Annotated in this window: 49 protein-coding genes and 7 pseudogenes; 30 read left to right on the top strand and 26 right to left on the bottom strand. The window is 68.6% G+C overall.

The genetic code is table 11. The features are described from left to right. Nucleotides 1-247: 247 nt before the first annotated feature. The 3 genes and pseudogenes from IE263_RS44260 to IE263_RS44265 all read right to left on the bottom strand — a co-directional run. Nucleotides 248-1306 carry a lipocalin-like domain-containing protein gene (locus tag IE263_RS44260; RefSeq protein ID WP_189943810.1) on the bottom strand — a complete coding sequence of 353 codons (1059 nt, stop codon included), beginning with the start codon at nucleotides 1304-1306 and terminating at the stop codon, nucleotides 248-250. Nucleotides 1307-1360: 54 nt separating this feature from the next. Further along, on the bottom strand, nucleotides 1361-1498 hold the full coding sequence (locus IE263_RS49230) for a hypothetical protein (RefSeq protein ID WP_229911523.1): 138 nt from the start codon (nucleotides 1496-1498) through the stop codon (nucleotides 1361-1363). After that, nucleotides 1472-1803, bottom strand: a pseudogene (locus IE263_RS44265) (SDR family NAD(P)-dependent oxidoreductase); the annotation flags it as partial. The gene IE263_RS49230 and the pseudogene IE263_RS44265, both read right to left, overlap by 27 nt. Before the next feature lie 149 nt (nucleotides 1804-1952). Here IE263_RS44265 and IE263_RS44270 point away from each other — a divergent pair. Then, nucleotides 1953-2531, top strand: a complete 579-nt coding sequence (locus tag IE263_RS44270) for an acyl-CoA-like ligand-binding transcription factor (RefSeq protein WP_189943811.1) — start codon at nucleotides 1953-1955, stop codon at nucleotides 2529-2531. Here the strand turns inward: IE263_RS44270 and kilB are convergent. Continuing rightward, nucleotides 2528-2767, bottom strand: a pseudogene (kilB, locus tag IE263_RS44275) (plasmid transfer protein KilB); the annotation flags it as partial. The gene IE263_RS44270 and the pseudogene kilB sit on opposite strands and share 4 nt — an antisense overlap. Nucleotides 2768-2788: 21 nt before the next feature. After that, nucleotides 2789-3117, bottom strand: a pseudogene (locus IE263_RS44280) (transposase family protein); the annotation flags it as partial. Between IE263_RS44280 and IE263_RS44285 the strand changes: the two are divergent. After that, nucleotides 3115-3999 (top strand): Tn3 family transposase, encoded by an 885-nt coding sequence (locus IE263_RS44285; RefSeq protein WP_229911512.1) that lies wholly within the window; start codon nucleotides 3115-3117, stop codon nucleotides 3997-3999. The pseudogene IE263_RS44280 and the gene IE263_RS44285 sit on opposite strands and share 3 nt — an antisense overlap. Before the next feature lie 115 nt (nucleotides 4000-4114). Here the strand turns inward: IE263_RS44285 and IE263_RS44290 are convergent, their stop codons facing one another. From IE263_RS44290 to IE263_RS50245, 4 genes and pseudogenes are all read right to left on the bottom strand, one after another. Further along, on the bottom strand, nucleotides 4115-4747 hold the full coding sequence (locus IE263_RS44290; RefSeq protein ID WP_189943813.1) for an NAD(P)-dependent oxidoreductase: 633 nt from the start codon (nucleotides 4745-4747) through the stop codon (nucleotides 4115-4117). Between the two features lie 5 nt (nucleotides 4748-4752). Beyond that, nucleotides 4753-6303 carry an MFS transporter gene (locus IE263_RS44295; protein WP_189943814.1) on the bottom strand — a complete coding sequence of 517 codons (1551 nt, stop codon included), beginning with the start codon at nucleotides 6301-6303 and terminating at the stop codon, nucleotides 4753-4755. A 276-nt stretch (nucleotides 6304-6579) separates the two neighbouring features. After that, a complete protein-coding gene (locus IE263_RS49660) occupies nucleotides 6580-7122 on the bottom strand; it encodes an SDR family oxidoreductase (RefSeq protein ID WP_268256141.1) in 543 nt (180 codons plus the stop codon). A 29-nt stretch (nucleotides 7123-7151) separates the two neighbouring features. Next, a pseudogene (locus IE263_RS50245) lies at nucleotides 7152-7460 on the bottom strand (SDR family NAD(P)-dependent oxidoreductase); the annotation flags it as partial. Between the two features lie 209 nt (nucleotides 7461-7669). On the opposite strand from IE263_RS50245, the gene IE263_RS44305 reads away from it, so the two are divergent. Next, on the top strand, nucleotides 7670-8281 hold the full coding sequence (locus IE263_RS44305) for a TetR/AcrR family transcriptional regulator (RefSeq protein ID WP_229911513.1): 612 nt from the start codon (nucleotides 7670-7672) through the stop codon (nucleotides 8279-8281). Between the two features lie 549 nt (nucleotides 8282-8830). On the opposite strand, the gene IE263_RS44310 is transcribed toward IE263_RS44305, so the two are convergent. After that, the gene (locus IE263_RS44310; RefSeq protein WP_189943816.1) at nucleotides 8831-9514 is read right to left on the bottom strand and encodes a TetR/AcrR family transcriptional regulator; all 684 of its coding nucleotides are present in this window, start codon (nucleotides 9512-9514) and stop codon (nucleotides 8831-8833) included. A 333-nt stretch (nucleotides 9515-9847) separates the two neighbouring features. On the opposite strand from IE263_RS44310, the gene IE263_RS44315 reads away from it, so the two are divergent. The 7 genes from IE263_RS44315 (at nucleotide 9848) to IE263_RS44345 (ending at nucleotide 18721) form a co-directional block, all read left to right on the top strand. Then, complete coding sequence (locus IE263_RS44315) at nucleotides 9848-10591, top strand: NADPH-dependent F420 reductase (protein ID WP_189943817.1); 744 nt, start codon at nucleotides 9848-9850, stop codon at nucleotides 10589-10591. A gap of 259 nt (nucleotides 10592-10850) precedes the next feature. Continuing rightward, the gene (locus tag IE263_RS44320; protein WP_189943818.1) at nucleotides 10851-11795 is read left to right on the top strand and encodes an NmrA/HSCARG family protein; all 945 of its coding nucleotides are present in this window, start codon (nucleotides 10851-10853) and stop codon (nucleotides 11793-11795) included. A 298-nt stretch (nucleotides 11796-12093) separates the two neighbouring features. Beyond that, entirely contained in the window at nucleotides 12094-12834 is a 741-nt protein-coding gene (locus IE263_RS44325) for an NADPH-dependent F420 reductase (RefSeq protein ID WP_189943819.1), read from the top strand. 287 nt (nucleotides 12835-13121) lie between these two features. Beyond that, nucleotides 13122-13598: a peroxiredoxin gene (locus tag IE263_RS44330; protein ID WP_189943820.1), complete on the top strand. Its 477-nt coding sequence runs from the start codon at nucleotides 13122-13124 to the stop codon at nucleotides 13596-13598. Nucleotides 13599-13844: 246 nt separating this feature from the next. Further along, nucleotides 13845-14789 carry an NAD(P)-dependent alcohol dehydrogenase gene (locus IE263_RS44335; protein WP_229911514.1) on the top strand — a complete coding sequence of 315 codons (945 nt, stop codon included), beginning with the start codon at nucleotides 13845-13847 and terminating at the stop codon, nucleotides 14787-14789. A gap of 504 nt (nucleotides 14790-15293) precedes the next feature. After that, nucleotides 15294-18488, top strand: a complete 3195-nt coding sequence (locus IE263_RS44340; protein WP_189943822.1) for a glycosyl hydrolase family 95 catalytic domain-containing protein — start codon at nucleotides 15294-15296, stop codon at nucleotides 18486-18488. A gap of 32 nt (nucleotides 18489-18520) precedes the next feature. Further along, a complete protein-coding gene (locus IE263_RS44345; RefSeq protein ID WP_189943823.1) occupies nucleotides 18521-18721 on the top strand; it encodes a hypothetical protein in 201 nt (66 codons plus the stop codon). Nucleotides 18722-18892: 171 nt separating this feature from the next. Here the strand turns inward: IE263_RS44345 and IE263_RS44350 are convergent, their stop codons facing one another. From IE263_RS44350 to IE263_RS44370, 6 genes are all read right to left on the bottom strand, one after another. Beyond that, complete coding sequence (locus IE263_RS44350; RefSeq protein ID WP_189943824.1) at nucleotides 18893-19642, bottom strand: dienelactone hydrolase family protein; 750 nt, start codon at nucleotides 19640-19642, stop codon at nucleotides 18893-18895. Nucleotides 19643-19834: 192 nt separating this feature from the next. Then, nucleotides 19835-20497 carry an SDR family NAD(P)-dependent oxidoreductase gene (locus tag IE263_RS44355; RefSeq protein WP_229911515.1) on the bottom strand — a complete coding sequence of 221 codons (663 nt, stop codon included), beginning with the start codon at nucleotides 20495-20497 and terminating at the stop codon, nucleotides 19835-19837. Continuing rightward, nucleotides 20455-20748, bottom strand: coding sequence for a Rossmann-fold NAD(P)-binding domain-containing protein (locus IE263_RS49235; protein ID WP_229911516.1), 294 nt, complete (start codon nucleotides 20746-20748; stop codon nucleotides 20455-20457). Before IE263_RS49235 ends, IE263_RS44355 begins: the two co-directional genes overlap by 43 nt. A 119-nt stretch (nucleotides 20749-20867) precedes the next feature. Then, the gene (locus IE263_RS44360; protein WP_189943825.1) at nucleotides 20868-22094 is read right to left on the bottom strand and encodes a cytochrome P450; all 1227 of its coding nucleotides are present in this window, start codon (nucleotides 22092-22094) and stop codon (nucleotides 20868-20870) included. A 38-nt stretch (nucleotides 22095-22132) separates the two neighbouring features. After that, on the bottom strand, nucleotides 22133-23623 hold the full coding sequence (locus tag IE263_RS44365; RefSeq protein ID WP_189943826.1) for an FAD-dependent oxidoreductase: 1491 nt from the start codon (nucleotides 23621-23623) through the stop codon (nucleotides 22133-22135). Further along, on the bottom strand, nucleotides 23620-24246 hold the full coding sequence (locus IE263_RS44370; protein ID WP_189943827.1) for a TetR/AcrR family transcriptional regulator: 627 nt from the start codon (nucleotides 24244-24246) through the stop codon (nucleotides 23620-23622). The genes IE263_RS44365 and IE263_RS44370 overlap by 4 nt, the downstream gene beginning before the upstream one ends. A gap of 312 nt (nucleotides 24247-24558) precedes the next feature. Between IE263_RS44370 and IE263_RS50250 the strand changes: the two are divergent. Beyond that, nucleotides 24559-25038, top strand: a pseudogene (locus IE263_RS50250) (TetR/AcrR family transcriptional regulator); the annotation flags it as partial. A gap of 87 nt (nucleotides 25039-25125) precedes the next feature. Here the strand turns inward: IE263_RS50250 and IE263_RS44380 are convergent. The 4 genes from IE263_RS44380 to IE263_RS44395 all read right to left on the bottom strand — a co-directional run bounded on the left by IE263_RS44380 (nucleotide 25126) and on the right by IE263_RS44395 (nucleotide 29864). Then, complete coding sequence (locus IE263_RS44380) at nucleotides 25126-26004, bottom strand: NAD(P)-dependent oxidoreductase (protein WP_189943828.1); 879 nt, start codon at nucleotides 26002-26004, stop codon at nucleotides 25126-25128. A 69-nt stretch (nucleotides 26005-26073) separates the two neighbouring features. Continuing rightward, nucleotides 26074-27495, bottom strand: a complete 1422-nt coding sequence (locus IE263_RS44385) for an APC family permease (RefSeq protein ID WP_229911517.1) — start codon at nucleotides 27493-27495, stop codon at nucleotides 26074-26076. A gap of 631 nt (nucleotides 27496-28126) precedes the next feature. Continuing rightward, on the bottom strand, nucleotides 28127-29077 hold the full coding sequence (lipP1, locus tag IE263_RS44390) for a LipP1 family hormone-sensitive lipase (protein ID WP_189943829.1): 951 nt from the start codon (nucleotides 29075-29077) through the stop codon (nucleotides 28127-28129). Nucleotides 29078-29117: 40 nt separating this feature from the next. Further along, the gene (locus IE263_RS44395) at nucleotides 29118-29864 is read right to left on the bottom strand and encodes an acyl-CoA dehydrogenase family protein (RefSeq protein WP_373312283.1); all 747 of its coding nucleotides are present in this window, start codon (nucleotides 29862-29864) and stop codon (nucleotides 29118-29120) included. A gap of 152 nt (nucleotides 29865-30016) precedes the next feature. Between IE263_RS44395 and IE263_RS44400 the strand changes: the two genes are divergently transcribed. Beyond that, nucleotides 30017-30604 (top strand): TetR/AcrR family transcriptional regulator, encoded by a 588-nt coding sequence (locus IE263_RS44400; RefSeq protein ID WP_189943830.1) that lies wholly within the window; start codon nucleotides 30017-30019, stop codon nucleotides 30602-30604. Nucleotides 30605-30619: 15 nt separating this feature from the next. Here the strand turns inward: IE263_RS44400 and IE263_RS44405 are convergent, their stop codons facing one another. Beyond that, nucleotides 30620-31216 (bottom strand): TetR/AcrR family transcriptional regulator, encoded by a 597-nt coding sequence (locus IE263_RS44405; protein ID WP_189943831.1) that lies wholly within the window; start codon nucleotides 31214-31216, stop codon nucleotides 30620-30622. Between the two features lie 291 nt (nucleotides 31217-31507). On the opposite strand from IE263_RS44405, the gene IE263_RS50255 reads away from it, so the two are divergent. From IE263_RS50255 to IE263_RS44470, 13 genes and pseudogenes are all read left to right on the top strand, one after another. Beyond that, nucleotides 31508-32251, top strand: a complete 744-nt coding sequence (locus IE263_RS50255; RefSeq protein WP_373312284.1) for a 3-hydroxyacyl-CoA dehydrogenase NAD-binding domain-containing protein — start codon at nucleotides 31508-31510, stop codon at nucleotides 32249-32251. A gap of 197 nt (nucleotides 32252-32448) precedes the next feature. Beyond that, nucleotides 32449-33315 (top strand): phytanoyl-CoA dioxygenase family protein, encoded by an 867-nt coding sequence (locus IE263_RS44415; RefSeq protein WP_189943832.1) that lies wholly within the window; start codon nucleotides 32449-32451, stop codon nucleotides 33313-33315. A 55-nt stretch (nucleotides 33316-33370) separates the two neighbouring features. After that, on the top strand, nucleotides 33371-34969 hold the full coding sequence (locus tag IE263_RS44420; protein ID WP_189943833.1) for a flavin-containing monooxygenase: 1599 nt from the start codon (nucleotides 33371-33373) through the stop codon (nucleotides 34967-34969). Between the two features lie 49 nt (nucleotides 34970-35018). After that, entirely contained in the window at nucleotides 35019-35645 is a 627-nt protein-coding gene (locus IE263_RS44425; RefSeq protein ID WP_189943834.1) for a hypothetical protein, read from the top strand. A gap of 1 nt (nucleotide 35646) precedes the next feature. After that, entirely contained in the window at nucleotides 35647-37011 is a 1365-nt protein-coding gene (locus IE263_RS44430; RefSeq protein WP_189943835.1) for a glutamine synthetase family protein, read from the top strand. Continuing rightward, nucleotides 37011-38117, top strand: a complete 1107-nt coding sequence (locus tag IE263_RS44435) for a Zn-dependent alcohol dehydrogenase (RefSeq protein ID WP_189943836.1) — start codon at nucleotides 37011-37013, stop codon at nucleotides 38115-38117. Before IE263_RS44430 ends, IE263_RS44435 begins: the two co-directional genes overlap by 1 nt. Then, a complete protein-coding gene (locus tag IE263_RS44440; protein ID WP_189943837.1) occupies nucleotides 38117-38902 on the top strand; it encodes a gamma-glutamyl-gamma-aminobutyrate hydrolase family protein in 786 nt (261 codons plus the stop codon). The genes IE263_RS44435 and IE263_RS44440 overlap by 1 nt, the downstream gene beginning before the upstream one ends. Before the next feature lie 46 nt (nucleotides 38903-38948). Continuing rightward, nucleotides 38949-40454: an aldehyde dehydrogenase family protein gene (locus IE263_RS44445; RefSeq protein ID WP_189943838.1), complete on the top strand. Its 1506-nt coding sequence runs from the start codon at nucleotides 38949-38951 to the stop codon at nucleotides 40452-40454. 14 nt (nucleotides 40455-40468) lie between these two features. After that, nucleotides 40469-41497, top strand: coding sequence for a dihydrodipicolinate reductase (locus IE263_RS44450; RefSeq protein ID WP_189943839.1), 1029 nt, complete (start codon nucleotides 40469-40471; stop codon nucleotides 41495-41497). A gap of 80 nt (nucleotides 41498-41577) precedes the next feature. Continuing rightward, nucleotides 41578-43155, top strand: coding sequence for an acyl--CoA ligase family protein (locus IE263_RS44455; RefSeq protein WP_189943840.1), 1578 nt, complete (start codon nucleotides 41578-41580; stop codon nucleotides 43153-43155). 49 nt (nucleotides 43156-43204) lie between these two features. Then, nucleotides 43205-43959 (top strand): annotated as a pseudogene (locus IE263_RS44460) (SDR family NAD(P)-dependent oxidoreductase). 48 nt (nucleotides 43960-44007) lie between these two features. Further along, the gene (locus tag IE263_RS44465; protein WP_189943841.1) at nucleotides 44008-44805 is read left to right on the top strand and encodes a CoA transferase subunit A; all 798 of its coding nucleotides are present in this window, start codon (nucleotides 44008-44010) and stop codon (nucleotides 44803-44805) included. A gap of 6 nt (nucleotides 44806-44811) precedes the next feature. Further along, nucleotides 44812-45444: a CoA transferase subunit B gene (locus IE263_RS44470; RefSeq protein ID WP_189943842.1), complete on the top strand. Its 633-nt coding sequence runs from the start codon at nucleotides 44812-44814 to the stop codon at nucleotides 45442-45444. A gap of 152 nt (nucleotides 45445-45596) precedes the next feature. Here IE263_RS44470 and IE263_RS49240 read toward each other — a convergent pair. Next, a pseudogene (locus IE263_RS49240) lies at nucleotides 45597-46079 on the bottom strand (TetR-type transcription factor C-terminal domain-containing protein). After that, a complete protein-coding gene (locus IE263_RS49245) occupies nucleotides 46039-46398 on the bottom strand; it encodes a TetR/AcrR family transcriptional regulator (RefSeq protein WP_229911518.1) in 360 nt (119 codons plus the stop codon). Before IE263_RS49245 ends, IE263_RS49240 begins: the two are co-directional and overlap by 41 nt. Nucleotides 46399-46528: 130 nt before the next feature. On the opposite strand from IE263_RS49245, the gene IE263_RS44480 reads away from it, so the two are divergent. The 4 genes from IE263_RS44480 to IE263_RS44495 all read left to right on the top strand — a co-directional run bounded on the left by IE263_RS44480 (nucleotide 46529) and on the right by IE263_RS44495 (nucleotide 49891). Next, nucleotides 46529-47269 (top strand): SDR family NAD(P)-dependent oxidoreductase, encoded by a 741-nt coding sequence (locus tag IE263_RS44480; protein WP_133917268.1) that lies wholly within the window; start codon nucleotides 46529-46531, stop codon nucleotides 47267-47269. A 74-nt stretch (nucleotides 47270-47343) separates the two neighbouring features. Then, on the top strand, nucleotides 47344-48540 hold the full coding sequence (locus IE263_RS44485) for an acyl-CoA dehydrogenase family protein (protein WP_189943843.1): 1197 nt from the start codon (nucleotides 47344-47346) through the stop codon (nucleotides 48538-48540). Beyond that, the gene (locus IE263_RS44490) at nucleotides 48537-49586 is read left to right on the top strand and encodes a phosphotransferase family protein (RefSeq protein WP_189943844.1); all 1050 of its coding nucleotides are present in this window, start codon (nucleotides 48537-48539) and stop codon (nucleotides 49584-49586) included. Before IE263_RS44485 ends, IE263_RS44490 begins: the two co-directional genes overlap by 4 nt. A gap of 8 nt (nucleotides 49587-49594) precedes the next feature. Further along, a complete protein-coding gene (locus IE263_RS44495) occupies nucleotides 49595-49891 on the top strand; it encodes a hypothetical protein (protein WP_189943845.1) in 297 nt (98 codons plus the stop codon). A 1984-nt stretch (nucleotides 49892-51875) separates the two neighbouring features. Here IE263_RS44495 and IE263_RS44500 read toward each other — a convergent pair. From IE263_RS44500 to IE263_RS44510, 3 genes are all read right to left on the bottom strand, one after another. Then, a complete protein-coding gene (locus IE263_RS44500; RefSeq protein ID WP_189943846.1) occupies nucleotides 51876-52745 on the bottom strand; it encodes an alpha/beta fold hydrolase in 870 nt (289 codons plus the stop codon). Nucleotides 52746-52848: 103 nt separating this feature from the next. Continuing rightward, the gene (locus tag IE263_RS44505) at nucleotides 52849-53853 is read right to left on the bottom strand and encodes an NADP-dependent oxidoreductase (RefSeq protein ID WP_189943847.1); all 1005 of its coding nucleotides are present in this window, start codon (nucleotides 53851-53853) and stop codon (nucleotides 52849-52851) included. A gap of 163 nt (nucleotides 53854-54016) precedes the next feature. Continuing rightward, entirely contained in the window at nucleotides 54017-54619 is a 603-nt protein-coding gene (locus tag IE263_RS44510; RefSeq protein WP_229911519.1) for a TetR family transcriptional regulator, read from the bottom strand. A 479-nt stretch (nucleotides 54620-55098) separates the two neighbouring features. Here IE263_RS44510 and IE263_RS44515 point away from each other — a divergent pair, with 479 nt between their 5' ends. Beyond that, on the top strand, nucleotides 55099-55950 hold the full coding sequence (locus IE263_RS44515) for an alpha/beta fold hydrolase (RefSeq protein ID WP_189943849.1): 852 nt from the start codon (nucleotides 55099-55101) through the stop codon (nucleotides 55948-55950). Nucleotides 55951-56186: the final 236 nt, after the last annotated feature.

Here is a 56186-nt window from a genome sequence, read left to right on the forward strand (position 1 = left end):
TCGGAGTTCACCGACACCTTGAGGGCGCCGGAGGCGACCTGCCCGGCGAGGGTGGACAGGGCGTCGACGGTCGGGTTGGACCGGCACCAACCTCGCCGAGGTACGCCTCCTGCGCTTCAACGGGCTGCCGCAATAGGACCGCTATGGGTCCGGCAACGGGGCAGCGAATTTCACAGCCGACGCGCCTCGTGCGGGCGGCCCGCAGCGCGAAGCTCGGCCCGCCCTCACCTGCGCGCGTGGCTTTAGGTTAGGACGTGAAGTCGCCGGCTTCCTCGAGGAAGCCGTATCCAACGACCTTCTGGCCCGCAAAGAACCCGTTGACGGCTGCGGTGGCTTCCACCCGCCCGGGGTATACCTCTTGTTCGCGGGCGCCGGTGACTTTCACCTCGAGCCGGGCGTGGAGCGAGGGGATGTTGACGATCACGCGGTTGGCATAGGTGTTGCCGGACACCGGACTCTTCCAGAAGCTGGAGGCTTCGCCGGCTACGGGCGTCACCGTGGCCAGCTCGTAGGAGCCGTCCGGGTGCTGCACGGTGGCCCAGGAGCTCTCGAAGGTGCTGTTCAGGTTGTCCCAGATCGCGACCTTGTCGCCATTGGAAAGGTTGAGGTTCATCCAGGTCCAACGCGCGGTCGGGGTGAACGTGACTGGGCCCCACTGCCGGTCGAGCCACGCTTCACCTGCGACCTTGGCCGTCTTGCCGTCGACGGTGAGCGTGCCGGCGGCGGACAGGTTGGGCAGCGCGTACTGGTAGTTCGTCGAGCCGAATATCTGGACCATGCCGTTACCGGCGTAGTTGAGGGCTGGTCCGTGGTTCGCGAGCTGCAGGCCGATCACGCCCCACGGCGTTGTGGCGTGGATGGTCATCTGCTGCGCGCTGCCGGACCATGTCAGGCCCGGTGTCTTGATGTCAAGCTTCGTAGTGCTCCAGGCGGCGCTGGGGATGGCAGCGGTGTACTTCTTGTACCAGCCACTTGTCTGGTCGGAGACAGAGACAGCCAGCTTCGACGAGCCGCTGGGGTCTTTCAGTATGGTCACCATGATCCCGTAGTCATGGCCGCCGCCCTTGACCCAGCTGGTGACGAAGATCGAGTCGTACCCTGCCGGCGACCCGGCGGGCCGGGCGGCGAGATCTGCGTCCGGGTCTACGAACGCCGGGATTCCGCTGTTGACAGGGGGCGACGCGGTGGCCGCGCCACCGGGCAGTGGTGCTGCCTGAGCAATCGGTAGAACTGTCGGGCTGAGCAGCGCCACTGCTGCGGCGGTAGCGCCGACGATGCCCTGCGACATGCGTTTGGTCCACTTCATGACGGGTTCTCCCTCAGGCTGACGGTCGGTCAGAAGCTCGGTGGTACTCGGTGATCACGCCGCCGAGGCGTCGGCGTCGGGGGCATCCATCGCGATCACGACGGCCGGGTTGTGGCTGGGGCAGCTGCTGCTGGCCTTGATGCGGGTCAGCTCCGGACTGGGAACGGTGCGGGTCAGCGGGGGCATCATCACGCCTGCGTTGTTGATCAGCAGGTCGAGGGTGGGTAGGTCGCGGCGGCGAAAGCGCGCACCGAGTCGAGGTCGGCGAGGTCGAGGTGGCGCAACTCCAGGCGGGCGCCGGGGACCTGCGCGCGGATCTGCCCGGCGGCGGCTGCGCCCTTGTCGAGGTTGCGCACCGCCATGGTGACGTGGGCGCCGTGTCGGGCGAGTTCGCGGGTGGTCTCCAGCCCGAGGCCGCTGTTCGCGCCGGTGACGACGGCAGTGCGGCCGGTCTGGTCGGGGATGTCGATGGCGCTCCACCGCGCCGGCGCGGAAATCGTGGTCACGGTCAGAGCATGACTTTGATGTCAGTTACTGTCAAGATGACATTGCATGACTGTGGTGGCGGGCACTGATATGCTCAGGGCTAGGGTGATCTACGAGAGGAAGTCCGGTGGCCGAAGTCCCGGCGAAACAGTGCACCAGCATGGCCGAGCGCAAGCGCCAGCTCGTCCGCGACGAGCTCTCCGAGGCCGCCGTGCAGCTCTTCGCCGAGCAGGGGTTCGAGGAGACCACCGTCGACCAGATCGCCGCCGCCGTCGGCGTCTCCTCCCGCACGTTCTTCCGCTACTTCAAGGTCAAGGAGGACGTCCTGGTCGAGTTCCTCGGCCACTTCGGCGAGCAACTCGTCGCCGAGCTGGCCGCCCGCCCCGCCGGCGAGCCACCGCTGACCGCCATGCGCCAGGCGCTGACCCCGCTCATCGGTCTGCACCTGGAGCATCCCGAGAAGACCCTCAGACTGACCAGGCTGCTGCTAAGCACCCCCACCGTGCGGGCCCGCTACCTCGACCACCAGGCCCGCTGGCGCGACGAACTCGCCGCCGTCCTCGCCACCCGCACCGGCGCCGGGCCCGACGACTTCCGCCCCGTGCTGACCGCCTCGATCGCCCTCGCCGCCTTCGCCGCCGCACAGGCACGGTGGGCCGACCTCGACGGGGCGCCGTCCTTTGTGGCGATGCTCGACGAGGCCTTCAACGCGGCCCGCGCCGCCGTACAGAACCCCTAGGTGGAGCTATGGAGCTGGGTCGTCGTTCTCCTGATGAACGCATCGGTGAGCTTGCGTGATTGGTCCACCAGCGCCAGCATGTCCCGCTCGTTCGCCGCCTCTCGGATCGCGTTGGTGACATCGACGATCTCAGCTGACAGTGCGACGAGGCCCGGGTCATCGGCGACGAGATGGACGCGGTACATCGCTGCCCTGGCGATCGGCTGGATCCGTCGCGTCTCCGCTCTTGCGGCGACGAACTCTTCACTGAGCGTTTTTCATCCTCGGTAGGTCGGGTTCTCGACGTGGTGCAGGACGAGGATGGCCTGCACGATCGGGGATCGCCCGGTGCGTGGCTGCAGCGCAGCCGGGTCAGGATCTTCCAGGTCTTGAGGGTGGCGTTGGCCCGTTCGCCGATGGCCCGGATCCGGGCGTGAGCGCGGTTGACCTTCTTCTGCCAGGCGGTGAGTTTCGGCCGGTAGCGGTGGCGTTTGAACGGGGTCCGGATGCTGCCGCGGGCGCCCTGGTAGGCCTTGTCGGCGAAGGTCATCACCTTTGCCGTGGTCAACGCGTCGATGACGCCGGCTACGGCGGCAACGGCGTGATGATCTACTGGCACGTCGAGCGGAAGAACGTCTGCATCTACTCCCAGCTCAAGAGCTGCTCGTCGTCCGAGGTGGCGGCAATGATCGGGGGCTTGCTGCGGCACTGCAGCGACGCCGAGATCGAGTCGAACTACGTCGACACCCACGGCGCCTCGGTCGTCGGGTTCGCCTTCATCGAACTGCTGAACTACCGCCTGCTGCCGAGGCTGAAGAACATCGGCAGCATCCGCCTGTACCGCCCGGACGACACCCCGCCCGGCTGGCCGGCGCTCGGCGCCTCGCTGACGAGGCAGAGCCGCTGGGAGCTGATCGAGCAGCAGTACGACCCGATGGTGAAGTACGCGACTGCGCTCCGGCTCGGAACGGCGGAGGCGGAGCAGGTGCTGCGGCGCTTCACCCGCGGCGGCCCCAAGCACCCCACCTACCAGGCACTCGAAGAACTCGGCCGGGCCGTGCGCACGATCTTTGCCTGCGACTATCTGGCCAGTCCCGGCCTGCGCCGCGAGATCCACGGCGGGCTCCAGGTTGTGGAGAACTGGAACAGCGCGAACACCGTGCTCCACTACGGCAAGGACGGCGCCCTGACCGGCCCCGACAAAGAGCACGCCGAGACGTCGATGCTCGCCCTGCACCTGCTCCAGTCCGCGCTCGTGCACCTCAACACCCTGCTGGTGCAGCAGGTCCTGGCCGAACCGGCGTGGGCATCGAAGCTGAGCGACGAGGACCGGCGCGGTCTGACCGCGCTGTACTGGTCGAACGTCAACCCGTACGCCACGTTCCGCCTCGACATGGACAAGCGCCTCGATCTGAGGTCGGCCATCGCCGCGCCCCGCCCTCGCACACCGACGCATCAGGCCGCCCGATCAACCTCGAAGTCACGCTGAGGGACTTCCAGGACCCGGCCGACTTGGGAACCATCGGCGAGCCACCCCCGGCTGATCGGAATGTCCGGGAGTGGCCAGGCGGCAGCCGCGTTCTGTTGCATGGCCGACGGTGTGCCTACTTGTCGGTTATGAATGGTGCGCGGCCGATCTGGGAGGAGTCGGTGAGCTGCTGGAGGAAGTACGCGGCGGCGTTGGCCCGAGAGAGGCGCAGTCCTCCCTTGTCGCCGACCTTGCGGACGTTGATGGAGGCGGTCTTCGGGCCGTTGGAGAGCCAGGGGATACGGACGATGGTCCACTTCAGTCCGGACTCGCGCACGATGTCGCCGATGGTCACGATGGTGTTGTACGCGTCCGGCGCGAACTTCTTGACGGCGGTGGCTGTGAGGCCGACCTTGAACTCCTTGCTGTCGGCCGGGTCGGGGATGCTGGGCGTGCCCAGCGCCACCAGCCGCTCGACGCCGTGTTCGTGCATGGCCGCGACGATGTGGCGGTAGCCGGTGACCAGCGGCGGGGCGTCGGCCTTTTTGGTGGTCGGACCGAGCGTGCTGAGGACGGCGTCGCTGCCGCGTACCGCCTCGGCGATGGCTGCGGCGTCGTCGAGCTGTCCCTGGACGGCGGTGAGCCGCTCGTGCGTGGGCAGTTTCGAGGGGGTGCGGGCGTAGGCGGTGACCTCGTGGTCCTCGGCCAGGGCCTGGTTGATCAGGAGCAGGCCGGTGGGGCCGGTTCCACCAAAGACGGTGACGCGCATGGGGTTCATTCCTTCGCAGCGTGGAGAGGTTGGTTCGGAGGCTCGGTGGTGTTGACCGCGTGACGTGCCAGTGCGGCGGTGCCGCCCGGGACCGCGGACGGCGTCGCGGACTCGGATGCCGTATCCGCCGTGGCGGTGGCGCGCCGGTGGCGCGGGATGAAGGAGGCCAGGGCGAAGGCGAGGAGGCCGGCGCCGACGCCGACGGCCATGACCGTCTTGAAGCCGTTCTCCGACGGCAGGGCGACGGAGCCGAAGTTCGTGGTCATCTGGGAGAGGATCACGGCGGCGACGGCACTGGCGAACGACGTACCGATGGCACGCATGAGGGTGTTGAGACTGTTCGCGGCACCCGTCTCGGATGCGGGCACGGCGCCCATGACCAGAGCCGGCAGGGCGCCGAAGGTGAAGCCGACGCCGGCGCCGATGATGCAGGACACCAGCACGAAGTGCCAAACCGCGTTCATGAGCACAATGTTCAGCCCGTAGCCTGCGGCCACGATGAGAGCGCCGATCATCAGGGTCGTCTTCGGGCCCCTGGCCCTGGTGACGCGGCCGGACACCGGAGCCGTGGCCATCATCACCAGGCCCATCGGCGCCATGACCAGGCCCGCGGTGAGCAGCGACTTGCCCAGACCGTAACCGGTCGCCGCGGGCAGCTGCAGGAACTGCGGCACGATCAGTATCGTCATGTACAGGCTGAACCCGACGGCGATCGAGGCGACGTTGGTGAACAGCACCTGGCGACGTGCGCTGGTGCGCAGGTCAACCAGCGGCTCCTTGACGCGCAGCTCGAACAGACCCCACAACAGCAGCACCACGACGGCCGCGGCGAACAGGCCGAGGGTGGTGCCGCTGGTCCAGCCCCAGCCGGCACCCTTGGAGACGGCGAGGAGCAGGCAGACCAGGCCGGCCGCCATGCCGATGGCTCCGACGAGGTCGAAGCGTCCGCCGGAACGCACCTTCGACTCCGGTACGAACACCAGCACCAGGACGGCGGCGAGGGCGCCTGCGGCGCCCGAGGCCCAGAACAGCGTGTGCCAGTCGAAGTTGTCCGCGATGGCCGCGGCGGCGGGCAGACCGAGGGCACCCCCCACGCCTTGAGATGCGCTCATCAACGCGGTGGCGGAGCCGAGTCGCTCCGGGGGCAGTTCGTCGCGCATGATGCTGATGCCGAGCGGGACGACGCCGGCGGCCAGCCCCTGCAGCGCCCGGCCGACGACCAGCGGGACCAGTGAGTCGCTGAGGGCGGCAGTGACCGAGCCCGCCACCAGCAGGACCAGGCTGACCAGGAGCATGCGGCGTTTGCCGATCATGTCTCCCAGTCGGCCCGTCACAGGGGTGGCCACGGCGGCCGCGAGCAGCGTGGCGGTGATGGCCCAGGAACTGTTGGACGGCGAGGCTCCCAGGAGCTTCGGAAGGTCCGGGACGATCGGGATCACCAGGGACTGCATCAGCGAGAACACGATCCCGCCGAAGGCCAGGGCCGCCACGACGGCATTGGCCCTCGGTGCTGTGGCCCTCCCATCGTCACCGGTCCGGGGAGAGGCGTGGGACATGGTCGAGCCTCCATGAGTACAAGAGGTAATAGGCGATAGAGGGGTGGTGCGATAGGGAAGCCTTGCGGCTTTCACGAACGATCCGGACGTGGTCCCGAGCACGCCGTGGCCTGGTTCGTTGCCGCGCATCCCGTCGACACCATGCACGAGGAGAGGTGCCAGGAGGCGCTCCACCTCCCCGCGCTCGGCGGGGTGGCTGCCGCCTTGCTCGCCGGTGAACTGGATCTGGCCGATGCCGTCGGGCACCCTGGCGCCGCAGGGTGGGATCGTGCTTTCTCAAGCGCCGGGAGCCGGACATCGGGGACCGCCGGGCATGCCGCTACGTCGAGAATGCCGAGCTCGCGGCGGATTCGGCTGGTCCATCGACCCGTACGGTGTACAGGTCCGTCGGTCAAAAGCCGGCGGGGGGAGCTGACTCCCGCCGTCGACTTCGAGGATCTTGCCGGTGACGTAGGCGCCCGCAGGTGAGACGAGGTAGAGAACCGTCGCGGCGATGTGCTCGGGGTCGCCCATGCGCCGCAGCGGGATCGCACTCTCCAGCTTTTCGATGATCTCGGGGGTGCTCGCACCGTCCAGCGCCGACGTCGCGATCGAGCCCGGCTCGATCGCGTTGACCCGGATCCGGGGTGCCAGAACCAGCGCGGCAAGGCGCGTGTAGTGGGAGAGCGCGGCCTTCGCGGTGCCGTAAGCGGCCCAGCCGCGTCCCGCGACGCGGCCGACGAGCGATGAGATGTTGACGATCGCCCCGCCCCCGGCTTCGAGCATGGAGGGCGCCGCCGCAGTGGGGTGTGCGCGCCCGACACGTTGAAACGGAAGGATTCCTCAAGGAAGTCGGTGGTGGTCTCCAGCAGTGGGCGCAGGTGGGTCCCGCCGACATTGTTGACGACGATGTCGAGTCGGCCGAAGACGTCCACCGCCGCGTGCGCCAGGTCTGCCGCCGCTTGTGGATCGCTGAGGTCCGCGGGCACGACGTGGGCCTTGCGGCCGGCCTTCGCCACCCGCGCGGCCACCTCGGTCAGATCCTCTTCCGTGCGCGAGGTGATGACCACGTCGGCGCCAGCTTCGGCGAGTGCCACCGCTGTCGCGGCGCCGATGCCCCGGCCGGACCCGGTTATCACGGCGACCTTGTCCTTGATCTGGAAAAGGTTGCTTGTCATGCCGGGACCGTAGCATCGCTCTCCCGCTAAGTGTTAGCCAACTTTCATTTATTTGACGATCAGGTCAGGGTGGAACGTGCGGCTCATGACGCCGGTCTGCGTGCCCGCGTAGCTGTTCCTCCGCTACGGCGATGTTCGCCACGCACTGTCGGATGACTGCTGGAGTGCACGCGGTCATGACGCCTGGAAGCGCGTACTACTGTGCAGTCATGGCGACGGACGGAGGGACCTTGAGGGCGGACGCTGCTCGTAACTACCAGCGGATCGTCGGTGTCGCGGTCACGGCGTTCGAGGAACTCGGGCCGGAGGTGACCCTTGAGGAGATCGCTCGGCGCGCGGATGTGAGTGTGATGACGGTCTACCGGCGTTTTCGCGCGCGCGACCAGTTGGTCCGGGCTGTCCTGGACTACGTCCTCACCACAGAGATCCAGCCCATCACAGTGGCACACACCGACGATCCTTGGCGAGATCTCGTCAACGTGCTGGAGGCCAGCATCGATGTGCTGGCTCGACGGCAGGTCATCCTCTCCATCGCCCGGGAGTCCGACGCGTTCGATGTCGAGGGCGTGCGCCACTACCTGTCCTCCCTTGAACGGTTGCTGCGCCGCGCCGTCGAAGCGGGAGTGGTGCGACCGGAACTGGAGGTTCGTGATCTGGCGGCGGTCATCGTCATGGTTCTGGCCACGGTGCGTCCAAGCGATCCCGATGGCACGGACCGCAGACGCAATCTCGCCTTGGTCGTCGAAGGGTTGCGCGTCTCGCCGACCACCCTGCCCCCATCATCTCGGCAGGCCCCTGGGTCTGCTGTCTGCGAGCAGTGACAGGGAGCCCAATTTCCGTGTGGGCACGGCAGGCGTTCGGCCTCCGCCGAGTGTCGCGGTGCGGACTTGCCTCGGCGCCCCTGGTGAGCTCACCTCGGCTCAATCGCCTTCGCGTCCCCAGAAACCGTATGTTGTGACGGATGTCCAGGCCGGGCGTAGAAGGACGCTGGTGTTCAAGGGAACGATGGGGATTGCCCCCATGGTGTGCGGCAGCCGGAACTCCTCGAAGACGACCTGTGCAACACGGCCCGCGCTGGTCGCTGCGATCGCCTACCGCACGCCGAATGAGGCACTCGTGGATCGCCTCACGGGGTGACGCGTCTGCGTCACGACACCGAGACGTCCCTCGGGCGGCGCTCGGCGGTCCACGCCGCCCGTCACGCCACTCCTGTGCTGGTACGCCCATCGGGTCTCGTGCTGCGAGGGGAAGGCCGCCGGGTCGGTTCCGCAGGTCTTCGAGCGCTTGCAGGCGGTGTTGGTGAGCTTCACGGCCGAGGGCAGTCACCTGTGCGCAGCGTCACGCGGTGCGCGGTCGCAGAGAACCGTCCTTCACCCAGTGCAGTCGCGATCACCATCGAGTCGGAGCATGGCGCGGTACAACTCGTCCTTGCTCAACGGCGGTTGGGGAAGCGGATGCGCCCGCTCGGCGCGGAATCCGTCGAGCAGCAGGTGCAGGAAGCGGCGCCAAGTCCCCGGTGCGACGTTCTGAGTGGCTTCGGTGACGCTGCCGTTGGCCCAGATCACGAAGGTGAGATCTTCGGGCGTGATGTCGGAGCGGAGCGTTCCCTGCTCCTGTGCGCGCTCCACGATGCGGACGGCGAGTTCATAGATGCGTGACTGCGCCCCCGCCAGACACGCCGTCTCCGGCAGCCGAATGGCAGCCAGGTCCTGGAATCCCCTGTCCCCGACCTGGAGTTCACACATCGTCTCGAGGAAGAGGCACAGCCCCTCCCACGCGTCGTCCATGGTGACGGCCTTCTCTGCGGCCTCCCGCCAGGCCTCGATCTTGTCGGCGAACACCGCCTGCACGAGGTGGAGGCGTGTGGGGAAATGGCGGTACAGCGTGCCGATGGCCAGGCCCGCTCGCTTGGCCACCTGCTCCAGCGAGGCTTCCATGCCCTGCTCGGCCAGACATGCGCGAGCCGCCGAGAGCAGGGCGTCCCGGTTGCGCTGCGCGTCACGCCGCAGAGGACGGCCCGTCGCGGCTTCACCGCGTGCTCGATGAGTGGACATACCTATGAGGATATCCAACGTGAGGCCGTCCTCATGTTTGCTGCTACGATGGGCAACATGAGGGGCTCCTCGACTTGTATGGTCGGGAGTGCATGTCGCCAGTCGCCGGACCAGCGCCCTCCCGCGCAGGTCCTGCCGGCGACGACGTCTCGCGACCGGCCCAGCCGTGGCCGGGAAAGAGTCGAAGGACCGCCGGCGTTTCTGTGGGCCCAGCGGATGGCGGCCTCCTCGAATCTGCCCCTGCGTGATCGAGCCTGGCCCACTCGCACCCTTCGAAGCTCTGCCCCAGCGACCTACTACCCAGCTCTGTTGACTTACCAGGAGACATGACCCATGACGAAGACTCTCGGAATCATCGGCGCCGGCGCGATCGGCGGCATTGTGGCCCGCCACGCCGTCGACGCCGGCCTGAATGTGGTCCTGAGCAACTCACGGGACCCGGAGACCCTCAGCGACCTCGTCACCGACCTCGGCTCCCGCGCCCGCGCGGCCACCCCGGCCGAGGCCGCCCGGGCCGGCGACCTGGTCGTGGCCACCATTCCACTGGTCGCCTACGACAAGCTGCCTGCCGCCGCCCTGGCGGGCAAGACCGTGATCGACACGATGAACTACTACCCCGAGCGCGACGGCCAGATCAGCGAGCTGGACTCCGGCGAGTTGACGTCCAGCGCCCTGGTGCAGCGCCACCTGGCCGACTCCCATGTGGTCAAGGCGTTCAACAACATTTCCTTCCGCTGCCTGCTCACCCTTGCCCGTCCCTCTGGGGCGCCCGATCGCAGTGCGCTGCCCATCGCCGGTGACGAGCCGAGCGCCAAGGCCGAGGTAACCGAACTGCTGGACACCCTCGGCTTCGACACGGTGGACATTGGCACTCTGACCGAGAGCTGGCGCAGCGAACCCAACACCCCGGTCTACGTGTACCCGTACTTCCCGGGTCTGCCGCCGTTCGGAACGGGTCAGGAAGAGGTCATGCGCTGGGTCCGCGAGACTTCCGGAGCCCCGGTGCCCGCACACAAGGTGAAGGAACTGACCGTCGGCGCAGTCCGGGGCCCGGTAGGCGGCCGTTTCTCCTACTAGAGGTGGTCTGCTCCGGCCGGACGCGAATGGTCCGTGACTGGTCCAGAAGCACCGGTCAGGAACGGGACAGCCGGCCGCCGTCCGGGAGTTGGACGAGCCAATCATGCGCCGTGGCCAGAACATCTCCTCGCGCTGGCCGCAGGGGTGCAGGTCGGCCGGCGCGTGCGGGGATTCCCATAACCAGCGCGGGCACCCCAACTCTCCTTGTCCCGCCCTCGACAAGGGTGGGCTCATCACCTCAGAAGCCAAGGAATGTCCTATGTCTGAGAACAAGGTCATTGCGGTCGTCGGCGCGACGGGCGCGCAGGGCGGCAGCCTCGTCGAGGCCATCCTGGAGCACCCCGGGAGCGGCCTGACGGTCCGCGCCCTGACCCGCAACCCCGACTCGGAGAAGGCGAAAGCCCTCGCCTCGCGTGGCATTGAGGTGGTTCGCGGCGACGCCGACGACCCGGGCAGTCTGGAGTCGGCATTCACGGGCGCTCACGGCGCGTTCCTGGTGACCAACTTCAACGAGCACGGCGATGCCGCCCGCGAGACCGCGCAGGCCAAGGCCATGGCAGACGCGGTCAAGAAGGCCGGCGTGCGGCACGCGGTCTGGTCGACTCTGGAGGACACCCGCGGGCTGATCGCCGACGACGACCCGCGCTTCGTCAAGCTCGAGGGCAGCCGTTACCTCTTGAACTCCGACTCCAAGGGCGAGGCGGACGGCTACTTTCGCGAGCTGGGCGTGCCCACCACGTTCATGCGCACCTGCTTCTTCTGGGAGAACCTGTTCGGCCCGATGTTCCTGCGGCGTGGTGACGACGGTGCGCTGCTGCTGACCATCGCCATCGGTGATGCCCTGCTGCCCGGCGTGTCGGTGAAGAACATCGGCCGGTTCGCCTTCGGCATCTTCACCCACCCGGAGTTCATCGGCCGCACCGTCGGTGTCGCCAACGCGCACCTCACCGGTGCGGACATGGCTGACACCCTCGCCCGTCTCCTGGGCGAGGAGGTCCGCTACGAGCCGTACACGCTGGACGCGCTGCGCGCCCTCGACATGCCCATGGCCGACAACTTCGCCAACCTGATGCAGTTTAAGCAGGCCTTCAACGCAGAGTACGTCGGCGCCCGCGACCTGGATGTGGTACGCGTCCTCAACCCGGAGGTCGAGACGTTCGAGCAGTGGGTGAGTGAGCACAAGGACCAGCTCAAGGCCCGCTGACAGGGCCGCCAGAAATGCCGCCCGCCCGGGTCCCGCCCTGTACCGGCGGGGACCGGGGTGGGTTCGGCACAGGCTCTTGCAGGGTGGCGTCATGACCTTGAGGCGTTGATGTCTACTCGGGCGGGGTGCCTTCTGCGGATACTGCAGGCCCTGCCTGCGAGGACGTCTTCGCGCCCGGCCCGGTCATGGGGGCCGCGTCTGCGCCACGTGCCCGGACTGGCGCCCACCCTGACCTCTCGAAGTACCGCCCAGGCAACTCAGCACCCCTCTCTTCAGACTTACCAGGAGACGTGATCCCGTGACGAAAACCCTTGGAATCATCGGCGCCGGCATGATCGGCAGCACGTTGGCCCGCCTCGCCGTCGACGCCGGCCTGAGCGTCGTCCTGAGCAACTCCCGGGACCCGGAGACCCTCAGCGACCTCGTCAGCGAACTCGGCTCCCGCGCCCGCGCGGCCACCCCGGCCGAGGCCGCCCAGGCCGGCGACCTGGTCGTGGCCACCATTCCACTGGTCGCCTACGACAAGCTGCCTGCCGCCGCCCTGGCGGGCAAGACCGTGATCGACACGATGAACTACTACCCCGACCGCGACGGCCACATCGCGGAGCTGGACTCCGACGAGTTGACCTCCAGCGCCCTGGTGCAGCGCCACCTGGCCGACTCCCATGTGGTCAAGGCGTGCAACAACATCTTCTTCCGCTCCCTGCTCACCCTCGCCCGCCCCGCCGACGCCCCCGATCGCAGCGCCCTGCCCATCGCAGGCGACGACCCGACCGCCAAGACCGATGCAGCCGAACTGCTGGACACCCTCGGCTACGACACGGTGGACATCGGAACCCTCGCCGACAGCTGGCGCAGCGAACCCAACACCCCGGTCTACGTGCAGCCATACCTCCAGGGCCGGCCGCCGGAGGGTGCCGGCCAGGAAGAGGTCATGAGCTGGTTCCTCGCGGTCGAGGCAGTCCCGGTCCCCGCACACCGGGTGAAGGAACTGACCGACGGCGCCGTCCGGGGCCCCGCGGGCGGCAAGTTCTCCTAGCGGCGGCCTGCACCGGCGGACGTGAATCGCCCATCGGCGTCTCTCACGTCCCGTCCACGGCCGCAGCAGCGGCAGTTCGCGCGGCGGATGACCGCAGGCCCGGCTACGGCTTCATTTTCGTGCCGCGTGAGTGGTGCCGGCCTTTCCTGGGAGAGCCGGCACCACTCAGGTCCCCTGCGCAGGGACGGGCGGCCGGCATCACCTACGCCGCCGGTACACCCGATCTCCCATCCCACCCCACCCGCAGCACTCTCCTGCCTGCGGCGGAAGAAGAGAGGCAGACGGACATGGCAAGAGGCATGCAAGTGGGCGACAAGGCGCCCGACCTCACCCTGCCGTCACAATCCGGTGCACCGGTCCGGCTGTACGACCGGCTCGGCGACGGGGTAGTCGTCCTGTACTTCTATCCCAAGGACGAAACCCGCGGCTGCACGGCAGAGGCGTGTGCTTTCCGGGACAGCCACGAGGTCTTCACCGACGCCGGAGCCGAGGTCATCGGCGTGAGTTCGGACTCGGTGCACAAGCATGCGGCCTTCGCCGCCCGGTACAACCTGCCCTTCACGCTGCTGAGCGACGAGGAGGGGCAGGTACGCAAGGACTACGGCGTGCCCAGCGTGTTGGGCATCATCCCGGGCCGGGTCACCTACGTCATCGACCGTCAGGGGTTGGTCCGGCATGTCTTCAACTCGCTGACCAACACGGACCAGCACGTCAACGAAGCGCTCGACGTGGTCCGCAACATCCAGACCGAGGACCCGGTCTGACGCCGCCGCGGTCCACGTCAGGCCGGGTGGACCGCTGTGCCACAGAGCAGGTTCTGTCCAACCCGTTTCCCCGACGACAACTCCGCCGTCCCACCCCCCGACTTCGCCAGTGGTGAAGCGGCGAAGCCCGGTTCGCCTCCCTGCTGACCGTGGGCACCCCCAGAAGGCAGCAGCCCCAGGAGGCGTCCGCGACGCGCTCCTGGCCGGTGGCAGACCCCGCGTTCGACCTCAGACAGGAACATGACTATGCAGAACGGTACGATGAGAGCGGCTCAGATCGACCGCTCCGGTGGGCCGGAAGTGCTGCAGATCCGCGATGTCCCCATGCCGACCCCGGCGCGCGGCCAGGTACTGGTCAAGGTGCACGCGGCCGGCGTCAATCCCATCGACACTCAGCTGCGACGACTCCGGCTGGGGTCCTTCCCCCGCGGGACCGGCGTGGACTACGCGGGAGAGGTGGCCGCGCTCGGCCCGGGGGTCGAGGGTCTGGAACCCGGGCAGCCGGTATGGGGCTTCCTGGGCATCCGCATGCGCAAGACCGGTGCCGTCGCCGAGTATCTCGTCGCGAAACCGGAGCAGATGGCGGCCGCGCCCACCACCATCGACCTCGTCTCGGCGGCAGCGCTGCCGGCCGTCGGCCTCACCGCTCTGCAGGTCCTGCGGGACGGGCTGCGGTTGCAGAGCGGCCAGCGACTGCTGGTGGTCGGCGCCAGCGGCGGAGTCGGCAGCGCCGCCGTCCAACTCGGCAAGGCCATGGGCGCGAGCGTCACAGCCGTCGCGAGTGCCCGCAATGCCGACTTCTGCCGTGAGCTCGGAGCCGACCAGGTCCTCGACTACGACTCGATCAAGCCCGGCGCCCTGACAGGGGAGTTCGACGCGCTCGTAGACTGCCACGGAGGCTCCGCGCGTCAGTACCACCGGATGGTGCGCAGGGGAGGCCGTGCCGTTACCACGACCATGAAGGGCCTGCCGTTCGCCCTGCTCTCCGTGCTGCTCCCCGGCCCTCGGATGCGTTTCATGTCGGAAAAGATGCGGCGCGACGACATGGAGGCCCTGGTCGGATATGTGGACCGCGGCGAACTGCGCCCGGTGGTCGAGCAGGTCTACCCGCTGAGCGCAGTCCATGACGCCCACCGCGCGGTCGAGACCGGCCACGCCCGAGGCAAGCGCGTAGTCGACCCAACTCAGTAGGTCGGCCCTGCTCACCTCGTCAAAGAGTCGTTCTTTGAAGGGCGGGGTCCCTGAAACGCCGACGCCGTCGGTCGCGGGCGCTGTCCCGGCGGTGGTCCGGTACACCGCAGCCACCGAGGGTTCGCACACCCAGATCTCCTCGGCAGTGCCGGCCGGGGCGGGCACTCCGGCCCCGGCCATGACCGTCAACGACCGGGAATCTGGAGGGAGTCGCGAGCTCGCCTGACGTTCATTGGCGCGGGCAGTCAAGGTGGCTTACATCCGATGTATTGGGGGAGCTCCTCGCTGACTTTTAATGTTTCCGGGTTAGGTCGCCGCGCGGGCAGTTCTTTCCTCATCACGCCATAGTGGCCTGCCGAGTTGCCTTACCTATTTCGCGTGAGTTGGTGCTGCAGCCCTCTAGACATCCGATCTATGCCGCGGCAAAGATGACGTGCCTCTCGGAGGACTCGAAGAGGTTGCACTTCCCCTCGTGTCGAACATCCATGGCTGGGAGATCTTGCCGTGACCCATGCATCTCACCCGCAGCGACGAAGCGTCCTGAAGCTCGGGGGCGCCCTCGCCCTCGCACCCCTGATCACTCAGCTGGCCGGCGGCACCCCTGCGGGGCCGGCCTTCGCCGCCACTTCCGCCGCGTCGGCGGCCGTCCGGTGGCCGACCCTGTCGCGCAAGGCGTTGAAGTACTCGGTCCCCGCCCTGGACTGGCAGTCGCAGGCGCTGCCGATCGGCAACGGTCGTCTCGGTGCCATGTTGTTCGCCGACCCGGACGAGGAGCGCATCCAGTTCAACGAGCAGAGTCTGTGGGGCGGGGTCAACAACTACGACAACGCGCTCGCGGGCAAGCCCGACAGCGCGTTCGACACCGGCATGACCGGCTTCGGCTCGTACCGGAACTTCGGCGACGTCGTCGTCACCTTCGCCGACCGTGCGAAGGTCACGGCTCCCGGGGGGCCGTACCGCACGTCCTCGTCGGAGGGCGTGGAGAAGTCGTACGACGGGAACGCGAGCACCAAGTGGTGCATCGAGGGGCCCGGTTCGAGGGTGCGGTGGCAGGTCGAGCTCCCCGAGCCCGTCGAGGTCCCTTCCTACCGTCTGACGAGTGCGAACGATGTGCCGCAGCGCGACCCGCAGGAGTGGACGCTGTCCGGTTCCGCTGACGGATCCGCCTGGACCACGCTGGACAGCCGCACTTTGGCGGCGCCCTTCGAGAGCCGTTTCCAGACGAAGGAGTTCACCTGCGCCACGAGCGGGTCGTACCGCTTCTACCGGTTCGACTTCATCCCTAAGGCAGGCGTCAGCCACTTCCAGGTGGCCGAGATCGGTCTGTCCGGCGTCGACCTCGGCGGCGCCGCGCTGTACCTGTCGTCGCCGAGCGGGCACTCCGAGGGATCGGGTGCCGGGGCCGGGGCCATGGACATCTCGTGTTCGGTGGACCGCGATCCCGCCACGGTCTGGCGGGTCGACGACGCCGCACCGGCGGTCGTCTGGCAGGCCGACCTGCCCCGCGCGGTCGCCATCACCTCGTACACGCTGACGGCGGCCCCGGACCGTCCGCAGGACGACCCCCGACGCTGGGCGCTGGAGGCGTCTCAGGACGGGCGGGCCTGGGTGACCCTCGACACGCAGAACCCCGGCGCGCCCTTCGCCGACCGCGGTGAGACCCGGGCGTTCCGGATCACCAACAGCACCGCCTACCGCACCTACCGGCTCACCTTCACCCCCGGCGAGTCGTCCACCGGCTTTCAGATCGCCGAAGTCGCCCTGGAAGGCAGGGGTTTCGACACGCGCACACTGCGCACGTTCGTCGACTACCAGCGCGCACTGGACTTCGTCGACGGTGTCCATGTCACCCGCTTCGGCGCGCCGGGGCGGCGCGTCCTGCGGGAGGCCTTCGCCAGCCGGTCGGCGGACGTCATGGTCTTCCAGTACAGGTCGGAAAGGGACCGGGGGCTTTCCGGGGCGATCTCTCTGACGTCCGCGCAGCAAGGCGCCCCGACGACCGTCGACGCCGCTGCCCGGCGGATCGCCTTCGGCGGAGTCATGGGCAACGGTCTCAAGCACGCGTGCACCGTCCAGGTCGTGGACACCGACGGCGACGTCCGCGCCGACGGGTCGATGCTCCGGTTCAGCGGCTGCACAAGCCTGACCCTGCTGCTCGATGCCCGCACCGACTACAGGCTCGACGCCGCAGCCGGATGGCGCGGAGCCGATCCCGAACCGGTCATCGCCCGGGCGCTCGACAAGGCTGCGGCCCGGTCCTACGCCGAGCTGCGCGAGGAGCACACCGCCGAGATACGTGCGCTCATGAACCGTGTCTCCGTCGACTGGGGAACCTCCGACGACGCCGTCGTCGCCCTGCCGACCAATGCCCGGCTGGCGCGTTACGCGTCGGGCGGCGAGGACCCGACCCTCGAGCAGGCGATGTTCGACTACGGCCGATACCTGCTGATCAGTTCCTCGCGTCCGAAGGGTCTGCCCGCCAACCTCCAGGGCCTGTGGAACGACAGCAACTCACCGGCCTGGGCCTCCGACTACCACACCAACATCAACGTCCAGATGAACTACTGGGGGGCCGAGACGACGAACCTGCCGGAGTCCCACGAAGCACTCATCGAGTTCATCAGACAGGTGGCGGTGCCCAGCCGCGTGGCGACCCGCAACGCCTTCGGAAAGGACACACGAGGCTGGACCGCCCGCACCAGCCAGAGCATCTTCGGTGGCAATGCCTGGGAGTGGAACACCGTCGCGAGCGCCTGGTACGCGCAGCACCTCTACGAGCACTGGGCGTTCACCCAGGACATGAAGTACCTCCGTACTGTCGCCTACCCGATGATCAAGGAGATCTGCGAGTTCTGGGAGGACCACCTCAAGGAGCGCGAGGACGGACTGCTCGTCGCGCCGAACGGCTGGTCCCCCGAGCACGGGCCGCGCGAGGACGGCGTCATGTACGACCAGCAGATCATCTGGGACCTCTTCCAGAACTACCTTGACTGCGAGGCCGCGCTGGAGGCCGATCCCGACTACCGGGCGAAGGTCACGGACATGCAGGCACGCCTCGCGCCGAACAAGATCGGCCGGTGGGGGCAACTGCAGGAGTGGCAGGAGGACATCGACAGCCCCACCGACATCCACCGCCACACCTCACACCTTTTCGCGGTCTACCCGGGCCGCCAGATCACCCCGAGGACACCCGACTTCGCGGCCGCCGCCCTCGTCTCGCTCAAGGCGAGGTGCGGCGAGAAGGAAGGCGTCCCGTTCACGGCCGCGACGGTGTCGGGCGACAGCCGCCGCTCATGGACCTGGCCCTGGCGGGCGGCCCTGTTCGCCCGCCTCGGCGACGGACATCGCGCCCAGATCATGCTGCGCGGACTGCTGACCTACAACACGCTGCCCAACCTGTTCTGCAACCACCCGCCCTTCCAGATGGACGGCAACTTCGGCATCACGGGCGCCGTCGCGGAGATGCTCCTGCAGAGCCACGACGACGTCATACACCTGCTCCCCGCCCTGCCGGACGCCTGGAAGGCCAATGGTTCCTTCACCGGACTGCGCGCCCGCGGCGGCTACGAGATCAGCTGTGAATGGCGGGACGGGAAGGTCACGTCCTACAAGATCGTGGCCGACCGGGCACGAAACCAGGGGAACATCACCGTGCGGGTCAACGGCGCCGACAGGAAGGTGAAGCCGATCAAGCCCTGAAGGCGGCAAAGCGAAGACGGCGGCCGCAGGACATGACGGCGAACACCGATCCGTTCTCGTCCCGCGCCGCCGCTGTCGTCGGCACGGCCGGTTTCGCGACCGCGTCCTGCCGACCGGTACAAGGCACGTCGCGTCCGGCAAGCGTGCGGAACCTCGTTGCTGGCAAGGACGGAATCAGCCAGCAGGATGCCGTGAAGCAACCGCCAGAGAGCGGCCGGGTGGGACGAATCTGACGCTCGTCGGGTTGACCGAACGAGCCGCCGACCGGGTTCCTGCGCGGCGTCACGCGGTGTGCGGTTGCAGAGAGCCGTCGTTGCCGACCTCGGCCACGGCGAACCAGCCATGGTCCGCCGTGGCCGATCTCGCCAATGAACTGCGGAGTTTTGGGGCACCCTGAGGTGGGGTCAGGCCTTGGTCGTCTGCTTGAGGTGGGTGTCGAAGAAGGCCTCAATGCGTAGCCATGCGTCAACAGAGGCTTCTGGGACAGGTCCGAACCCGGCGACGCGGTACAGCGGGTGCAACAGGCGCGGGCCGAATTGTTCGTCGTTGAGGAAGGCGTGGCCTGCCTGTGGGTACTCCTTCACGTCGTGTACGACGCCGAGCCTGTCGAGGGCGGAGTCGAGCTTCGCCGCCGCCCCCTTGAGCGGTCGATCGCGGCCCCCGTAGCTGGCGACGATGGGGCAGGCGTCGGCCAGGGCCTGGTCCATGTCCTTGGGGAGCTGGCCGTAGTTGGCGGACGCGGCGTCGAAGATGCCGCTGCCTGCCCCCATGAGGGCGAAGGACCCGCCCATGCAGAAACCGATGATCCCGACCGCGCCGGTGCAGTCGGGCTCATCGACGAGGTAGGTTCTCGCGGCGGCGATGTCCTGGTAGGCGCGGCCGTGGCCGGACAGCGCGGCCCGCATGGTGGGTATCAGGCAGCGGCGTGCGCCTCCGTCCGTGTACAGGTCGGGCATGAGGGTCAGATATCCGGCGCTTGCGAGCCGCCGCGCCTGTCGGAGCATCTCGTCATTGGCACCCATGACCTCGTGCGCGACCACGACTCCGGGCCATGGGCCAGGTCCGTCCGGCCGGACGAGATGCCCGGTCAGCCGCTTGGAACCGCCGGCCGGGGCGCTGAGGTGGGTCAGGGTGACGGAAACGGGATCTGGCATGGCATCCTCCGGACGACGATGTGGTGTGGTGTGGTGTGGGTGAGGCCGATGGGTCAGGTGGCCGGGGAAGGAACCGTGCCAGGTTGAGTGGATCCCGTCCGGGGCGCACCGCACCCTTGTGAAGAGTCCAGGACCGGGGTTCATGCCCGGGCGGTGGTGACCCAGTCGTACGATGGTCGCCGCACGGCTGGGTCACGGGATGAGTCCGGCCTCCTCGATCAGAGAACCGGGGACGTGGTAGCCGTCCTGGTCGCGGATGCGGGCGATGTGCCTTCGCACGTCGTCCGCGGTGGCGAGAGGCTCGTCGGCGGCGACGTGCCAGCCCTCGGTGACCCCGATGAAGGCGCGGGCGTAGCGGCCGCGGGCGATGGAGAAGACCTCGTGGGTGTACGGGTTCTCCTCGCTGGCCAAGTAGGCGACCATCGCGGTGACCATCTCGGGCTCCGTGTGCGCCGGAGTGGTGGGTAGTGTCGCCATCATGTCCGGGTTCATGTCCGCGCCCATCCGGCTCTGGGCCATCGGCAGAACGGTGTTGACCAGGATGCCGTGAGAGGCGCCCTCGAGGGCCACCACGTTGGCCAGGCCCAGGACGGCTCCTTTGGCCGCGCCGTAGTTGGCCTGCTCGGGGTTGCCGAACACGCCGGAGGCGGAGGAGGTGAACACGATCCGGCCGTAGCCCTTGTCGCGCATCACGGCGAAGGCGGGCTGGGTGACATAGAAGGCACCCTTGACGTGTACAGCGAGCAACGCCTCGATCGAATCGGGGGTGAGCTCGGTGAAGGGGGCGTTGCGGATGTTGCCCGCGTTGTTGATCAGGATGTCCACGGTGCCGTAGGCGTCGAGCGCGGTCTGCACGATGGCCTTGCCGCCCTCGGGGTGGCGACCGAGTCGTAGTTCGCGACGGCTTGGCCCCCCGCGTCGATGATTTCCTTGACGACATGGTCGGCCATGGCAGTGCCGCCGCCGGTGCCCGCGATCGTGCCGCCGAGGTCGTTGACGACGACCTTGGCGCCGCGCGCGGCGAGGTCGAGGGCGTGGGTGCGACCCAGACCGCCGCCGGCGCCGGTCACGATGGCGACTCTGCCCTCGAACGAGATTCCGTCCACTGTCAGATCACTTCCTTACTGTCGTCTGTTGCGGGCAGGCAGCCGCGGTCGCTCTGCGCCGATGACGTCGGACGAGGCGCAGCACCAGGCCGCACTCACGTGTGCCGCCTGGGGTTGGGTCAGGCCGGGCGGACGCCGTCCACGGTGATCCGCAGGGCCGACGGGCCACGCAGGTCGGCCATCGGGCGGTAGGGCGGCGGGTCCTGCGACAAGCGAGGGTTGACCAGACGTCGGGTCAGCTCGCGGACCGCGATCCGGCCTTCCATGCGGCCGAGTCCGGCCCCGAAGCAGAAGTGGATGCCGGCGCCGAAGCTGAGGTGGCCGGTGTCGGGACGAGTGATGTCGAAGGTGTCCGGGTCGGGGAAGCGGCGCGGATCCCGGTTGGCCGCGGCGAGGGCGAGGATGACCGTGGAACCCTTGGGGATGGTGCGTTCGCCGATGACGATGTCGTCGACCGCGACACGCGGCCGCAGATGCACGGAGGGCTCCAGGCGCAAGGTCTCCTCGATGGCACCGGCGGCGAGGGAGGGGTCGGCCTGGAGCCGGGCCAACTGCTCGGGGTGACGCAGCAGCAGGAGCATGCTGCTGCTTATGAGGTTGACAGTGGTCTCGTGGCCGCCGATGAAGAGCATGATGGCGGTGCTGAGCAGTTCCGGCAGGCTCATCGGGCTGCCCGGGCCGTCGTCGTGGATCATGCGCGACAAGATGTCCTGCCCCGGCTTCTTGCGAAGCCGCTCGATGTGGGCGAGGAAATACTCGGCCAGCTCCTGCTGGGCATGGTTCCTGGCCGCGGCGGCCTCAGGGTCGCGCGGGTCGACCAAGAACTCCGGGCTGCCGGCCCCCTCCTCAGCGAGAGGGGCCAGCGTGAAGGCGTCTTCGGGCGGGACACCCAGGAGGTGGCAGGCCACGCGGACGGGGATCGGGTGGGAGAACTCCGAAACCAGGTCGAACTCGCCGCGCCCGGTCAGGTGGTCGATGTGGTCGCGGATCAGCTCTTCCACCATCGGCCGTAGGCTCTCGACGAAGCCCGGACGTGCGGGCGGGCCGAAGTGGCGCTGGGCCAGGCCGCGCAGCTGGTCGTGGGTGGGGTTGTCCCGCACGAGGAACGACGGAGCAGTACCGGGAGCCGGAGCGTCCACGCCAACCCGGCTGTCCGGGGTGGCGTTGCCACGGTCGGCGGAGATGCGTGGGTCCCGGAGCAGCGCACTGACCTCGTCGTATCCGCTGACGACGCAGGTTCCGTCGTCCTGGACGGAGACCGCCTCTTTGCGTAGTTCGGTGTAGAGAGGCCAGGGGTGAGGGCGGCTGTCGGGGTGAAGAACCTGCTTATACAGGGTGGACGCCATGGGGGTGCCACTCGCTTTCGTGTGGGGGAACGGGGGGATCAGCGGCCGACCGGCCGAAGGGCGCGTGCGGTGTTCTCGTCGCAGGCGACGAACTCGGCGGGGAACGGCGCACCTTGGCGGACGAGGGATTCGTAGTAGTGCAGGTAACGCCCGTTGTCGAAGGTGACCGCGGCGACCGTGCGGTCTTCGCGTCCGTACAGCACGCTGAAGGAGCCCTGGCCGAGGGTGCCTTGGACCACCGCGATACGGTCGGCGATGCCGGGGTAGCCGACGCCCTTGATGTTCACGCCGAACTGGCTGGACCAGAAGGCCGGCAGACCGGTATGGGGGATCGGGGCCTGGCCGGGCCGACGCGTGATGTTGTGGGCGACCGTGCGGGCCTGGGTGACGGCGTTGCCCCAGTGCTCCACCGACAGCCGGCGGTCCGGGAGGAGGGGATGCGGCGCGGCGGCGACATCACCGGCGACGTACACGTCGGGCACGGGCTGCCCGTCGTGACCGAGAGCGCGGCACTGGTCGTCGCAGTGCACCCCGCCGCTGTCCGCCCGTATGGCGGAGTCGTCCAGCCATTCGACGTTGCGCTGGGCGCCGAGCGCGACGACGGCCAGGTCCGCGTCGACGGCGGCGCCGTCCGACAGCACGATCTGCCGCAGCGCCCCGGTCCCGTCCGCCACGAAACGCTCGACGGTATTCCACATCCGCACGTCCACGCCCTTGTCCCGGGCCAGGTCCGCCACCACGCCACCGATCACGCTTCCCAGCGGTCCCTGCAACGGCGTGGCCTGTGCCTCGACGAGTGTGACGTCGAGGCCGAGTTCGCGGCAGCCGGAGGCCAGTTCGCCCCCGAGGAAGCCGGCGCCGATGACGACGACGCGACGCGGTGGACGGGCCAAGCGCCGCTGGAGTTCCTCGGTGTCGTCGCGGGTGCGGACGGTGAGGACACCGTCGATGTCGTCGGCGGCGCCGCCGGGGAACGGACGGGCCCGGGTACCGGTGGCGATGACCAGGCTGTCGTAGCCGACCGTGCCGCCGTCCGCCAGCCGGACCAGGCGGTGATCCGTATCCAGGCCCGTCGCCGGGACACCCAACCGGAAGCGTGCGTCCAGGGGCCGCGTGACCGGCAGTTCGAGGCGATCGGGCGGCAGCTTCTCGCTCACGCACGCCTTGGTCAGCGGAGGGCGGTCGTACGGACGATGGGGCTCATCACCGATGATGGTCAGCTGTCCGGAGAAGCCGGACTCGCGCAGGGCCTCGGCAGTCTTCAGCCCGGCGAGGGAGGCGCCGACGATGACAACGTGGCGGCCGTTCTCCCCGCTGGTCGTGGCGGGTTCGTCCGCGTTGCCCGTGCCGACGGTGATGGCGCGCACGGGGCAGGCCAGTGCGGCGCGGTGTACCGCGTCCCGCATCTCGTCGGGTGGGTTCGGTACGTAGGTCAGAGCCTCAAGGCCATGCAGGGTGAAGGCGTCGGGGGCGGCGAACACGCACTGTCCGTAGCCCTCGCAGCGGTTCAGGTCGACACTTACCTTCACTGGGCATCCCCGCTCGGCCGGGACGTGAGCACCGGAAGCAGAACCCGGTCCACCAAGGACTCCACGAAGGCGGCATCGACCTGGCTGTCGGCGACCAGGACCTGGTGCAGGATCGCGGCCCGCGCGAGGTCCGCCAGCAGGACGGGATCCGCGTCTTCACCGACCTCGCCGCGTTCCCTGGCCCAGCCCAGGACGGTCTCCGCCAGACGGGCGTGGTGCAGGCGGACCAGTTCCTTGGTCATGCCTCCGACACTGCCGTCGTCGGAGGCGGCGACCAGGAGGCCGGAGAGGTACTTGGGTGAAGGCTGCACCTGCGCGCCGCCGGTCGGCACCAAGTTGTGCAGCAGATCGCCGCGTAACGATCCGGTGGCGGTCAAGTCAGCGGTCTGGTCGACGGCCCGGCACGCGGCCCGGCGCAGCGCCGCGGCCATCAGCTCGTCCTTGTTCGCCCAACGGCGGTACATCGTTTTCGTGCTGGCCTTGGCCCGCTCGCACACAGCGGTCAGGGTCAGCCGCTCGTAGCCGACCTCGGCCAGCAGGTCCAGCGCGGCGTCCAGCAGCGCGGCCTCGCGGTGGATGTCCATCGGGCGGCCTGCTGATTTGGCTGGGGTCGGCGTGGTCATGGACGGCTCCAGAACATCAGGAAACGCCATGGGTTCCTTTCCTAATTGCCCAGACGTAAGGCGGACAGAAAGTTGATCTTGTGGCATGAGCGTCTCTCTGGGAGTGGTGACTGTGACGACTGTCGAGGCGGATGTGCGCCTGCTGCCCAGTGGCTCAGGGTGTCCAGGCAGGGTGGGGGAGCCCCACCCCGCTATAATCGGAAAGTGCGTTCCAGTTAACGGTACGGGACGGCGGTCCCGGATGTCGAGTCGGAAGGTACCTCGATGCGTTCTGACGTCCAGCGCAATCGCAAGCGCGTCCTGGAGGCGGCGATGGAGACGTTTGCCGCCGAGGGCCTGTCGGTGCCTGTGGCCGAAATCGCCCGGCGGGCAGGGGTCGGCACCGGTACCGTCAGTCGCCATTTCCCGACGAAGGAATCCCTGTACGAGGCGATCGTGCTTCACCTGGTCGGTGGCATCGTCGACAAGGTCCGGGACCTCTCCGCACAGAATGATCCGGGCAGCGCGTTCTTCCAGTTCCTGGCCCACATGGTCGAGCAAGTGGCGGTGAACCGTGGTCTTGCCGAGGCGATGAGCGGTACCGGTTTCGATGTCGAGGCGGTCGCCTTCCGTCCCGAGCACAGCCTTGAAGCTATGGAGAGCGAGCTGCTGACGAGAGCTCAGCAGGCGGGTGTGGTACGGCGGGACATCACTCGCGCCGATGTGAAAGCGCTCCTGGTCGGGTGTCTGGCCCGAGAACGTCAGGGCTGCGACCCGGAAGCCCGGCAGCGCATGATCGACGTGGTGTGCACCGGCCTGCGAGCCGAACCGGGCACACCAGTCGGCGACCGGGGGCTTGTCGGAAGCGGGGGCTCGGGGACGCCGCCGACGGTGGCGCGGTCAGTCTGCCTGCGGCGCGGGCTTCTCCAGGAGAAGCGGGAACAGCGCCGCAGGCAGGTCGGCTCCGCGCCCGGCCTCCACTGCGCGCTGGTAGAGCTTGCGCGCACCTTCCGCCATCGGGCCACGCAGGCCGATGTCGTAGGAGGATGTGGTGGCCAGTTCCATACAGGCGAAGAACGTGTCGATGGTCGCCTCGTCCGTGCTGTAGTCGCCCTTCTCGACGCGGTCCACCGAGTCGCGGAGTTCGCGTTCCAGGATCGCCACGGTCGGCAGCGTGTGGTTGAGCAGCCTCCGGGGCGAGACGCCGTACGCCGACGCGAACGCCAGTGCTTCCTGGAAGGCGCCTTCCGCAGCCATGTAGAAGATGAGCATGCCGAGGTCCAGGGCACAGGCGTCGCCCACGTTGTCGCCCGCGTGGTTGGTGGTGCCGCCGAGCAACAGCAGGGTCGGCTCCAACTCGTTCCAGATCTCCGCGGGCCCGGAGAAGACGACACCTCCACCCGGCTGGCCGATGTCCTTGGGGTACGCGGCGATGGTCCCGTGCAGATAGCGGCCACCACGCTCCCTGACCCACGCGTCGGTCTCGATCGCGTGGTTGGGTGTTCCCGTCGCGAGGTTGACGATCGTCCGTCCGTCGAGCCGGACGTCGTCGCCCAGGGCTGTGCGCAGCGCCGCGCTGTCGGTGAGGACCGAGATGACCACCGGGCTCGCCTGGGCGGCGGCGACCGCCGACTCCGCCACGCCGGCACCCCGCTCGCGGAGCTTCTCCGCTTTGGTGGCGGTGCGGTTCCACACCGTGACCTCCCGACCGCCTTCCACGATCGCGGACGCGACCGCCGTCCCCATCAGGCCGAGACCGAGAACACTTACGTCGGACAAGGTGTCCACCTTCCTCTTTCGTTCATTTTCGTACAGGCCCTGCGGGTCGGAGTGGCGGCTGCTCGGTGCCTACTGCCGGCCGATGCGCTCGTAGACGTCCGGGCGGGACCGGCGGTAGACCAAGGCCGTGATGACGCCCACTACGAACGTTCCATAGACCAGGGCGAACATCCCGTTTGTCAGGCTCTTGGAGCCACTGATGAGGGTGCTGAAGTTCTGCGTCGCCAGGACCAGCGACACGGCGAGACCGGTGAGAGCGAGGACGGGCGCGACCACTGACTTCCAGACGTTGGTGTCGCTCGGCCTGGTCCGCCGGAGGTAGACGGGGATCGCGACTCCGGTGACCAGCAGCAGGACGATCAGTGCGTAGCCGAAGACGCCGCTCAGGGTCGCGTACAGAAGGGTGGGGTCGGCCGCGAAGATGACGAAGGGCGCCAGGCCGAGGACCGTCGTCACGGTGGTGACCAGGGACGCGCGGTAGGGGGCGCCCTGGCGGGGGTGCACCTTGCTGAGCCCCTTGTGCAGGATTCCGTCCGCGCCGAGGTTGTAGAGATAGCGAGCCGTGATGTTGTGACTGGACAGCGCCGCGGCGAAGATGCTCGTGGTGAGCAGCACGGTGGCCAGGTCAACCACGACGCGCCCGCTGTACGCGGCGGCGCTGTCCATGAACGACTGGGTCGGGTTGGCAGCCGTGGCAGCCACCACCTTGTCGGTGCCGTACGCCTGGATCAGCAGCCACGCGCTGCCGGCGTACAGGAGCGTCACCAGGCCGATGAACAGGTACGTCGCCCTGGGCACGGTGCGATCCGGGTCGCGCACCTCGTCGCGGAAGATGGTGGTCGCCTCGAACCCGCCGAAACAGAGGATGGCGAACAGCAGCGCGATACCCGTCGACCCCGAGAGGGCCGCGTGCGGGGTGAAGGAGGAGAGGCTGAAACCCGAGGCGCCGCCCTTGGACACCACGGAGGCGTCGTAGACCAGGACGATGACGACCTCGCACACCAGCACCACGGACAGGATCCGCGCTGACACGTCGAGCTTGAAATAGCCCAGCACGCCGACGACCGCCACCAGCGCCAGGCCCCAGAGCCACCAGCTGATCGCCGGTCCGTGGTACCTGTCGTGGATGAGCGACTTGAGCACCAGACCGAAATACGCGTAGCAGGACAGGGTGATGGCGTAGTAGCACAGGAGTGCCAGGAAGGAGGAGCCCAGCCCGACGACCCGGCCCAGGCCTGCGGTGATGTAGGCGTAGAACCCACCGGGATTGGGGAGATGCCGGGCCATCGTGGTGAAGCCGGCGGCGAACAGGGCCAGGATCACGCCTGCCGCCACGAAGGCCATCGGTGCGCCGATGCCGTTGCCGTAGCCGACGACGAGCGGGATGAAGCCGACGACGACCGCCATGGGTGCGTTGAAGGCCAGCACGGTGAACAGTAGGTGGAACATGCTGAGGTTGCCGCGCAACTGGGGCTCTGAAGCGACTCCCACGGACGGCACCTCCGTCTCGGTCACTGGTCTCACGGAACTCATGGGTTGTCTCCTGACGATGGCCCCTGCCCCTGGACAGGGGCTTCGGCGGCGAGGGTTGGGATCTGAGCGGGCTGCCCTTGGAGTTCGTGTCTCGGCCGGGTCCAGGATGAGATCAGTCCGGACTGGGTGAGTTGCGTTCAGCCGACCGAATTGGTCGAAAGACTAGGTCGCATGTCCGGAAGCAGGCAAGACGGGGGGGCGGTAAATTCTTTGTTTCGCGTGACAGGGGCAAGGAAAGGAATCCTCTCCGAAGATTGCGATTAACTCCGACACGGCACGACACCCCGGAAGCAACGAGGTCCGGTGCCAACTCGGCCCGTATTGCGGTGAGGTCAGCGGCATTGACGGGCCGCGCTCATCGCGACCTCGCCTGGGCTACATTCATCCACGTCAACGCGATTTGCCGATCGAGGGCACGCGGGAACGCGGTAAGTGCACCGCCCGCCGAACGTGCGGGAAACGCAATTCAAGGAATGCCGAGTGCTTCTACACTCGCAGGGAAGGGCCTCCCTGTACCGGGTGACCGGCACCGCCCGCCTTCGATCACCTGGGTAAGCTGCCGCCGGAGCCAATCAACTTGGTCATGCGATCAGGAACTGTCATCCTGGGTGTCCGCCCCGAACGCGTGGACGAGGTGCCCGGCGGCGTCGTCGACCGCCTCCTTCGCCCGTGCGATGGTTCCGACCTCGGTGAAGAAAGCGTGGAAGACGCCCGGGTAGCGCTTGGCGGCGCTTCGTACGCCGTCCTCTCGTAGCCGGCGGGCGAAGTCCTCCCCGTCGTCGCGCAGCGGGTCGCACTCCGCGGTGATGATGAACGCCGGCGGGAGGCCTCGCAGGTCGCGAGCGTTCGCGGGCACGGCGAGCGGGTCGGCGCGGTCGGCCTCGTCGCGCAGGTACTGGTCCCAGAACCACAGGACGTCGTCGCTGGTGAGCAATGGACCGTCGGCGTACTCGGTCCAGGACGGGCGTGGCACGCCGTACTCGGTGGGCGGGTAGGCCAGCAACTGGAAGACGATGGGCGGGCCGCCCCGGTCGCGGGCGAGCAGGCACACGGCCACGGAGAGGTTGGCGCCGGCGCTGTCGCCGCCGATCGCGATGCGGGACGAGTCTGCGCCCAGTTCGGCGGCGTGGGAGGACACCCAGGTCAGGGCGCGGAAGCAGTCGTCGAGCGGCTCGGGGAACTTGTGCTCGGGCGCGAGACGGTAGTCCACCGAGACGACGACACAGCCCGCCGCCGTCGACAGTGTGCGGCACAGGGCGTCCACGCCGTCCAGACCACCCACCGTCCAGCCGCCTCCGTGGAGGTATACCAGGACCGGCAGTCCGGCCTCGGGGCCGGGCCGGTACACCCTGACCGGGATCTCGGCTTCCGCGCCGGGGACGGTCCGGTCGTACACCTCGTGGATGACCGGAGGCGGAAGGTCGGAGGCGCGTGCGCGGACCCACTCTCGTGCACCCGCAACGCCCAGCCGGTGCAGCGGTCGCGGAAGCAGCTCCTTGAGCAGGTCGGCCGACGCCTGCGCGTCGGGATCGAGTTTCACGGTGCCTCCGGGACGGTGCGCGACGTGCAGGGCTCAGGGGTCACCGGACAGTGACAGGACATTCCGCCGTTGACGGCGAGGGTGGTGCCGGTGATGTACGCCGAGGCCGGGCCGGCGAGGAAGACGACTGCCGGCCCCCGAAGAGGTTTTCGTCGAGTGTCCCGATATGCCGGACGGTCTTCGTCCCCGGATTGTCGGCGTCGACGAAGAACATGGTGGCGCCCCCGCGTTCGCCGGGTTCACCCGAGGTCCGTGCCATGACGATCGTGAAGCCCGCTCCGTCGGCACCGGTGATGAACCACTTGCGGCCGTCGATGCGCCGGCCGCCCGGAACCCGTTCGGCGCGCGTGGTCAGCGCGGCCGGGTCCGATCCCGCACCGGGGGCCGGTTCGGTCATCGCGAAGCACGACCGGATCTCGCCGGTGGCGAGCGGGCGCAGATAGCGCTCCTTCTGCTCGGGGGTCGCGACGGCCTCCAGCAGGTGCATGTTGCCCCCGTCGGGAGCGGCGATGTTCAGCGCCAGCGGGCCGAGCAGCGAGTAGCCCGCCTCCTCGAACACCACGGTGCGGCCCCGCATGTCCAGTCCGTGACCGCCGTACTCGGCCGCGACATCGGGGGCGAAAAACCCCGCCTCCTTCGCCGCACACTGGAGGTCCACTCGTACGGCCTCCGAGTGGACGACTCCCCTGTGCCGGTCCTCGACGGGGAGCACGGTCTCCCGGATGAAGCGGGCGCCGGGGTCGGCGAGCTCCGCCACGACCGGGCCGGGGAAGAGATCGACAGTCATGAGTACTCCTGTCGGCTAATGAGGGTTAGCCGACTGTAAGGCGGCACAGACCGGATGACAAGGGCCAGGCATTCGATCCGATGAAGCTCCTGCTACTTTTGGCTAGCCGGTCTGCACTGGCATGGGAGTACAAAATCGAGGGGTGAGCGGGGATGACCGTGTCGGGATCGCGGACCGAGGGCATCCGCGCCGCAGCGCTGGACCTGTTCACCAGGCTCGGCTACGGGGCGACCACGATGGCCGACATCGGCGCGGCGGTGGGGATCCGCGGACCGAGCCTGTACAAGCACGTCGCGTCCAAGCAGGATCTGCTCGTGCAGATCATGACGGACACCATGGACAACCTGCTGGCGCTGCACCGGGTGGCCGTCGACAGCAGCAGTGATCCCACCGAGCGGCTGCGGCGCGCCACCGAGGCCCACGTGCGCTACCACGCCCGCCATCGGCAGGAGGCGTTCGTCGGCAATCGCGAGATCCGCAGCCTGGCCGAGCCCCACCGTACGAAGATCCTGACCCGCCGCGCGGAGTACGAGGCGGGATTCCGCGACCTGGTGACGGAGGGTGTTGCGGCGGGGTGCTTCAGTGTCGCGTCGGCCCGGCTGGCCTCGTACGCGATCCTGGATCTCGGTATGGGCGTGGCCGCCTGGTTCCGGGACGACGGCGAACTGACTGAGGACACCGTGGCCTGGCAGTACGGGGAGTTCGCCCTCAGTATGGTCGGGGCGCCCCCGCGGTCGTGAGCGCGGGGGCAGTGGTCAGGGCCGCCCGGCCCGGTGTCCGTCGGCCAGCCGCTCCATCGCCTCGGTGGCCAGGTCGATGTCGACCATCAGGTGGTCGGGGTCCCGGAACGCCAGCCACTGGTAGACCAGCCCGTCACTCACGGCGGCGATCATGCGGGCCAGTGGCTCCACGAGCTTCGCCTCGTCACCGTCGCGCATCCCCTTGTTGAGGGTCTTGATCATCACTTCGAGATGGATCTGGTAGGCCTTGGAGGCAAGTTCCCCCTCCTGGCGCAGGACCCAGAAGAACAGCTCCGCCTGGGCGTGCGCATGCTTCTCGGCAGACTGGTAGTAGCCCATGAGCTGCCGGAGCAGGCTGGCCGCGGTGCGGCCCAGGCCGGCTCGTTCGCGTACCTGCCAGATGGTGTTCTCCAGCGTGGCGATCTGCTGCTCGTAGATCGCGAAGAAGAGCTCCTCCTTGGAGCTGAAGCAGTAGTGCAGGCTCGCGAGAGGCGCGCCGGCCTGCGCCGCGATCCGGCGGGTGGTGGCACCGTCCACCCCGAATTCCGCGATCACGTCGACGGCCGCCTGGATGAAGACCTCGCGGCGCTGGGTGGCTCGGAGTCGCGCCATGGCAGAACCCTATCTACGTGTACGGAGGTGAGTGTCGTCTGTCAGGGTATCGTGACTAAGTCGCATGTCCATGACGCGCGACTGGCCAGAAGCAGTGCATTGCCGGGGCGCATGGCCCGGCTTCACCAACCGTTCGGACCGACTCGGACCGTTGACCAGGTTTCGGTACTCCCTGCGTTGAGCCCCTGCCCATCACGGCGACGCGAGGTCACCGTGACTCCAGCCTCATACACTCCGTTGACACCGTCGGCCTTCCTGGAGGGGGCCGCCCGCGTGTGACCGAAGGGTGCGATGATCCACGGGCGCCGGGGGGACATACGCGGCGTTCACCACCGAGGGGACACGGGTCGCCCGGGGCGTCGCGGGCCGTCGGCGTGGGTGGCGGCGACCGGGCCGCTTGTCCGATGGGCACGGATCAGGGGCGTCACACGCTTGGACGGAGCTGCCGATCGCGATCTGCTGGTTGAGACGACCGCCGAGGACGAGACCGCGAAGGTCTGTCCCTTCCAGCGGCTGGACGCGATCGCCCACTCGCCGCGAGCGGTGCTCGCCTCCAGCGCATCGTCCATTCCGATCATGAAGCCCGCCGTCGCCACCTCTGAACCGGCTCCGGGGTCTCGTTCCTGCTGTGCGCGACCAGGAAGATCGAGTCGGGTATCGCCACGACCGAGGACATCGACATGGGAAGGTGCGTGGCTGCGCACCTCCGCCGCTCCTGGCCCGATGTCGGGCCGGCCTGCTCGGCGGCAAGACCAGGCGGGGCTTCTGGGCCTGTGCCTGACGTGGATCCCCCCGGTAAACGTTGTGTTACCAGTCGAATGTTGCGTTCGCCCGACTCGCCGCCGACAGGGCCATCACAGCCACCTCCCGCGAAGTCCCTATCAAGTTCGATTCCCTCTAGATCAAGTGACCAACTTTTCCGCTAGTTGGCTGGTTGAAGCGGAGGTGGAGCGTCGCAACCGAAGAGTGTCACCCGGGCCCGGCGCTTCGCCCAGCCCCTCCTGGATCCACTGGTACCCCAGGTTACGGGGCTAGGACGCTCTCGAATTTCCGCCACGTCGACCGTTGACATCAGTTCATACCGGCTTCACGATGTGGTCATCGGACTTGGTCTTACGACCAAAAATGGCTCGCCCGACCTCCTTGTCGCACGCCGGCACCCCGTCAGCCGGTATCCGAGCCTCCCCGCACGTCCCTCCCACCGCCCACCCGGTATGCACAAGGGGTACGAGATGACCACCAGCACGAACGTGAAACTGCGCTCCGTCCCGGCAGCGACTCCGGTCGCCGACATTCTGGCCATCGTGTCCGAGGACGGCGGGGTGATCATCCAGCAGCTGTTGTCCCAGGACCAGGTCCGCCGCTTCAACGCCGAGATCGACCCGGCGATGCACGCCCTGGAGCCAGGCGCCAAGAACCCCGGTGACGAGGGCATCGCCGACTTCCACGGCAAGAACACCAAGCGGCTCACCAACCTCGTCATGCTGAGCAAGACCTTCCGCGAGGAGATCCTCAACCACGAGATCGTCGCCGCCCTGGCGGACGCGGTCTTCCTGGAAGAGTCCGGGGCGTACTGGATGAACACCGCGCAGGTGATCGAGATCGGGCCGGGGAACAAGGCGCAGCCGCTCCACCGTGATCTGGAGAACTACCACCCGTTCATCGGCATGGGGCCGGCCGGCCCCGAGGCAATGATCAACTTTCTGGTCGCGCTGACCGACTTCACCGAGGAGAACGGCGCCACGCGCGTCATCCCCGGCAGCAACCACTGGCCGGACTACGAGGACCGCGGCAACCCGGAGATGACGATCCCCGCCGAGATGAAGAGCGGCGACGTGCTGTTCATCAACGGCAAGGTCGTCCACGGCGGCGGCCAGAACCGGACGACGGACTTCTACCGGCGCGGTGTGGCCTGGGCCTTCCAGCCCAGCTACCTCACCCCGGAGGAGGCGTACCCCTTCATCGTCGACCACGAGCTCGTCCGGTCGCTGCCTGAGCGGGTGCAGGGCCTGATCGGCTTCCGGTCCCAGTACCCCAAGGGCTGCCCGGGCCTGTGGCAGGTCGACTACGTCGAGCTGGCCGAGTACCTGAAGCTCTGACCGGCCCCCCGACGGCAAAAGCCTGCCCCGCTCGGACACTGAGAGGAACAGACACATGGATCTCGCTCGCGCGACGGCGCAACCGGGCCGACCGGGCTCGGTACCCGGCCAGAGCCGGAGCCGGCACACCGACCCCGCGCCGGGCGGCCACTACGCGGTCGTCGTCATCGGCTCCGGGATGGGCGGGATCTGTGCCGCGATCAAGCTCAAGGGGATAGGGGTCGACTCCCTGGCTGTCCTTGAGCGTGCCGAGGAGGTCGGCGGTACCTGGCGGGCGAACACCTACCCCGGGATCGCCGTCGACACGTCAATCCTCCAGTACTCGCTGTCCTTCGAGCCGAACCCCGGCTGGTCCCGCCTGTACGCCGGCGGCGCCGAGCTTCAGCGGTACCTGATCGGCCTGTCGGAGAAGTACGGCATCCGCCGCCACATCAGGTTCGGCACCGACGTCACGGAGATGCGGTACGCCGAGAACGAGCAGCTGTGGCAGATCTCCACCCGCTCGGGCGCGACGTACACCGCGAACGTCGTCGTCAACGCGACCGGGCACCTCAGCACACCGGCCATCCCCAGCATCCCCGGCCTGGACCAGTTCGAGGGCCAGGTACTGCACTCGGCCGAGTGGGACGCCTCCTTCGACGCCTCGGGGCGCCGTATCGCCGCCATCGGCAGCGGTGCGAGCGCCGCACAGCTCGTGCCGTGCATCGCCCGGGACGCGGAGCAGGTTTACGTCTACCAGCGCTCCGCGCCCTGGGTGTTCCCGCGCGACGACCGGCCGATCGGCCGGATCGAGGCGGCGGTCTACCGGCACGTGCCGTTCGTGCTCAAGGCGCAGCGCTGGCGCCGCTTCTGGGGCAACGACAAGGTGGCGTACGCCTTCGAGAAGCAGAACGAGACGGTCGGCAAGCAGCAGCGGTACGCCGAGGACTTCATCGAGCGTTCGATCCCGGACCCGGAGCTGCGCCGGGCGGTCACCCCTGACTACAGCGTCGGGTGCAAGCGGCGCATCATGTCCGACGACTGGTACCCGGCGCTGCTGCGGGAGAACGTGGAGCTGATCCCCAGCGCGCTGACCGAAGTGCGGCCCCGCTCGGTGGTCGGTCCGGACGGCGTGGAGCGGCCGGTCGACACCATCGTCTTCAATACCGGCTTCGCGGTCGAGGGCTTCATGCCGATGAAGGTCTTCGGCACCGGCGGGACCGAACTCCACGACGCGTGGTCGGACGGCGCCCAGACCCACCTGGGTATCACCGTCTCCGGCTACCCGAACCTCTTCTTGATCTCCGGGCCCAACACCGCGATCGGCGCGGGATCGTACGCCTTCATGATCGAGTGCCAGGTCCGGTACATCACCGGCGCGCTGGAGCTGATGCGCCGGCGCGGGCTGTCCGCGCTGGACGTACGGCTCGACGTGCAGCGCCGCTCGTACTGGAAGACGCAGAGCCGGCTGTCCGGGAGCGTCTACGGCTCCGGCTGCGAGGGCTGGTACCAGGGCGAGGGCGGCCGGATCGACACCCTGTGGCCGGGCACGAACGCCGAGTACTGGTGGCGCACCCGGCGCTTCGACCCGAAGAGCTATCACCTCGTCACCCGGGCGCCGATCTTTTCCCGCACCGCCGCTGCCGCGTCCGCGACGACGATTCCGGCCGCCTGAAACCCCCCGAGTGAGTTGACCAGTTGACCATGAACAGGAAGTGCCGGCCATGACCCGATCGGCTGTCTCTGTCGTAACCGAGGACGATCCCACTCCGCTGGTGCTGTCGGTCGCACGGACGCTTCGTGCCAGCGCCCGTGTCCCGGAGCTGCTGCCGGTGCTGCGGGGCCTGAGCGGCACCGTCGTCGTGCGGTCGAAGGACGACCCCCAGGCGGTGACGATCCGCTTCGCCGACGGCGAGTCCAGGGTCGACCACGGGGCCGCCGCCGATCGCGATCTCGTGCTCATCGTGGATCTCGCGGACCGCTTCACCATCGTCGAGGTACGGGGATCCGAACCGACGGCGCCCCTGGCCGACGCCGTGCACAGCGTGCTGGAACCGCCGCTGCCACCGTGGCGGGACGCCGCCACCGGCTTCTGGGAGTTCACCGGCTCGGATCCGGGGATGCCCGGGCAACTCGTGGTCACCTGCGAGGACGAGCAGAGCGAGTACGTACTCGGTGACGGTCTGCCGCGTTACGTGATCAGCGGCCCTTCCCACACGCTCGCCCGGGTGTTCACGGGGACCGATACCTTCCTCGACGCGGTCTTCACCGGAGCCGTGTCCATCCGCGGCACCCTTCCCCAGCTGTCCGTGATGGCCGGCGCGTCCCTGAAGGTGAGGTTCCGTGCCTGACATGCTTGACACGCCTGAGAACATCGGTAACTGGCTCCGCGAGCGGAACATCACCTCCGTCAGGGTCGAGGGCACCAACCTCGAAGGGGCGTTCATCGGGAAGAACGTCTCGCCGCGCAAGCTGGAGTCCGGCCTGACGTCCGGCTTCGCGTTCGCCGACGTGGCCTTCGGCCTCGACCTGGGCAACGTCCCGCAGTTCGGTTTCGCCATGCCGTCCTGGCGTGGCGACCTGCCCGACATCCTGCTGCACCTGGACCCCTCGACCATCGTCGAATGGGCTCCGGGGCGCGCGGCCGTCCTCGGCGATTTCCGGGACAAGGAGGGGCAGCCGCTCCCGGCCTGTCCGCGCAACACCCTGCGCCGCCTGACGGACCGGCTGGACGGCCTGGGCTACCGGGCCAAGGTGGCGATCGAGATCGAGGCCACGGTCTTCGAGGAGTCCATCCACGAGGCCCGCCGGAAGAACTACCAGGACCTGACCCCGCTGGGCGGGGCCGCGGGATCGGCGTACCACCTCGCCAAGTCCAAGGACTGGGACGACTACATGTCGGCGGTCGCCCGCCGGCTGGACGAGCTCGGCATCGACTGGGAGGCGTGGAACGACGAGGCCGCCGCAGGTCAGATCGAGCTCAACCTCGCCCCGGCCGACCCCGTGACCGTCGCCGACTCCTGGGCCCGCACCCGGCAGGTTATGCGCGAAGTGGCGTTCGGACTGGACCACTGCGTCACCTTCATGGCCAAGCCGACGGCCGGCTACGGGCAGGCGTCACACGTCAACGTATCCCTGGAGCAGGACGGACAGAACGTCTTCTACGAGGAGTCCGGCCCCTCGAAGGTCATGACCCACTTCCTCGGTGGCGTCATGGCCACGCTGCCGGGAGCGACATCCTTCGCGCTGCCGCAGATCACCTCCTACCGCCGCCTGGTCGACCTCGACGGCCCCCCGACCACGGTCACCTGGGGTATCGCCAACAAGAGCGCGGCCGTCCGCGCCGTGACCGGTCACCCGAAGTACTCCCGGCTGGAGTACCGGACCCCGGGCGCGGACGCGAACATCTACCTCGTACTCGCGGCGGTGCTGGCCGGCGGTCTGGCCGGCCTGGAGGGCAAGATCGACCCGCCGGCACCGTTCGAGCAGATGGCCTGGTGCCTGCCCCCGGGGACGGCGAGGATCCCGGACAGCATCAGCAAGGCCGCCGCCGCGCTGGAAGCCGACGAGCTGCTGGCGGGCGTGCTGGGTCAGGATCTCGTCGACTACTGGCTGGGCACCAGGCGCTGGGAGTGGCTGCAGTTCCACACCACAGGCGGCGACCCCGACGCCGACCTCACCACGTGGGAGTCCAACCGCTACTTCGAGCTGCCGTGATGACGGCGCTCGTCGACGCGGCGGTACTGAACGCCGCGCCCGGCCGGCTGGAGATCGAGAAGCTGAGGCTCGATGTGCCGGGACCGGACGAGGTCCTAGTACGGGTGGTCAGCGCAGGCCTGTGCCACTCGGACCTGCACGAGATCGACGGAACCTTCGCGTCAGAACCGCCGATCGTGCTCGGTCACGAGGCATCGGGTGTGGTGGAGGCGGCGGGGGCCGATGTGGTGGGGCTGCGGGTCGGCGACCACGTCGTCACCTGTCTGTCGGTCTTCTGCGGCCGATGCCGCTACTGCACCGGCGGCCGCCTCACGCTGTGCGAGAACCGGTCCCGGCTCTCCCACCAGCGGCCCGGTCCCCGGCTGGTGAACGCCGCCGGGCGCCCGGTGCGGCCGACGGCGGGGATCGGCGCCTTCGCCCAGGCGATGGTGGTCCATCAGAACGCCCTCGTACGGATCCCTTCCGACATGCCGATGGCCCCGGCAAGCATCCTCGGCTGCGCGGTGACCACGGGGCTGGGCGCGGTCTTCCGCGGCGCCCGCGTGGAGCCGGGCAGCAGCGTGGTGGTGATCGGCACCGGCGGGATCGGCACGGCCGCCATCCAGGGCGCCAGGATCGCGGGCGCGACGCAGATCATCGCCGTGGACCTGATCCCGGAGAAGCTCAAGGCAGCCGAGCGGTTCGGCGCCACGCACGCCCTGCACGCGGGCGAGTCCGACCCGGTCGAGGCCGTACGCGAAATCACCGGCGGCGGCGCCGACTTCGCCTTCGAGGTGGTCGGGCGGAGTACGACGGTGGAGCAGGCCTTCGCGATGCTGCGCCCTGGCGGACTCGCCACGGTCGTCGGCATGGTGCCGGAGCACACGCCGATCCGGGTCAGCGGGCCGGAACTGTTCCTTCAGGAGAAGCGCCTGCAGGGCTCCTTCATGGGCTCGAACCAGTTCAAGACGGATATCCCGCGCTACGTCGACCTCTATCTCCAGGGCCGGCTGCTGCTTGACGACATGGTGTCCGAGCACGTCACGCTCGCCGGGATCAACGAGGGCTTCGAGCTGCTCGCCCAAGGACGGGCGACCCGCGTGGTCGCCGACATCGGGGAGGTCTGATGCGACCCCTCATCGGTATCACCGGCCGCCGGCTGAGCGCGAGCCTGCTCAGCGGCATGGACGCCAGATACGCCGGCCGTCATGTCGACCAGTACTTCTCCGACTACGCCCGCTGTATCGCCGAAGCGGGCGGCATCCCGGTGCACCTGCCCTTCGAGGCGGGGTCCATCGAGACGATGCGCCGCCTGGACGGCCTGCTCGTCACCGGCGGCCAGGACATCCATCCCAACCGCTGGGGCGGCGACGCGGGGGAGGCAACCGGCGCGGACCCGCGGCTGAACAGCATGGCCCACGACATCGAGCGGGACGCCTACGAGGCCCTGCTGATCCACGGCGCGGTCGCCGCGAGTGTGCCCGTGCTCGGGGTGTGCCGGGGCCACCAACTGCTCAACGTCGCCTTCGGCGGGCGGCTCGTCGCCGACATACCCCCGAGCGTCGTCGAGCACTACTCGCGGCAGGCAGCCCTCACCGACGGGGCCGGCGACCACGTCGTGCGGTTCTCCCCCGGCTCGCTGGCCGCGTCGATCTACGGCTCCCTCGCGCAGGTCAACTCCTGGCACCACCAGGCCGTCGAGGTCTGCGGAAACGGGCTGGCGGTGTCCGGACGCGCCGCCGACGGCGTCGTCGAGTGCACCGAGATGCCCGGCTTTCCCGTACTCGGTGTGCAGTGGCACCCCGAGTGGCAGCAGACGCCGGACCCGGTCTTCGGCTGGCTGGTCGACGCCGCCGGGCAGGCGCTCCAGCGGCGCGCCGGGCAGTCGGTCTCCACCGGACAGCCCCGCTGACCGGACAGCAAACGAAACCCCCGCCGACCAGAGAATGGTGTTGATCATGACGCGGACTCCGACCCCGACGACGCGGCAGGACTGGCTGGACCTGCTGGAATCCACCCGCCTTCCGGCGGCCATGTGGGTGGACGGTGAGTGGGCGCAGGCCCGGGGCGGAGCCACCCTGCCGCTGGTCACGCCACGTGACGGCTCGGTTCTCGTACACCTTCCGGCCGCCGACGAAGGCGATGTCGACCGAGCAGTCCGGGGTGCCCGGCAGGCCTTCCTGGACCGCCGCTGGGCGGGGCTCGAGCCCCGTGAGCGGGGCGAGATCCTGATCCGCTGGGCCGATCTGCTGGACCGGCACCGGGACGAACTCGCGCTCCTGGTGGCCATGGAGATGGGCAAGCCGGTCGTCACGGCCCGGTCCGTGGAACTGCGCACCACGATCAACCTCATCCGGTGGTACGGCGAACTCGCCGACAAGCTGATGGACGAGTCACCGCGGGGCCGTGGCGAGGCGGTGGCCCTGGTCACCCGGGAACCCCTCGGGGTGATCGCCGCGATCACCCCGTGGAACTTCCCCATGACACTGTCGACCTTCAAGGTGCCCGCCGCGCTGGTCGCGGGCAACAGCGTCGTGCTCAAGCCTGCCAGCCAGTCGCCGCTGTCCATGCTGCGGGCAGCCGAACTGGCGCACCAGGCCGGTGTGCCGGCCGGGGTGTTCCAGATCGTCACCGGCAGCGGGTCGGTGACCGGCGCCGCGCTGGGGCGGCACCCCGACGTCGCGACCCTGACGTTCACCGGCTCCACCGACGTCGGCAAGCAACTGCTGGGGTACGCGGCCGAGTCCAACGCCAAGCCGGTGTGGCTGGAGCTCGGCGGGAAGTCGCCGAACATCATCTTTCCGGACGCGCCGGACATGGCGAAGGCCATCGAGACGGCCGCCTGGGCGATCCACTTCAACTCCGGCCAGATGTGCACCGCAGGATCTCGGCTGATCGTCCACGAGTCGGTCCGGGACACCGTCGTCGCGGGCGTGGTCGAGCACCTGGCAGCACTTCGCATCGGCGACCCGCTCGACCCGGCGACCCAGTTCGGCCCGCTCTCCAGCGAACGGCACCGCCGCGAGGTCCTCGCCGAAGTCACCTCGGGCATCAGCAGCGGGGCCAAGCTGGTCCACGGCTCCGACAGTCCGCGCACCGGCCCCGGCTGGTACGTGGACCCGGCCGTGTTCGTGGACGTCGACCCCGACAGCCGGCTCGCCCAGCACGAGATCTTCGGGCCGGTGCTGTCCGTACTCACCTTCTCCGACGAGGAGTCGGCCGTCCGGATCGCGAACAACTCGGACTACGGCCTCGGTTCCTCAGTGTGGACCGCCGACCTCGCCCGCGCCCACCGCATGTCCCGTGCCATCGAGGCGGGCGTGGTGTGGGTCAACTGCTTCGAGGAGGGCGACTCGTCCGTGCCCTTCGGCGGGCGCAAACTCTCCGGCCACGGCTCCGACAAGAGCGTCCACGGCCTGGAGAAGTTCACCGCCCTGAAGACCACCTGGATCGCTCTCACATGATGAAAGGCGGACACATGACGGACACCACGCGCATTGCTCTGGTAGGGCTGGGAGCCACGGGCCTGGCGATCGGGCGGGCGCTGGCGGGCCGCAGGGACTGCACGCTGGTCGGGGCGGCGGACATCTCCCCGGAGCGGGTCGGCCGCGATCTCGGAGAGTTGCTGGGCGGCACGCCGTCCGGGACCGCCGTCGTCGCGGACCCCGACGTACTGCCCTTGGCCGATGTCGCGATGGTTGCCACCACCTCGATGCTGGACGCTGTCGAGCCGGTGCTGTCGGCGCTGGTGCGGCGGGGGGTGAACGTGGTGAGCATCTGCGAGGAACTCGGTCATCCGTTCCTCAGCCATCCCGAGGTCTCCGGCCGGCTCGACAAGCTCGCGGTGGAGCACGGGGTCGCGGTGCTCGGCACCGGCTGCAACCCGGGCATGATCATGGACACCCTGCCGCTGCTGCTGAGCAGCCTGACCCAGCGGGTGCGGCGGGTGCGGATTCGGCGCACCGCCGACATGTCGCGCTACGGCGCCATCCTGACGAAATTCGGTCTGGGCCTGACCGAGGAGCGCTTCGCGGCCGAGCAGGGCGCCGGCCGGGTGATCGGGCATGTCGGCTTCGAGCAGTCGGTGGCGGCGCTGGCGGCCGGTCTCGGCCGGGACCTGGATGAGATCGTCGTCGATGCGCCCCGCCCCGCGCTGCTGGCCGCCGAGCCACGGAGCGGCGAGCACATCCGGATCGAGCCGGGGACGGTGGCCGCCGTGCTGCACGGCGCACGTGGGCTGAGCGGCGGTGAGGCCGTCATCGAACTCGGCATCCACTTCGGGCTCTTCCAGCCCGGCGACCCCATGGAGGACGGCGACGCCTGCGTCATCGAAGGCGACGAGCAGACCCTCGAGGTCAGGGTGCCGGGCGGATACGAGAGCTTCCTGTCCACCGTGGCCGTGGCGAGCAACGCCGTGGTCGCTGCCGTCGGGGCCGCGCCGGGCTTGCGGACCATGGCCGACCTTCCCGTCGCCGCCCTTGCCAGCAAGGGCGCCTGGCGCCGCTGAGAAGCCGATCTCCGATCTGTGGTCACTCCCGGACGGGACCGGGATCCGCCGCACCGTGAATACGAGAGGAGGTTCACCCGATGCCCGGTGACCTGTCGTTCGAACCGCTCACACCCGTTTCCTACCTGGACCGTGCGGCCGCCGCACACGGCGACCGACTCGCGGTGGTGGACGGCGACCAGCGGTGGACGTACGCGCAACTGCACGACCGGTGCCGTCGCCTGGCCGGAGCGCTCACCCCGCTGGCCGGCGGGCGCCCGGTGGCCGTGCTGGCGCCGAACACCCATGTCCTGCTGGAGGCCCACTTCGGCGTGCCCTGGGCCGGGGTGCCGCTCGTCGCGGTGAACACCCGGCTGTCCGCCCGGGAGATCGCGTACATCCTGGAGCACTCCGAGGCGGCGGTGCTGATCCACGACCCGGCCTTCGACGACCTCGTCGACGCCGCCCTCGCGCTACTCACCGCGCCGCCGGTACGAATCAGGGCGGGCGAGGGCGACAACGGAACGTACGAGTCGCTGCTCGCCGACGCCGTCCCGCACGCGATCACCCCGCAGGACGAGCGGGCCCTGCTGGCGGTCAACTACACCTCCGGCACGACCGGCAGGCCCAAGGGCGTCATGTACCACCATCGCGGCGCCTACCTGCAGGCGCTGGCCATGGTGGGTCACACAGGGCTGTCGCCAACGGCCGTGCACTTGTGGACACTTCCGATGTTCCACTGCAACGGCTGGTGCTTCCCCTGGGCGGTGACCGCCGCGGCGGCCACCCACGTGTGCCTGTCGAAGGTCGACCCGGCCGAGATCTGGCGGCTCATCCGCGACGAGGGCGTCACCCATCTCAACGGGGCCCCGACCGTGCTGTCGATGATCGCGTACGCACCGGAGGCAGCCCCCGTCACCCCGGCCGTGCGGATAGCCACCGGCGGGGCCCCGCCCAGTCCGGCGATCCTGCGGCGGATGGCGGAGCTGGGCTTCGACGTCACCCACTTGTACGGGCTCACGGAGACGTTTGGTCCGGCGATGATCTGCGACTGGCGTCCCGAGTGGAACGGGCTCGACACCCACCAGCAGGCCCGGCTGAAGGCCCGGCAGGGCGTGGGGAACATGATCTCCTGCGCGGTCCGCGTCGTCGCGGCGAACGGCGCCGACGTCCCGCGCGACGGCGCGTCGGTGGGAGAGATCGCGCTGCGCGGCAACAACGTCATGCTCGGCTACTTCAAGGACCCGGCCGCAACCGAAAAGGCCTCCCCCGACGGCTGGTTCCGCACCGGCGACCTCGGGGTGATCCACCCCGACGGATACATCGAGCTGCGGGACCGCAGCAAGGACGTCATCATCTCCGGCGGCGAGAACATCGCCAGCGTCGAGGTGGAACAGGCCCTCTGTGAGCATCCGGCCGTCCTGGAGGCCGCGGTGATCGCTGTCCCGGACGAACGCTGGGGCGAGGTCCCCGCCGCCTACGTCACCCTGCACGCCGGCAAGGCGGCCACGCAGGCCGAACTCATCGAGCACGTCAAGAACCGGCTCGCCCGTTTCAAGGCGCCGAAGTACGTCGTGTTCGGCACGCTCCCCAAGACGTCAACCGGCAAGATCCAGAAGTTCGTCCTGCGGGACCGAGCCTGGGCCACTGCCGGACAGTCGGTCAACAGGGCCGGCTGAACGGTGCGGACTCCTCGTCCGACGGGATTCCGACCGCAGCGCATCAGCTATGGAGGCCAGAACTTTGCTGAAAGACCGACGTGCGCTTGTCACCGGCGCGGGAAGCGGTATCGGTGCCGCCGTCGGCAGAGCGTTGGCAGGTGCCGACGCGAAGGTGACCGTTGCCGATGTGGACTCGCGGTCGGCTGCCGGTATCGCCGAGGAGATCGGCGGAGAGCCGTGGGTCCTGGACCTCACCGAGACGGGAGCGCTCGACAGCCTCTCCCTGGACTACGACATCCTCGTCAACAACGCCGGGTTCCAGCACATCTCCCCGATCGAGGACTTCCCGCCCGAGACGTTCCGGCGGATGCTCACGCTGATGCTGGAGGCGCCCTTCCTGCTGACGCGGGCGGCTTGCCGTACATGTACGAGTCAAGTTTCGGACGGATCGTCAACATCACCTCCGTGCACGGTCTCCGGGCCTCACCGTTCAAGTCGGCGTACGTCGCTGCCAAGCACGGGCTGGAGGGTCTGTCCAAGGTGATCGCCCTCGAGGGCGGCGGTCGCGGCGTGACGAGCACCTGTGTGAGCCCGGGCTACGTGCGGACTCCTCTCGTCGACAAGCAGATCGCCGACCAGGCGCAGGCGCACGGCATCAGCGAGAACGAGGTCGTGGAGAGCATCTTCCTCGGAGAGAGTGCCGTGAAACGGCTCGCCGAGCCGACAGAGGTCGCCGACCTGGTCCTCTGGCTCTGCGGTGAGAAAGCCGGAATGGCCAACGGCAGCAGCTTCACCCTCGACGGCGGCTGGAGCGCGAGATGAGTCAGCCCTTGAAAGGCCGGATCACGAAGGCGAGAGGAAGGCGTAGATATGGACAAGACGATCGGTTCCGCAGCTGAGGCGGTGGCCGACATACGGTCAGGTTCCTCGGTGGCGGTCGGCGGGTTCGGGCTGTGCGGCATACCGCGGGTACTGATCGACGCATTGTTCGCGGTCGGCGCGACCGATCTCGAAACGGTGTCCAACAACTGTGGCGTTGACGGGGCTGGACTGGGCGTCCTGCTCCGAGCGGGCAGGATCCGCCGCACCGTGTCGTCCTATGTCGGCGAGAACAAGGAGTTCGCACGTCAGTATCTGGCCGGTGAGCTGGAGGTCGAGCTGACGCCGCAGGGCACGTTGGCCGAGCGGCTACGAGCGGGAGGTTCAGGGATTCCGGCGTTCTACACCCCGGCGGGAGTAGGCACTCTGGTCGCTGATGGCGGTCTCCCGTGGCGCTACAACGCCGACGGCTCGGTGGCGGTGGCGTCGCCGGCGAAGGAGACTCGGGGGTTCCGCGGCCAGGAGTACGTGCTGGAAGAGGGGATCGTCACCGATTTCGCGCTGGTACGTGCGGCCAAGGGTGATCGGCACGGCAACCTGGTCTTCAACGCCTCGGCCAGGAACTTCAACCCGCTGTGCGCCATGGCCGGCCGGATCACGATCGCTGAGGTCGAGGAGTTGGTCGAGCCGGGCGAACTCGATCCGGAGCAGGTGCACACACCCGGCGTGTTCGTACAGCGCGTCGTCGAGGTCGGCACAGCAGGCAAGGGAATAGAAAAGCGCACCGTCCGGGAGCGAGCCGCCGCCTCCCCCGTATCCGGCCCCGGTCACCAGCCGATGGAAGGTTGAACTGCAATGGCGTTGTCGCGAGTTGAACTGGCGGCGCGAGTCGCGCACGAATTGGCCGACGGGCAGTACGTGAATCTGGGCATCGGTCTGCCGACTCTCGTCCCCAACTACGTGCGGAACGGGGTGCACCTGGTGCTGCAGTCCGAGAACGGCATCCTGGGCGTGGGCCCTTATCCATATGAGGACGAGGTGGATGAGGACCTGATCAATGCCGGCAAGGAAACGGTGACTGTCCTGCCGGGAGCGTCCTTCTTCGACTCGGCCTCCTCCTTCGGCATGATCCGCGGGGGCCACATCGATGTCGCGGTCCTGGGCGCGATGCAGGTGGCCGCCAACGGGGATCTGGCGAACTGGACCATCCCCGGAAAGATGATCAAGGGCATGGGCGGTGCCATGGACCTGGTCCACGGGGCGAAGAGGGTCATCGTGATGATGGAGCACACAGCGAAGGACGGCAGCCCCAAGATTGTTCCCGAGTGCACCCTGCCGCTGACCGGCAAGGGCTGCGTGCAGCAGATCATCACGGACCTCGCCGTCATCGACGTCACTGGTGAGGGCCTTGTGCTCCGTGAGACGGCACCCGGGGTCAGCGCCGACGAGGTCCGTAAAGCCACCGGCGCCAACCTGCTCAGCCCGTAGCCGGGACACGTCCTGCGCAATGATCCCCGACCAGGCAGCACCGCAGGTGCGGCGAGGCTGCGTGGTCGTCAACGGCCGGATTCGAGTCGCTCCGGCCAACTGCGGGGCCCTGTACTGGTCCGGCCGCCGTCAGGCCTCCCGGACGAGGTGGATCAGGGCGCTCGCGTTGTAGTCCGGGGCCAGCGGCAGCGGGAAGCCGTGGGTGAGCAGCACGGCGCCGTGGTGGAGGAGGCCGGTGGCGAGGTCGCGATAGCGGGCGCCCGGGCGAGGGCGCGCAGCGGCAGGGCGGGGTCGGCGTGGCCGTAGCGGCGGGCGCGGCGGGTGACGAGGACGGCGGCCTCGGCCGCGGACGTGTAGGCGATCTGTTCGGCACTGTGCGGTCCGTCTGCGCGGAACCACGCCGCGACGCCAATGCCCATGTCGAGGATCGCGTACGAGGCGAGCCGTGGCTACGCAACGGTGACCTCACCCTCGGCGTAGCCCCGTTCGATGACGGTGCGCAGTCCCCGCTCGTTGGTCCGGCGAAGTCGCAGCACCTGGTCGCGGTGGGGCTGCTTCAGGTTCCCAATCTCGTGGTTGCCGACGAACGCCTGCTCACGGTGTGCCGCGTGGTAGCGCACATGCGCATCGACCATCTGCCGCAGTTGCCGGATCACGTCGCCGCCGGCGTCCAGTGCCGCGTGCCGGTCGGGCGATCAGCGCCCTCATCGTCTCGATCATGATCTCGCCGAGCAGGGCCTGCTTCGAGCTCACGTGGCGGTACGGACTCGGGCCGCGGATGCCGAACGCGGCGCCGATGTCGGACATCGTCGTCGCGCGGTAGCCGCGTTCGGCGAACAGGCTCAGCGCCGCCGCGGAGATCGCCTGCGCGTCGACGGTCTGCCGCCTCGGCGGCACCTCCGCATCCCGTCCCGCCCAGTGCGACTCATCTTCGCCATGGAGCGCCTCAATCATGCGGCCGGGGATAGATACCTGCTACTGCTTGTTAGCCCGCTCACTGTGGCGTATCACGCAGGCCTCTTGACAGTTATATGGTCAAACGATCAAACTCCAAGCTAATGACCATTAGCTCATCAGGAGTAGCATGACAGCCCGGCGTACCGCGCTCGTCACCGGCGCATCTCGTGGAATCGGCAGGGCCATCGCGGAGCGACTCGCGGCAGAAGGGTTCGACCTCACTCTGTCCGCTCGTACGGACGGGCCGCTCAAGGACGCCGCCGACGAACTGCGCGCCCACGGGCAGCGCGTGGAGACCGCGCCTGCGGACATGGCGGACCCGGCGGAGGTCGAGGCCCTCGCCGACGCACATCTCGAACTTCACGGAGGCCTCGACGTCCTGGTGCTGGCCGCGGGCATGGGCGCGGGTGGCGAACTGTCGACGTATCCCCTGAACAGGTTCGACACGATGATGTCGGTGAACGTCAGGAGCGCGTTGCTGCTCACCCAGCGACTCCTGCCGGCGCTCCGTACGGCCGGATCGGCGCCGTCGGGACCAGGCGCGAAGATCATCGCCATCGCGTCGATCACCGGAGTCGTGAGTGAGCCGGGTCTGGCCGCCTATGGCGCCAGCAAGGCGGCCCTGATCTCCCTGTGCGAGTCGATCACAGTCGCCGAGGGCGGGCGGGGAGTGAGCGCGACGGCGCTGTCCCCCGGGTACGTCGACACCGACATGGCGGCCTGGGTGCACGACCGGGTCGACCCCTCCTCGATGATCCGGGCCTCGGACATCGCGGAGCTCACAGTGGCACTGTGCCGGCTGTCGCGGCATGCCGCAGTGCCCAACATCGTGGTCACCAGGCCCGGAGAGACGCTGTGGCGCGCATGACCACCGCCGGGGGAAACAGGGCCGGACGCGGCGGCCCGGGCAACGATCTGACGAGCCGGACGGAGTCACCGTAAATGTCCTTCGATTTCTCTCTCACACCCCGAGTCGTGGAGTGGCGCGACCGGATCGCCGAGTTCGTGGCGGACGTGGTCGTCCCGCGTGAACAGGAGGCGTTCACGAACGGTGTGGACGACGCTCTGCGCCGGGATCTCCAGCAGGCGGCCAGGGCGGCCGGGCTCTGGGCGCCCCAGGCACCCGCGGACCTGGGCGGGGGCGGCTTCCGCTTCGACGAGGCGGCGGTCCTCCTGGAGGAGGCCGGCACCAGCCTGCTCGGCCCGCTCGCCCTCAACTGCGCGGCCCCTGACGAGGGCAACATCCACCTGCTGAACGTGGTGGCCACGCCGGCGCAGCGCGACAGGTACCTCGTTCCGTTGGTCAACGGCGACATTCGCTCCTGCTTCGCGATGACCGAGCCGCCGCCCGGCGCGGGCTCCGACCCGTCGGCCGTACGCACCCTGGCGACCAAGGTCGCCGACGGCTGGAGGATCTCGGGCGAGAAGCACCTGATCACCGGGGCCGAGGGGGCCGCGTTCACGATCGTCATGGCACGTGACGGCGGGAGTGACGGGGCCACCATGCTGCTGGTCGACACCGGCACGCCCGGCTTCACGGTGACGGAGCACGCCCGAACCATCGACTCGACCATGGTCGGCGGTCACTGCCGCGTGCTTTTCGAGGACGTCTTCGTTCCCGACGACGCCGTACTCGGCGAGCCCGGCAGGGGCTTCCAGTACATACAGGTCCGGCTCGCGCCCGCGCGCCTGACCCACTGCATGCGATGGCTGGGCGCCGCCCGCCGCGCACACGAGATCGCCCTGGGCCGGGCGGTCGACCGTGAGCTCTTCGGGCAGCGGCTGACCGACCTCGGGATGGCGCAGCAGATGATCGCCGACAACGAGATCGACCTGGTCGCGGCGCGGGCGTTGCTGTGGCAGGCCTGCTGGGAGGTCGCCCAGGGCGGCAGGGGCACGGAGTCGTCCTCGCGCGCGAAGGTGTTCATCAGCGAGGCCGTCGGGCGTATCGTCGACCGGTCGGTGCAGTTGGCCGGGGGCCTGGGCACCAGCGAGGACCTGGTCATCGGCCGTATCTACGCCGACATCCGGGCGTTCCGTATCTACGACGGAGCCTCGGAGGCGCACCGGATGTCGATCGCGAAGCGGGCCGCGCGCCGGGCCGGTACCGCCGGACAGGGAAGCGGGGTCCGGTCGTGAGCACCGATCTGCCCGGCCTGCCGGCCGCGAGCATCGAGAAGTGGTTCCAAGCGACGCTGCCGGATCTGCTGGACGGCGGCCCCTGGCACGCGGAGCTGATATCCGGCGGGCTGTCGAACATCACGTACCGCCTGCACCTCCCGCACGCGACCGTAATCCTCCGGCGGCCCCCGCTCGGCCAGGTTCTCCCGAGCGCACACGACATGAAGCGCGAGTACCGCATCCAGACCGCGCTGGCGGGGACCGGCGTCCCGGTACCCCGGACCCTCGCGCTCTGCACCGATCCCGACGTCCTCGGCTGCCCCTTCTACGTCATGGCCGAGGTGCCCGGGCAGATCATGCGCACGGCGGACGACACTGCCGGGCTCACCCCCGAGACGCGCTCGGCGCTGGCCGCCGGTCTGGTGCGCACCCTTGCGGACCTGCACGGTGTCAACCCGTCGAGCGCAGGTCTGGCAGATTTCGGACGGCCCCAAGGCTACTGCGCACGGCAGATCGTCCGCTGGGGCGAGCAATGGCAGCGCTCGCACACCCGCGAACTCCCGGACATGGGCGTCCTCCTGAACAGGCTCTCGGAGCATGTGCCGACGCACTCCGAGGCCTCGATCGTCCACGGCGACTACCGTCTCGACAACACGATCGTCGACATGACCGAGTCGCCACGCATCGCGGGCGTGCTCGACTGGGAGCTCTCCACGCTGGGAGACCCCCTGGCCGATCTCGGCATGACCCTGACGTACTGGCACGACCACGGCGACACGGACCGGGAACTGATCCCCGTGGCCGTGGGAGTCACCACGCAGCGAGGCTTCCCCACCAGCCGTGAAGTGGCGGAGAAATACGCCGCGTTGACCGGCCGGGACCTGAGCCTGCTGCCTTTCTACCTGGCCTTCAGCTCGATGAAGCTCGCCGTGATCTTCGAAGGCGTCCACGCCCGCTACATCCGCGGCCAGACGGTGAGCGAAGGCTACGAAGGCGCCGGCGCGGCGGTCCCGGTCCTGGTCTCGAAGGCTCTCCGCGAACTGCGCGCGCTCGCGGGGGCGTAGGCGGGGGTATGGCCGCGGGACGAACGCCTGCTCCCTGGAGCAGAAGCTCGCCGGAACCACGGGAATCCCCACCCCGTCAGCACCTGCGCGCCTACTACCGCACCCGCCTCGGCACCTTCCGGCAGTCCCGTTCCCGGGGTGGGAAGGCGGTCACCCCGCCCTTCGGCGAGGTGACCGAGGAGGTCCGCCAGGTGTACGTCCATGACCGCTACCAGGCCATGACCGCCGCACTCGCCCGTTCCGCCCGCGGCCGCGTCAAGTGGGCCGTGGTGGACACCATCCCGGTCGCCGGGGTCTCGTCATGAGGTGCAGATGTTCCTCAGCCTGTCCACCGCCTTGTCGATCTTGCTGAAGTCCGGGCCTGTGTCGCCGTTCAGGATGGCCTTGTCGAGGTCCTCGGCCGCCTTGTCGACGTCGTGTTGTCATCCGACGTGGCGTCGATGGATTCGCCGGTCCGCGTGGGGTCCTCACCGCGTCACACCGGCCTGATGGATCGCCTTGATGCTGTCGGCGATGGAGTCGGCGCTGCCGAGGCAGTGCAGCGCCGAAGCGTCAAGGGCAGACGCCGGTCCGGGCGGTACCCATCGATGAGGGAATTGACGGTGACGAAAGCGGACCTGAGAGGCCGAGGTACGGGGCTGCGCCGCCCCGTAGGCCAGCCTTCAGCCGCCCGGGTGACCAACGCGGCGATCCGGTGGCCGCTATCGACCGCCCAAGGGGCGGGGTGGCGCCTGGGGCTTTCAGGCGATCTTAGTCTCGCGCAGGATCCGGGGTGATGCGGGACTGGTCGCTCTTGTCCTCTCAACGGGCGCCGAGGTAGCTCTCCACGATCGTGCAGGATCTCGTTTTTCCCCCGCAGAAGGGCATCAGATCCGGGGCCGGGAAGAGCACGGGCTGGCCTACTGTCCGACGAAGGAAGGCCGCCGCCTGTCCGCCCCCTGGTCGGCCAACTGCAGCCCCCACGAAAGCGCTCAGCAGTACGCCCCGCCCGCAGCGAAAACCCTAGCCCCGCGACTCAAGCAGCGCCCTCACGCGGCGGCAGAGAGGACCAGGACGGCGCCGAACGCCGCAAGGATACGCAGGTGACACTACCGTGTCGCCGAATCGGCCTTGGGTACTCCGTCGCCCTCGCGGATGGTGCGGACTATCTGCAACGAGGCCTCTACCAAAGGGGAGTGGGGCGCACGCGCCACTAGCACCTGGCGTCGCCTCTCGAAGAAGGCAGGCGTCTCCTTGCCTGGAGCGAACCGCTGAGGTCCAGGGGCCGCAGTAGCTTCTGCGCCGTCAAGTACAGCCGCTTGGAGGCGGTTGACCGCGTCGCGCAGGACTACTGCGGTGACGGCGGCTTCCAGCTCAAGCTGGGACAGGCCCTTCTTCCTCAGGCCCATCTGGCTCCGCAGGGCCTCGGTCTGTAGAGCCTCCTTGTACAAGTCCGCGACCGCCTGCGCTGGCAACTCGCGGATCCAGCCCCGTCGTTCCAGGCGCGGATTCCGTCAAGGATCTCGATCAACATACGGTGGAGCGTCCAGCGCACGTTGATTCAGCGGTTCGGCCTCGAACGTCTGGGTTCTGGCTTTGTTAGCGGAACCTGACACCACTTGTCGCTCAGGGCCGAGAACGCCTTGTTCGGCATGCTCCAGCTCATCCCGAAGTAGATGACCGGGCCACTTGCATTGCCGATCAGAGGGCCGCTCGACCAGGGCGAGGTCTCTTCCTCGTCCTCGGTGATGTCGCACCACCGCTCAGGAAGCGCGGCGACGTAGGAGCGATGCGTTCGGACGGAGACTCCTCAACCTCACCGTCGTCCGTGACGCCCAAGGCCCCGGCGCCGCGCTGGAACGCCGGTTGCTCGACCATGTCCGACGGCTGATGTCCACGAAGCTGCGCATACTGGCGCGAGCGGTACGGCTTGCCGTCCAGCACAGCTTCTCGCCTCGCAGGAACACGGCGATGTGGCTGCCGCGTTCATATCAAGGCTGTTGCCGCCGAAGATCTCTGGCCCCGCTATGGCGACACACGCCTCATGACCTGCGCTGTACCAAAGTGCCAACTATTTCGCTGATTCTGCGGCTCCGGCCGCTGAAGATACTTGGCATCAGTGCAGGTCGTGAACGTGGCCTGGTGCCAACTAGCTAGCCCGGTCACACCGACTGTAACCACAGACCTTAGTTGTCACATACCGAGGATAGTTGGCACCGGGATTCTGTGGGATCAGGATGACGGCCGAGCTGACGTTTCCAAGGGCGTTGTGCGAGCGTGAAGGTGCGGGCAGCGCGGCTTGGCTCGGGTTCAGGACCCAAGGAACTCGAGTGCCCTTGCCACGAATTCATCGTGGTACTGGAAGATCCCCCCGTGTCCGGCATCCGGGTAGAGGGGGATGAGTTCGCTCCGGGGGAGGCGGGCGGCCAGGTCGAGTGTGTTGTGGCTGGGCACCATGCGGTCGTTCTCGCCGTTTGCCACGAGCACCGGTTGGCGAATCTCCGACAGGTCCGACGGCGCCTGGCGGCCCCATTGTCTGATGGCCTTCAGCTGGGCTCGGAACGCCGGCAACGAGATGTCCTTGTCGCGGTGGTGCGTACGCTCCTTCAGCCGTTCCAGGAAAGCCCGTCCCGCCCGCCGACCGCCCTCGGTTTCGGTGAAGAAGAGGGAGAGCTTGGGATCCTGGCGGGTCAGGGCGCCCTTGAGCGTGGCCTGGAGGGTGAGCGCCGGGACCTTGTCGATGCCGGGGCCACCGGCGGGGCCTGTGCCCGCCAGGATGACCTTGCGGATGAGGTGAGGTTCTTGTTCCGCGATGACCTGTGCGATGAAGCCGCCCATCGACAGGCCGAGCAGATCGACCTGGTCGAACCCGAGGGCTCGGATGAACAGCACCGCGTCGCGGGCCATCGCCTCGATCGTGTCCGGCGTGGAGCCGCTCGATTCGCCCACCCCGCGGTTGTCGAAGGCGATGACCCGGCGTCGTGCGGCGAGTCCGTCGACGACGCGCGGGTCCCAGTTGTCCAGGACCCCGGCCAGATGAATCAGGAGGATCAGCGGTACGCCGTCCTCAGGGCCGAGTTCCCGGTAGGCGAAGTCCTCGCCGCGGACGGACACGGAGCGGGTCGGCGCGTTCTGGTACGACGACGTCGAGAAGGACGGTGAATTCCGCGGTGTGTTCATGTCCAGGTCCTTCTGTGGCGAGTTTCAGGGCACTTCTCGTTGCCGCGGGTGGTGTCGTGCCGGCGCCCGCGGAGCGCCTCGACCGGTCGGCAGGACTGTTCCCTCACGTCATCTTGAGGACGACCTTGCCTGCCTTCGCGCGCCCTGTTTCTAGGTACTCCAGCGCTTCTGGGGCCGACTCGAACGAGAACACGGTGTCGACGACGGGCCGGATCCTGCCGGCCTCGATGAGCGGAGTGAGCTCGCGCAGCTGGTCCCCGCTGGCCTTCATGAACAGGAACGAGTACGTCACGTTCCGCCGCCGGGCGCGTCGCCGGATCCGGGAACTCAGCGCGGACATCACCAGCCGGATGACCGGATTCGCTCCCAGTTCCCTGCCGAAAGCGGCATCAGGAGGGCCCGAGACACTGATGACCTGTCCGCCGGGCTTGAGCACGTCCAGGGACTTCAGAAGCGTCTCGCCGCCGAGCGAGTCCAGGACGACGTCATAGTCGTGCAGCACCGTCTCGAACGCCTGCTTCTTGTAGTCGACGACAACGTCCGCACCGAGCCGCTTCACCAGGTCGACGTTGGCGGTGCTCGTGGTCGTCGCCACGTGGGCACCCAAGTGCTTCGCCAGCTGGATGGCGATGGTGCCCAGGCCGCCGGAGCCCGCGTGGACGAGGACTCTCTGGCCCGGCTGGATGTTCGCCCGTTCGACGAGCGCCTGCCACGAGGTCAGGGCGACCAGGGGAAGGGATGCCGCCTCCTCCATGGTCAGCGTGGCCGGCTTGATCGCCACGTCGTCCTGGTGCACCGCGATGAGTTCGGCGAACGTGCCGATCCGGTCCTTGTCGGGCCGCGCGAAGACCTCGTCGCCCACCGCGAAGCGCGTGACGGCCGCGCCTACTTCGACCACGATTCCGGCGAGGTCGTTGCCCAGGACGACCGGGAGCCGGTACGGCAGGATCGCCTTCAGCTCCCCGTCCCGGATCATGCGGTCGAGCGGGTTGACGCTCGCGGCATGGATCCGGACCAGCACGTCGTCCGCGCCCACCTCCGGGTCCGGCACCTCACCGGCCCGCACGCCGGCCTTGTCGCCGTAGCGCTCTACCGTGAAGGCCCTCATCGTCGTCTCCGTATCTCGTCCGCAAGTGGACGGGGGTGATGTGCATCGCGGGATTCCTGGGCATCCAGGGTTTCCCTGGGTGTCGGGCGGACGCCGCAACCCTTAAGATTATGATCGTAATGTTATGTGCCGAGTCGGTGGACCGCAAGGGGGTGCGGGTGTGTCACATCGCGGGTCTGGAGTGCCCGTGTTCCACGCCCAGCAGGGCAAAGGCGTTGTGGATGCCCTGTTCGAGCAGTTCGTCGGCAAGCTGCCGGTCGGTGAGGGCTCGGGAGAGCTGGAGTGTCCCGGCCATCATGGCGTAGGCGCTGAGTGCCCTGGTGCGGACCGAGAGGGGATCGTCGGGTGCCAGGCGGGCGGCGATGCCGTCGATGACCATCAGTACGCCGTCGGTGTAAGCCTGCTTGGTCGGGTCTGTGCAGCGCCGGATTTCGTCGAGCAGGGCGGCGGAGGGGCAGCCGTCGTCGGAGCTGTCGCGATGCTGGGCGGACAGGTACCAGCGCACGATCTGCTCAAGTCCTGCGCGGCCGGGTGCCGCCTGCGCGACGATGCTCGCGTTCTGCGCCTGCAGTTGGTCGGCGATCGCGGTGGCGACGAGGTCGTCCTTGGACGTGAAGTGGGTGTAGAAGGCGCCGTTGGTCAGCCCCGCGTCCGTCATGAGCGTCGAGATGCCCGAGCCGTCGATGCCGTCCCGCTTGAACCGGCGTCCGGCCGCCTCGATGATCCGCTGCCGGGTCGCCTGCTTGTGCTCTTTCCCGTAGCGCACCGCGCGCTCCTTTGCTCGTCGGAGGGGCTGCTTGCTCTTGGCGGGCGCCCTCGTCATATTGTATTTCGATCGTACTTCAATAGATTCGAGGCACCAGTGGCTGCCCGTTCGGCGGCGAGGCGCCGTGCCGGGTGGCGCCGTGTCCCCTCGCTCGGGGGTTCATTGCGCGTCGCGGAGTGCGGCCGGCTGTGAGGGCTCGCTTGCGGTCCATCGTCTCCGTGCATAGTATTATGAATGTAATTCAATTGCCCCCGGCCGGCGCCGCCTCAGTGCTCCGCGAGGCGGATGCCGGGGTGATCGGAACGAGCCGGCAGGCATGGGTCGGCACCCGCCGCTGTGTGACCTGGTCGACAGTGCCGGTGCAGTGCATCGGGCGCCGGCGAAGAGAACTCCGTCCCGCCGTCCCGGCACGTCTGCGGTGTGCTGCGCGAGCGGACCCGCGAGATGTCACGCGCACCCGTCACGAGGAAAAGGACATCATGAGCACCTATCTGGCAGACAAGGCCGAGGACCTCATCGTCGAGGGCCCCTCCGCGCGGTTCACCTACCGGCGGATGGGTCCGCAGGGCGGTGTCCCGCTGGTCCTGCTGAACCGCTTCCGCGGCACCATCGACTGGTGGGACCCGGAGTTCCTGGACTACCTGGCCGCCGACCACGACGTGATCGTGTTCGACAACGTCGGCGTCGGCTACACCGACGGCGAGCCGCGTGACTCCCTTGAGGGATTCGCCCAGGGTGCCATCGAGTTCATCGACGCACTCGGCCTCGCGCAGGCCGATCTGCTCGGCTGGTCCCTGGGTGGCATCGTGGCCCAGCGGGTGGCCGTGCGGCGCCCCGAGCTGGTGCGCAAGGTCGTCGTGGCGGGCAGCGGCCCGGCCGGCTGGGTGCCCGACGCTCCGCCCTTCAGCGAGAAGGTCCTGGGCATCATGGCCAAGCCCGATGCCGACCTGGAGGACATGCTCTACCTGTTCTACCCCGAGACGGAGACGGCCCGCGCCTCCGGGCGCGAGCACTTCGACCACGTCGCGACCCGGCTCGCCGCCGGCGGCCCTGCGGTCTCCGAGGCGGCGGCCCAGGGCATGCTCACCGCGGCGGCCACCCTTCTGGCGGCGCCCTTCGACGAGGTGGTGGCGGAACTGGAGGCGATCAAGCAGCCCGTCCTCTACGCCAACGGCCTGCACGACGTGATGATCCCCGCCCACAACTCCTATGTCGCGGTCCAGCACCTCGACAACGCCACTCTCGTGCTCTACACCGGTGCCGGCCACGCGTTCCTGTTCCAGTACGCCAAGGCCTTCACCAGGCAGGTGGCCGACTTCCTCGCCGCCTGACCACACCGGCCCCGCCGCCGCCCCCGCAACGCGGGGCGGCGGCGGGGCCGAGGCATCGTGCCGACGCCGCCTCGCGGATTGTGTGAGGCGGCGCTCGCGCGATGGGCGAACGTCACCGCCACGGGACCTGGTGGTCGACTCCGTGTCCCCGCCGGGACCTCGCGGAGATGTCCGACGCGCAACCTGGCTGGCCTGTTCGGCCCGCGTGCGCAATGAGCGCCGAGCCGTCGACGTGG

The sequence above is a fragment of the Streptomyces aurantiogriseus genome (assembly GCF_014649375.1).
In the GTDB taxonomy this organism is placed as follows: Bacteria; Actinomycetota; Actinomycetes; order Streptomycetales; family Streptomycetaceae; genus Streptomyces; species Streptomyces aurantiogriseus.

What these genes read in the sequence shown, in the direction of transcription:
- IE263_RS44315 (WP_189943817.1), top strand. Translation starts at nt 9,848, where the DNA reads ATGACGAAGACTCTCGGAATCATCGGCGCCGGCGCGATCGGCGGCATT.
- IE263_RS50255 (WP_373312284.1), top strand. Translation starts at nt 31,508, where the DNA reads ATGATCCACGGGCGCCGGGGGGACATACGCGGCGTTCACCACCGAGGG.
- IE263_RS44480 (WP_133917268.1), top strand. Translation starts at nt 46,529, where the DNA reads ATGACAGCCCGGCGTACCGCGCTCGTCACCGGCGCATCTCGTGGAATC.
- IE263_RS44465 (WP_189943841.1), top strand. Translation starts at nt 44,008, where the DNA reads ATGGACAAGACGATCGGTTCCGCAGCTGAGGCGGTGGCCGACATACGG.
- IE263_RS44330 (WP_189943820.1), top strand. Translation starts at nt 13,122, where the DNA reads ATGGCAAGAGGCATGCAAGTGGGCGACAAGGCGCCCGACCTCACCCTG.
- IE263_RS44310 (WP_189943816.1), bottom strand. Translation starts at nt 9,514, where the DNA reads ATGTCCACTCATCGAGCACGCGGTGAAGCCGCGACGGGCCGTCCTCTG.
- IE263_RS44260 (WP_189943810.1), bottom strand. Translation starts at nt 1,306, where the DNA reads ATGAAGTGGACCAAACGCATGTCGCAGGGCATCGTCGGCGCTACCGCC.
- IE263_RS44400 (WP_189943830.1), top strand. Translation starts at nt 30,017, where the DNA reads ATGACCGTGTCGGGATCGCGGACCGAGGGCATCCGCGCCGCAGCGCTG.
- IE263_RS44395 (WP_373312283.1), bottom strand. Translation starts at nt 29,864, where the DNA reads ATGACTGTCGATCTCTTCCCCGGCCCGGTCGTGGCGGAGCTCGCCGAC.
- IE263_RS44435 (WP_189943836.1), top strand. Translation starts at nt 37,011, where the DNA reads ATGACGGCGCTCGTCGACGCGGCGGTACTGAACGCCGCGCCCGGCCGG.
- IE263_RS44305 (WP_229911513.1), top strand. Translation starts at nt 7,670, where the DNA reads ATGGCGACGGACGGAGGGACCTTGAGGGCGGACGCTGCTCGTAACTAC.
- IE263_RS44455 (WP_189943840.1), top strand. Translation starts at nt 41,578, where the DNA reads ATGCCCGGTGACCTGTCGTTCGAACCGCTCACACCCGTTTCCTACCTG.
- IE263_RS44270 (WP_189943811.1), top strand. Translation starts at nt 1,953, where the DNA reads ATGGCCGAGCGCAAGCGCCAGCTCGTCCGCGACGAGCTCTCCGAGGCC.
- IE263_RS44360 (WP_189943825.1), bottom strand. Translation starts at nt 22,094, where the DNA reads ATGGCGTCCACCCTGTATAAGCAGGTTCTTCACCCCGACAGCCGCCCT.
- IE263_RS44445 (WP_189943838.1), top strand. Translation starts at nt 38,949, where the DNA reads ATGACGCGGACTCCGACCCCGACGACGCGGCAGGACTGGCTGGACCTG.
- IE263_RS44370 (WP_189943827.1), bottom strand. Translation starts at nt 24,246, where the DNA reads ATGACCACGCCGACCCCAGCCAAATCAGCAGGCCGCCCGATGGACATC.
- IE263_RS44425 (WP_189943834.1), top strand. Translation starts at nt 35,019, where the DNA reads ATGACCCGATCGGCTGTCTCTGTCGTAACCGAGGACGATCCCACTCCG.
- IE263_RS44290 (WP_189943813.1), bottom strand. Translation starts at nt 4,747, where the DNA reads ATGCGCGTCACCGTCTTTGGTGGAACCGGCCCCACCGGCCTGCTCCTG.
- IE263_RS44350 (WP_189943824.1), bottom strand. Translation starts at nt 19,642, where the DNA reads ATGCCAGATCCCGTTTCCGTCACCCTGACCCACCTCAGCGCCCCGGCC.
- IE263_RS44405 (WP_189943831.1), bottom strand. Translation starts at nt 31,216, where the DNA reads ATGGCGCGACTCCGAGCCACCCAGCGCCGCGAGGTCTTCATCCAGGCG.
- IE263_RS44285 (WP_229911512.1), top strand. Translation starts at nt 3,115, where the DNA reads ATGATCTACTGGCACGTCGAGCGGAAGAACGTCTGCATCTACTCCCAG.
- IE263_RS44415 (WP_189943832.1), top strand. Translation starts at nt 32,449, where the DNA reads ATGACCACCAGCACGAACGTGAAACTGCGCTCCGTCCCGGCAGCGACT.
- IE263_RS44515 (WP_189943849.1), top strand. Translation starts at nt 55,099, where the DNA reads ATGAGCACCTATCTGGCAGACAAGGCCGAGGACCTCATCGTCGAGGGC.
- IE263_RS44495 (WP_189943845.1), top strand. Translation starts at nt 49,595, where the DNA reads ATGGCCGCGGGACGAACGCCTGCTCCCTGGAGCAGAAGCTCGCCGGAA.
- IE263_RS44485 (WP_189943843.1), top strand. Translation starts at nt 47,344, where the DNA reads ATGTCCTTCGATTTCTCTCTCACACCCCGAGTCGTGGAGTGGCGCGAC.
- IE263_RS44320 (WP_189943818.1), top strand. Translation starts at nt 10,851, where the DNA reads ATGTCTGAGAACAAGGTCATTGCGGTCGTCGGCGCGACGGGCGCGCAG.
- IE263_RS44450 (WP_189943839.1), top strand. Translation starts at nt 40,469, where the DNA reads ATGACGGACACCACGCGCATTGCTCTGGTAGGGCTGGGAGCCACGGGC.
- IE263_RS49245 (WP_229911518.1), bottom strand. Translation starts at nt 46,398, where the DNA reads ATGATTGAGGCGCTCCATGGCGAAGATGAGTCGCACTGGGCGGGACGG.
- IE263_RS44505 (WP_189943847.1), bottom strand. Translation starts at nt 53,853, where the DNA reads ATGAGGGCCTTCACGGTAGAGCGCTACGGCGACAAGGCCGGCGTGCGG.
- IE263_RS44420 (WP_189943833.1), top strand. Translation starts at nt 33,371, where the DNA reads ATGGATCTCGCTCGCGCGACGGCGCAACCGGGCCGACCGGGCTCGGTA.
- IE263_RS44345 (WP_189943823.1), top strand. Translation starts at nt 18,521, where the DNA reads ATGACGGCGAACACCGATCCGTTCTCGTCCCGCGCCGCCGCTGTCGTC.
- IE263_RS44500 (WP_189943846.1), bottom strand. Translation starts at nt 52,745, where the DNA reads ATGAACACACCGCGGAATTCACCGTCCTTCTCGACGTCGTCGTACCAG.
- IE263_RS44440 (WP_189943837.1), top strand. Translation starts at nt 38,117, where the DNA reads ATGCGACCCCTCATCGGTATCACCGGCCGCCGGCTGAGCGCGAGCCTG.
- IE263_RS44295 (WP_189943814.1), bottom strand. Translation starts at nt 6,303, where the DNA reads ATGTCCCACGCCTCTCCCCGGACCGGTGACGATGGGAGGGCCACAGCA.
- IE263_RS44470 (WP_189943842.1), top strand. Translation starts at nt 44,812, where the DNA reads ATGGCGTTGTCGCGAGTTGAACTGGCGGCGCGAGTCGCGCACGAATTG.
- IE263_RS44335 (WP_229911514.1), top strand. Translation starts at nt 13,845, where the DNA reads ATGCAGAACGGTACGATGAGAGCGGCTCAGATCGACCGCTCCGGTGGG.
- IE263_RS44430 (WP_189943835.1), top strand. Translation starts at nt 35,647, where the DNA reads ATGCTTGACACGCCTGAGAACATCGGTAACTGGCTCCGCGAGCGGAAC.